55 protein-coding genes and 2 pseudogenes (1 of these 57 only partly in view) are annotated in these 56,358 nt (G+C 70.7%); 40 read left to right on the plus strand and 17 right to left on the minus strand.

The genetic code is table 11. From position 1 onward, the window contains the following. The 6 genes and pseudogenes from AB0H32_RS15175 to AB0H32_RS15200 form a co-directional block, all read left to right on the plus strand. A pseudogene (locus AB0H32_RS15175) lies at positions 1–157 on the plus strand (DNA-directed RNA polymerase subunit alpha); the annotation flags it as partial. 179 nt (positions 158–336) lie between these two features. Continuing rightward, positions 337–831: a 50S ribosomal protein L17 gene (rplQ, locus tag AB0H32_RS15180; protein WP_361119558.1), complete on the plus strand. Its 495-nt coding sequence runs from the start codon at positions 337–339 to the stop codon at positions 829–831. Between the two features lie 91 nt (positions 832–922). Next, entirely contained in the window at positions 923–1,783 is an 861-nt protein-coding gene (truA, locus tag AB0H32_RS15185) for a tRNA pseudouridine(38-40) synthase TruA (RefSeq protein ID WP_361119560.1), read from the plus strand. 165 nt (positions 1,784–1,948) lie between these two features. Then, positions 1,949–3,556: a glycosyltransferase family 2 protein gene (locus AB0H32_RS15190; protein WP_361119562.1), complete on the plus strand. Its 1,608-nt coding sequence runs from the start codon at positions 1,949–1,951 to the stop codon at positions 3,554–3,556. Beyond that, positions 3,556–4,539 (plus strand): glycosyl hydrolase, encoded by a 984-nt coding sequence (locus tag AB0H32_RS15195; RefSeq protein ID WP_361119564.1) that lies wholly within the window; start codon positions 3,556–3,558, stop codon positions 4,537–4,539. The genes AB0H32_RS15190 and AB0H32_RS15195 overlap by 1 nt, the downstream gene beginning before the upstream one ends. Continuing rightward, complete coding sequence (locus AB0H32_RS15200) at positions 4,536–6,137, plus strand: glycosyltransferase family 39 protein (RefSeq protein ID WP_361119566.1); 1,602 nt, start codon at positions 4,536–4,538, stop codon at positions 6,135–6,137. Before AB0H32_RS15195 ends, AB0H32_RS15200 begins: the two co-directional genes overlap by 4 nt. A 43-nt stretch (positions 6,138–6,180) precedes the next feature. On the opposite strand, the gene AB0H32_RS15205 is transcribed toward AB0H32_RS15200, so the two are convergent. Beyond that, a complete protein-coding gene (locus tag AB0H32_RS15205) occupies positions 6,181–7,059 on the minus strand; it encodes a hypothetical protein (RefSeq protein ID WP_361119568.1) in 879 nt (292 codons plus the stop codon). A gap of 287 nt (positions 7,060–7,346) precedes the next feature. Here AB0H32_RS15205 and rplM point away from each other — a divergent pair, with 287 nt between their 5' ends. From rplM to AB0H32_RS15225, 4 genes are all read left to right on the plus strand, one after another. Then, a complete protein-coding gene (gene rplM / locus AB0H32_RS15210; protein ID WP_361119570.1) occupies positions 7,347–7,790 on the plus strand; it encodes a 50S ribosomal protein L13 in 444 nt (147 codons plus the stop codon). Positions 7,791–7,832: 42 nt separating this feature from the next. After that, entirely contained in the window at positions 7,833–8,345 is a 513-nt protein-coding gene (rpsI, locus tag AB0H32_RS15215) for a 30S ribosomal protein S9 (RefSeq protein ID WP_100827765.1), read from the plus strand. Between the two features lie 179 nt (positions 8,346–8,524). Then, positions 8,525–9,883, plus strand: coding sequence for a phosphoglucosamine mutase (gene glmM / locus AB0H32_RS15220; protein WP_361119572.1), 1,359 nt, complete (start codon positions 8,525–8,527; stop codon positions 9,881–9,883). A 231-nt stretch (positions 9,884–10,114) separates the two neighbouring features. Further along, the gene (locus AB0H32_RS15225) at positions 10,115–10,633 is read left to right on the plus strand and encodes a hypothetical protein (protein WP_361119574.1); all 519 of its coding nucleotides are present in this window, start codon (positions 10,115–10,117) and stop codon (positions 10,631–10,633) included. 72 nt (positions 10,634–10,705) lie between these two features. Here AB0H32_RS15225 and coaA read toward each other — a convergent pair whose 3' ends face one another. Beyond that, positions 10,706–11,695 (minus strand): type I pantothenate kinase, encoded by a 990-nt coding sequence (gene coaA / locus AB0H32_RS15230; protein WP_361119576.1) that lies wholly within the window; start codon positions 11,693–11,695, stop codon positions 10,706–10,708. A gap of 252 nt (positions 11,696–11,947) precedes the next feature. Between coaA and AB0H32_RS15235 the strand changes: the two genes are divergently transcribed. Beyond that, positions 11,948–12,730 (plus strand): hypothetical protein, encoded by a 783-nt coding sequence (locus AB0H32_RS15235; RefSeq protein WP_361119578.1) that lies wholly within the window; start codon positions 11,948–11,950, stop codon positions 12,728–12,730. A gap of 104 nt (positions 12,731–12,834) precedes the next feature. Next, a complete protein-coding gene (gene glmS, locus AB0H32_RS15240; protein WP_361119580.1) occupies positions 12,835–14,682 on the plus strand; it encodes a glutamine--fructose-6-phosphate transaminase (isomerizing) in 1,848 nt (615 codons plus the stop codon). 70 nt (positions 14,683–14,752) lie between these two features. Here the strand turns inward: glmS and AB0H32_RS15245 are convergent, their stop codons facing one another. From AB0H32_RS15245 to AB0H32_RS15255, 3 genes are all read right to left on the minus strand, one after another. Then, positions 14,753–15,124: a hypothetical protein gene (locus AB0H32_RS15245; protein ID WP_361119582.1), complete on the minus strand. Its 372-nt coding sequence runs from the start codon at positions 15,122–15,124 to the stop codon at positions 14,753–14,755. Positions 15,125–15,209: 85 nt separating this feature from the next. Beyond that, complete coding sequence (locus AB0H32_RS15250) at positions 15,210–15,401, minus strand: DUF397 domain-containing protein (protein WP_361119584.1); 192 nt, start codon at positions 15,399–15,401, stop codon at positions 15,210–15,212. Between the two features lie 8 nt (positions 15,402–15,409). Beyond that, positions 15,410–15,694 (minus strand): Scr1 family TA system antitoxin-like transcriptional regulator, encoded by a 285-nt coding sequence (locus AB0H32_RS15255; protein ID WP_361119586.1) that lies wholly within the window; start codon positions 15,692–15,694, stop codon positions 15,410–15,412. A 940-nt stretch (positions 15,695–16,634) separates the two neighbouring features. Here AB0H32_RS15255 and wecC point away from each other — a divergent pair. Beyond that, complete coding sequence (gene wecC / locus AB0H32_RS15260) at positions 16,635–17,876, plus strand: UDP-N-acetyl-D-mannosamine dehydrogenase (protein ID WP_361119588.1); 1,242 nt, start codon at positions 16,635–16,637, stop codon at positions 17,874–17,876. A 66-nt stretch (positions 17,877–17,942) separates the two neighbouring features. Here wecC and wecB read toward each other — a convergent pair. Then, positions 17,943–19,025: pseudogene (wecB, locus tag AB0H32_RS15265) on the minus strand (UDP-N-acetylglucosamine 2-epimerase (non-hydrolyzing)); the annotation flags it as partial. A 170-nt stretch (positions 19,026–19,195) separates the two neighbouring features. On the opposite strand from wecB, the gene AB0H32_RS15270 reads away from it, so the two are divergent. The 3 genes from AB0H32_RS15270 to AB0H32_RS15280 are packed head-to-tail and all read left to right on the plus strand — an operon-like array spanning position 19,196 to position 21,851. Continuing rightward, positions 19,196–19,948 (plus strand): tetratricopeptide repeat protein, encoded by a 753-nt coding sequence (locus tag AB0H32_RS15270; protein ID WP_361119590.1) that lies wholly within the window; start codon positions 19,196–19,198, stop codon positions 19,946–19,948. 36 nt (positions 19,949–19,984) lie between these two features. Next, the gene (locus AB0H32_RS15275; protein ID WP_361119592.1) at positions 19,985–20,356 is read left to right on the plus strand and encodes a holo-ACP synthase; all 372 of its coding nucleotides are present in this window, start codon (positions 19,985–19,987) and stop codon (positions 20,354–20,356) included. Positions 20,357–20,402: 46 nt separating this feature from the next. After that, positions 20,403–21,851: an NAD(P)H-hydrate dehydratase gene (locus tag AB0H32_RS15280; RefSeq protein WP_361119594.1), complete on the plus strand. Its 1,449-nt coding sequence runs from the start codon at positions 20,403–20,405 to the stop codon at positions 21,849–21,851. A 50-nt stretch (positions 21,852–21,901) separates the two neighbouring features. On the opposite strand, the gene AB0H32_RS15285 is transcribed toward AB0H32_RS15280, so the two are convergent. The 3 genes from AB0H32_RS15285 to AB0H32_RS15295 form a co-directional block, all read right to left on the minus strand. Further along, positions 21,902–22,546, minus strand: a complete 645-nt coding sequence (locus AB0H32_RS15285) for a response regulator transcription factor (protein ID WP_361119596.1) — start codon at positions 22,544–22,546, stop codon at positions 21,902–21,904. Beyond that, positions 22,498–23,793: a sensor domain-containing protein gene (locus AB0H32_RS15290; protein WP_361119598.1), complete on the minus strand. Its 1,296-nt coding sequence runs from the start codon at positions 23,791–23,793 to the stop codon at positions 22,498–22,500. The genes AB0H32_RS15285 and AB0H32_RS15290 overlap by 49 nt, the downstream gene beginning before the upstream one ends. Before the next feature lie 315 nt (positions 23,794–24,108). After that, positions 24,109–24,882 (minus strand): CPBP family intramembrane glutamic endopeptidase, encoded by a 774-nt coding sequence (locus AB0H32_RS15295; protein ID WP_361119600.1) that lies wholly within the window; start codon positions 24,880–24,882, stop codon positions 24,109–24,111. A 136-nt stretch (positions 24,883–25,018) separates the two neighbouring features. Between AB0H32_RS15295 and AB0H32_RS15300 the strand changes: the two genes are divergently transcribed. The 5 genes from AB0H32_RS15300 to AB0H32_RS15320 all read left to right on the plus strand — a co-directional run bounded on the left by AB0H32_RS15300 (position 25,019) and on the right by AB0H32_RS15320 (position 29,343). Next, complete coding sequence (locus AB0H32_RS15300) at positions 25,019–25,939, plus strand: L,D-transpeptidase (RefSeq protein WP_361119602.1); 921 nt, start codon at positions 25,019–25,021, stop codon at positions 25,937–25,939. A gap of 46 nt (positions 25,940–25,985) precedes the next feature. Then, a complete protein-coding gene (gene alr / locus AB0H32_RS15305; protein ID WP_361119604.1) occupies positions 25,986–27,152 on the plus strand; it encodes an alanine racemase in 1,167 nt (388 codons plus the stop codon). A gap of 122 nt (positions 27,153–27,274) precedes the next feature. Beyond that, positions 27,275–28,531 (plus strand): alpha/beta hydrolase, encoded by a 1,257-nt coding sequence (locus AB0H32_RS15310; RefSeq protein ID WP_361119606.1) that lies wholly within the window; start codon positions 27,275–27,277, stop codon positions 28,529–28,531. Then, complete coding sequence (tsaE, locus tag AB0H32_RS15315) at positions 28,497–29,009, plus strand: tRNA (adenosine(37)-N6)-threonylcarbamoyltransferase complex ATPase subunit type 1 TsaE (protein WP_361119608.1); 513 nt, start codon at positions 28,497–28,499, stop codon at positions 29,007–29,009. The genes AB0H32_RS15310 and tsaE overlap by 35 nt, the downstream gene beginning before the upstream one ends. Positions 29,010–29,136: 127 nt before the next feature. After that, the gene (locus tag AB0H32_RS15320) at positions 29,137–29,343 is read left to right on the plus strand and encodes a hypothetical protein (protein WP_361119610.1); all 207 of its coding nucleotides are present in this window, start codon (positions 29,137–29,139) and stop codon (positions 29,341–29,343) included. 37 nt (positions 29,344–29,380) lie between these two features. Here the strand turns inward: AB0H32_RS15320 and AB0H32_RS15325 are convergent, their stop codons facing one another. Beyond that, complete coding sequence (locus AB0H32_RS15325) at positions 29,381–29,938, minus strand: hypothetical protein (protein ID WP_361119612.1); 558 nt, start codon at positions 29,936–29,938, stop codon at positions 29,381–29,383. Between the two features lie 112 nt (positions 29,939–30,050). On the opposite strand from AB0H32_RS15325, the gene tsaB reads away from it, so the two are divergent. From tsaB to AB0H32_RS15345, 4 genes are read left to right on the plus strand one after another with little or no spacing between them, the layout of a single operon-like run. Then, a complete protein-coding gene (gene tsaB, locus AB0H32_RS15330) occupies positions 30,051–30,707 on the plus strand; it encodes a tRNA (adenosine(37)-N6)-threonylcarbamoyltransferase complex dimerization subunit type 1 TsaB (RefSeq protein WP_361119614.1) in 657 nt (218 codons plus the stop codon). After that, positions 30,704–31,234 (plus strand): ribosomal protein S18-alanine N-acetyltransferase, encoded by a 531-nt coding sequence (gene rimI, locus AB0H32_RS15335; protein WP_361119616.1) that lies wholly within the window; start codon positions 30,704–30,706, stop codon positions 31,232–31,234. The genes tsaB and rimI overlap by 4 nt, the downstream gene beginning before the upstream one ends. Beyond that, entirely contained in the window at positions 31,227–32,324 is a 1,098-nt protein-coding gene (tsaD, locus tag AB0H32_RS15340; RefSeq protein ID WP_361119618.1) for a tRNA (adenosine(37)-N6)-threonylcarbamoyltransferase complex transferase subunit TsaD, read from the plus strand. Before rimI ends, tsaD begins: the two co-directional genes overlap by 8 nt. After that, complete coding sequence (locus tag AB0H32_RS15345; protein ID WP_361119619.1) at positions 32,321–32,590, plus strand: hypothetical protein; 270 nt, start codon at positions 32,321–32,323, stop codon at positions 32,588–32,590. The genes tsaD and AB0H32_RS15345 overlap by 4 nt, the downstream gene beginning before the upstream one ends. Positions 32,591–32,778: 188 nt before the next feature. On the opposite strand, the gene AB0H32_RS15350 is transcribed toward AB0H32_RS15345, so the two are convergent. Beyond that, positions 32,779–33,648, minus strand: a complete 870-nt coding sequence (locus AB0H32_RS15350; RefSeq protein WP_361119621.1) for a hypothetical protein — start codon at positions 33,646–33,648, stop codon at positions 32,779–32,781. Positions 33,649–34,108: 460 nt separating this feature from the next. On the opposite strand from AB0H32_RS15350, the gene AB0H32_RS15355 reads away from it, so the two are divergent. The 4 genes from AB0H32_RS15355 to AB0H32_RS15370 are packed head-to-tail and all read left to right on the plus strand — an operon-like array spanning position 34,109 to position 37,219. Beyond that, positions 34,109–35,164, plus strand: a complete 1,056-nt coding sequence (locus AB0H32_RS15355; RefSeq protein ID WP_361119623.1) for an LCP family protein — start codon at positions 34,109–34,111, stop codon at positions 35,162–35,164. Positions 35,165–35,210: 46 nt separating this feature from the next. Beyond that, on the plus strand, positions 35,211–35,519 hold the full coding sequence (locus AB0H32_RS15360; RefSeq protein ID WP_361119625.1) for an FG-GAP repeat protein: 309 nt from the start codon (positions 35,211–35,213) through the stop codon (positions 35,517–35,519). A 41-nt stretch (positions 35,520–35,560) separates the two neighbouring features. Continuing rightward, positions 35,561–35,917 (plus strand): YciI family protein, encoded by a 357-nt coding sequence (locus tag AB0H32_RS15365; protein ID WP_361119627.1) that lies wholly within the window; start codon positions 35,561–35,563, stop codon positions 35,915–35,917. A gap of 45 nt (positions 35,918–35,962) precedes the next feature. Next, positions 35,963–37,219 (plus strand): sigma-70 family RNA polymerase sigma factor, encoded by a 1,257-nt coding sequence (locus AB0H32_RS15370; protein WP_361119629.1) that lies wholly within the window; start codon positions 35,963–35,965, stop codon positions 37,217–37,219. Positions 37,220–37,228: 9 nt separating this feature from the next. On the opposite strand, the gene AB0H32_RS15375 is transcribed toward AB0H32_RS15370, so the two are convergent. Continuing rightward, positions 37,229–38,437 carry a class I SAM-dependent methyltransferase gene (locus AB0H32_RS15375; protein ID WP_361119631.1) on the minus strand — a complete coding sequence of 403 codons (1,209 nt, stop codon included), beginning with the start codon at positions 38,435–38,437 and terminating at the stop codon, positions 37,229–37,231. An 89-nt stretch (positions 38,438–38,526) separates the two neighbouring features. Here AB0H32_RS15375 and AB0H32_RS15380 point away from each other — a divergent pair, with 89 nt between their 5' ends. From AB0H32_RS15380 to groL, 4 genes are all read left to right on the plus strand, one after another. Beyond that, entirely contained in the window at positions 38,527–39,453 is a 927-nt protein-coding gene (locus AB0H32_RS15380) for a polysaccharide deacetylase family protein (protein ID WP_361119633.1), read from the plus strand. Between the two features lie 41 nt (positions 39,454–39,494). After that, a complete protein-coding gene (locus tag AB0H32_RS15385; RefSeq protein WP_361119671.1) occupies positions 39,495–40,289 on the plus strand; it encodes a polysaccharide deacetylase family protein in 795 nt (264 codons plus the stop codon). Positions 40,290–40,538: 249 nt separating this feature from the next. After that, complete coding sequence (gene groES / locus AB0H32_RS15390; RefSeq protein ID WP_066995800.1) at positions 40,539–40,847, plus strand: co-chaperone GroES; 309 nt, start codon at positions 40,539–40,541, stop codon at positions 40,845–40,847. A gap of 117 nt (positions 40,848–40,964) precedes the next feature. Beyond that, positions 40,965–42,590 (plus strand): chaperonin GroEL, encoded by a 1,626-nt coding sequence (gene groL / locus AB0H32_RS15395; RefSeq protein WP_361119635.1) that lies wholly within the window; start codon positions 40,965–40,967, stop codon positions 42,588–42,590. Between the two features lie 106 nt (positions 42,591–42,696). On the opposite strand, the gene AB0H32_RS15400 is transcribed toward groL, so the two are convergent. From AB0H32_RS15400 to AB0H32_RS15410, 3 genes are all read right to left on the minus strand, one after another. Next, positions 42,697–43,404: an ester cyclase gene (locus AB0H32_RS15400; protein WP_361119637.1), complete on the minus strand. Its 708-nt coding sequence runs from the start codon at positions 43,402–43,404 to the stop codon at positions 42,697–42,699. 74 nt (positions 43,405–43,478) lie between these two features. Continuing rightward, positions 43,479–44,252 carry an SDR family oxidoreductase gene (locus AB0H32_RS15405; protein ID WP_361119639.1) on the minus strand — a complete coding sequence of 258 codons (774 nt, stop codon included), beginning with the start codon at positions 44,250–44,252 and terminating at the stop codon, positions 43,479–43,481. A 64-nt stretch (positions 44,253–44,316) separates the two neighbouring features. Continuing rightward, the gene (locus AB0H32_RS15410) at positions 44,317–44,985 is read right to left on the minus strand and encodes an MOSC domain-containing protein (RefSeq protein ID WP_361119641.1); all 669 of its coding nucleotides are present in this window, start codon (positions 44,983–44,985) and stop codon (positions 44,317–44,319) included. 80 nt (positions 44,986–45,065) lie between these two features. Between AB0H32_RS15410 and AB0H32_RS15415 the strand changes: the two genes are divergently transcribed. Continuing rightward, on the plus strand, positions 45,066–45,992 hold the full coding sequence (locus tag AB0H32_RS15415) for a LysR family transcriptional regulator (RefSeq protein WP_361119643.1): 927 nt from the start codon (positions 45,066–45,068) through the stop codon (positions 45,990–45,992). A gap of 63 nt (positions 45,993–46,055) precedes the next feature. Here AB0H32_RS15415 and AB0H32_RS15420 read toward each other — a convergent pair whose 3' ends face one another. Further along, the gene (locus AB0H32_RS15420) at positions 46,056–46,385 is read right to left on the minus strand and encodes a WhiB family transcriptional regulator (RefSeq protein ID WP_361119645.1); all 330 of its coding nucleotides are present in this window, start codon (positions 46,383–46,385) and stop codon (positions 46,056–46,058) included. A gap of 381 nt (positions 46,386–46,766) precedes the next feature. Between AB0H32_RS15420 and AB0H32_RS15425 the strand changes: the two genes are divergently transcribed. The 4 genes from AB0H32_RS15425 to AB0H32_RS15440 all read left to right on the plus strand — a co-directional run bounded on the left by AB0H32_RS15425 (position 46,767) and on the right by AB0H32_RS15440 (position 51,491). Further along, positions 46,767–47,378 (plus strand): response regulator transcription factor, encoded by a 612-nt coding sequence (locus tag AB0H32_RS15425; RefSeq protein WP_003948568.1) that lies wholly within the window; start codon positions 46,767–46,769, stop codon positions 47,376–47,378. 523 nt (positions 47,379–47,901) lie between these two features. Further along, the gene (locus AB0H32_RS15430) at positions 47,902–48,489 is read left to right on the plus strand and encodes a sigma-70 family RNA polymerase sigma factor (RefSeq protein ID WP_030641278.1); all 588 of its coding nucleotides are present in this window, start codon (positions 47,902–47,904) and stop codon (positions 48,487–48,489) included. 232 nt (positions 48,490–48,721) lie between these two features. Next, complete coding sequence (gene guaB / locus AB0H32_RS15435) at positions 48,722–50,230, plus strand: IMP dehydrogenase (RefSeq protein ID WP_361119647.1); 1,509 nt, start codon at positions 48,722–48,724, stop codon at positions 50,228–50,230. 136 nt (positions 50,231–50,366) lie between these two features. After that, positions 50,367–51,491 carry a GuaB3 family IMP dehydrogenase-related protein gene (locus tag AB0H32_RS15440; RefSeq protein ID WP_361119649.1) on the plus strand — a complete coding sequence of 375 codons (1,125 nt, stop codon included), beginning with the start codon at positions 50,367–50,369 and terminating at the stop codon, positions 51,489–51,491. Positions 51,492–52,037: 546 nt separating this feature from the next. Here the strand turns inward: AB0H32_RS15440 and AB0H32_RS15445 are convergent. After that, a complete protein-coding gene (locus AB0H32_RS15445) occupies positions 52,038–53,246 on the minus strand; it encodes a nucleotide sugar dehydrogenase (protein ID WP_361119651.1) in 1,209 nt (402 codons plus the stop codon). A 281-nt stretch (positions 53,247–53,527) separates the two neighbouring features. Here AB0H32_RS15445 and AB0H32_RS15450 point away from each other — a divergent pair, with 281 nt between their 5' ends. Then, positions 53,528–55,234 (plus strand): glycerol-3-phosphate dehydrogenase/oxidase, encoded by a 1,707-nt coding sequence (locus AB0H32_RS15450; protein ID WP_361119653.1) that lies wholly within the window; start codon positions 53,528–53,530, stop codon positions 55,232–55,234. 422 nt (positions 55,235–55,656) lie between these two features. Continuing rightward, positions 55,657–56,358, plus strand: partial view of a protein kinase gene (locus tag AB0H32_RS15455; protein WP_361119655.1) — the 5' portion only. It continues 1,413 nt past the right edge of the window; the window shows 702 of its 2,115 coding nt (coding positions 1–702); its start codon is at positions 55,657–55,659; its stop codon lies off the right edge, out of view.

Below are 56,358 nucleotides of genomic sequence, written 5' to 3' on the forward strand. Positions count from 1 at the left end.
CGGTGCGAAGTCCATCGACGAGGTCAAGGCGAAGCTGGCCGGCATGGGCCTGGCCCTCAAGGACAGCCCGCCCGGATTCGACCCGACCGCCGCCGCCGACGCCTTCGGTGCCGACGACGACGCGGACGCCGGTTTCGTCGAGACCGAGCAGTACTGAGAGCTCGGGACCGACGGTCCGATCCCGGGTGCGGGTGCGCTGCGCTTGATCGCGCAGTTCCCCGCGCCCCCTCCGGGGCTTCCCTTCGGGGACGCCTCGGATCTCCGACGGGCAACCGCCCGCTCGGATACTGACTCCGGTACCTGACACGGCCGGGGCAGACACACAGGAGAAGAACAATGCCGAAGCCCACCAAGGGTGCCCGTCTGGGCGGCAGCGCCGCGCACGAGAAGCTGCTCCTCGCGAACCTCGCGAAGTCGCTGTTCGAGCACGGCCGTATCACCACCACCGAGGCGAAGGCCCGCCGCCTGCGCCCGTACGCCGAGCGTCTGGTCACCAAGGCGAAGAAGGGCGACCTTCACAACCGCCGTCAGGTGCTCCAGGTCATCACGGACAAGAGCATCGTCCACACGCTCTTCACCGAGATCGGCCCGCGTTACGAGAACCGTCCGGGTGGCTACACCCGCATCACCAAGATCGGTAACCGCCGTGGCGACAACGCGCCCATGGCTGTCATCGAGCTGGTCGAGGCGCTGACGGTGCAGCAGAAGGCCGTGGGTGAGGCCGAGGCCGCCACCAAGCGTGCGGTCAAGGAGGCCGAGGAGACCAAGGTCGAGGAGACCCAGGTCGAGGACGCCGCCGAGGCTCCGGCCGAGGAGTCGAAGGACGCCTGAGGCTCTGCCTGACGCAGGAAGCGGGTTCGCCCTACGGGGCGGGCCCGCTTTCGCGTACCTGGGAGAAGCCGGAGCTTGAGAGGATCTGTTTGTGAGTGAAGTACAGCCCGGTCACGTCCGTATCCGCCTCGACCTGTCGTACGACGGCTCCGACTTCCACGGCTGGGCCAAGCAGGCCGGCGGCAGGCGGACCGTGCAGGGGGAGATCGAGGACGCGCTGCGCACGGTGACGCGGTCGAAGCAGACGTACGAGCTGACCGTGGCCGGGCGGACGGACGCCGGTGTGCACGCGCGCGGTCAGGTCGCGCACGTCGATCTGCCCGAGGAGCTGTGGGCGGAGCACCGCGAGAAGCTGCTCAAGCGGCTCGCCGGGCGGCTCTCCAAGGACGTGCGGGTCTGGAGCCTGACCGAGGCCCCGGACGGCTTCAACGCCCGTTTCTCGGCCGTCTGGCGGCGCTACGCGTACCGCGTCACCGACAGTCCCGGGGGAGTGGACCCCCTGCTGCGCGGCCACGTCCTGTGGCACGACTGGCCGCTCGACGTGGACGCCATGAACGAGGCGGCGCGGGCGCTGCTCGGCGAGCACGACTTCGCCGCGTACTGCAAGCGGCGTGAGGGCGCGACCACGATCCGTACGCTCCAGGAGCTGAGCCTGGTGCGGGGGGCCGACGGGATCATCACCGCGACCGTCCGGGCCGATGCGTTCTGTCACAACATGGTGCGCTCGCTGATCGGCGCGCTGCTGTTCGTCGGGGACGGGCACCGGGGTCCCGAGTGGCCCGGAAAGGTGCTGGCCGCGGGCGTCCGCGACTCGGCCGTGCATGTCGTGCGACCGCACGGGCTGACTCTGGAGGAGGTCGGCTACCCCGCCGACGAGCTGCTGGCCGCACGGAACCTGGAGGCGCGGAACAAGCGCTCGCTGCCCGGGGCGCGCGGGTGCGCAGGCTGCTAGTCACCTGCAGGACGCAGGCAGCTGATCGCCCTTTTCGGATGTTTGTCGTATCAGCATCGTTTTAGTTTATTTCCAGTAGGTATTCCGTTACTTAGGGTTAAATGCGGGTCCGGTTGATCGCGTTGCCGTGACGTTTCCGAGGACCCGCTCCTAAATTTCCCGGATATGCGTTCAATTGAGGCCGCCCATGAGCTGCGGCCCGGGGCAAGACGGCAACAGACCCTCAGACCGAAGCCGGTCGCACCGGCATCCCCTGGTCTGCTGCCCCTACCGCCGTCGGACACCGAGAAATACGCCTACGCCGGGCGCCGCCTGCCGGTGCTGGTCGTCACCTCGCTCGTCAGCATGGGCTGCCTGGTGGTGAGCCAGTTCAGACTGGCTGCCAGCACACCGCTGTTGTGGCTGCTCGTCCCGCTGCTGGCATTCACCCTGCTCTACTACCTGATCTCGCTGCGGGTGAACCTGTTCAGCCGCGACTTCGACCTCGCACGGCATCGAGGACTCGTGGCCGGCTGGCGCCCGGACAGCTATCCGTCCGTCGACATCTTCCTGCCGGTGTGCGGCGAGCCGATCGAGGTGCTGCACAACACCTGGACCCATGTACGAGCGCTCGCGCAAGGCTATCCGGGTGCCTGCGAGCCGTTCGTCCTCGACGATTCGGACAACCCCGAACTGCGCGCCATGGCAGCCGACTTCGGCTTCCGCTACGGCACCCGCACCAACCGCGGCTGGTTCAAGAAGGCGGGCAACCTGCACTTCGGGTTCGGCCTCACGGACGGCGAGTACATCCTCGTCCTCGATGCCGACTTCGCGCCCCGCGCGGATCTGCTCCAGGAGCTGCTCCCGTATCTGGAAGCGGACGAGCGGCTCGCCATCGTCCAGTCCCCGCAGTACTTCCGGGTGCTCGACGCCCAGAACTGGATCGAGCGCGGGGCCGGCGCCGTCCAGGAGCTGTTCTACCGGGCCGTGCAGGTGTCCCGGCAGAGCCGCGACGGGGCGATCTGCGTCGGCAGTTGCGCCGTCTACCGGCGGGCGGCGCTGGAGGAGAACGGCGGCACCACCCTCATCGAGCACTCCGAGGACGTGCACACCGGCTTCGACCTCCGGCGCCTTGGCTGGGATCTGCGCTATGTGCCGGTCGCGCTGTCGGCGGGGGTGTGCCCCGACGACGCCCACGCGTTCTTCAACCAGCAGTACCGCTGGTGCACCGGCTCGATGAGCCTGCTCGGCAGCGCGAAGTTCTGGCGGACCAGGATGAGGTTCTCCAGCAGGCTCTGCTACCTGTCCGGCTTCCTCTACTACGTCCACACGGCCCTGTTCACCTTCGCCGCACCGGCGATCCCGATCGTTCTGCTGCTGGTGTACCCCGACAAGCCCTGCGTCGAGAGCCTCTGGCTGGTGCTGCCCAGCGTCGTCTACACGACGGCCGTGTTCCCACTGTGGCACCGGGTCCCCTACCGCCTGGAGGCGTGGGCCGTGCGCATGATGTACGGCTGGGCGCACGTCTTCGCGATCTGGGACATCCTGCGCGGCCGCCGCCTTGGCTGGCAGGCCACCGGTTCCTCCGCCGCGAAGCGGAACGGGACCGGACGGCGCACGAGGGGCGTGTGGCTGTGGGGTGGCGGCACCGCGCTGCTCTGGGTGGGCGCCGCCGTCTGGCGCACCCTCACCCTGAACCCCTACGACTTCGCCCTCCTTCTGTCCTCGGGTCTCTTCTACGCGCTGATCGTCGGACGAGTCCTGCTACCGCCCCGCCCGATGGGAGCCGACTGATGCGCATGTCCCGCCTCGCCACTGCCCTGCTCGTGCCGCTCACCGCCGCGGTGGTCACGGTGGCCGCCTGCACCTCGGCCGCCCCCGCCCACCGTGCCCCCGCCACGGCGGCACACCGGGACCGGCCCTACGACGTACGCCACCTGCTCCATCCGCCGAAGAAGTACTTCGGGCTCTCCCGGCCCCAGGCCCCGCACGACATGGACCCGGTGGACGACTACACCAGGATGGTCGGCAAGAGGCCGAATCTCCTCGTGTACTACGCCGCCTGGGGTGACGGATTCGACGCCACGGGCGTGCGCAACGCCTGGCGGTCCGGCGCACTGACCGTCGTGTCCTGGGAGCCGCAGAACCGGACCGTCACCGAGATCGCCGACGGCGCCACCGACCGCTACATCAAGTCCTACGCGCGAGCGGTGCGCACCCTGAACATCCCGATCGCGATCAGCTTCGCGGACGAGATGAACGGCAACTGGGAGAGGTGGGGAACCACCCGGACCACGCCTCAGGAGTACGTCCGGGCCTGGCGGCACATCCACGACGTCTTCAAGGGCGTCGGCGCGACCAACGTGATCTGGACCTGGACGCCGAACATCATGTCGCCGGGCAAGCACACGAACCTCAAGCCCTTCTACCCGGGTGACCGCTACGTCGACTGGAAGGGCCTGGTGGGGTACTTCACCGACTGGGACCCGCACACCTTCAAGGGCCTGTTCGGGCCGACGCTGCGAGAGCTGCGCAGGTTCAGCCACAAGCCGCTCCTCATCCTCGAGACGGGCGCCATGGGGGGCGGCCACCGGAAGGGCGACATCCGTGCCCTCTTCGAGGGTGTCTCGGCCGACCGGGACATCGTCGGATTCGCCTGGTTCGACCACGACAAACGCCAGGACTGGCGCCTGTCGGTGAACACGGAGGGCCTCGCCGAGTTCCGGCGCCTCGCCAAGAACCCCCTCTACGGCTTCGACGTGCGGAAAGTCGGATGACGTCCCCGGCGCGCGGACCCGAGGCGGTCCACTCCGTCCCCGCCCAGCCCGGCGTCCAGCAGGCCCCGGCCCGACACGCGCCCACGCCGCCGGAGGCCGCCTGGAGCATGGCGGCGTGCCGGCGGCGCACCTGGGTCAGCCGGGCGGTGCTGCTGTGTGTCCTGGCCTGTCAGGCGGCACTGTCCCTCCGGCTGGAGAACACGGCTTTCCAGGAGGAGGCGGCCTACCTCAGCTCCGGCCATGCGCAGATCGCCCGGCTGCTGCACGGCAACCTGGTGCCGGCGGACCTCGGGAGTCACCTTTCGGCCGCGCGGCTGCTCTATCCGGTGCCGGCCGCGCTCGCGGACGCGGCGCTCGGACTGGCGGGCGCTCGTCTGCTCAGCCTGTGCTTCATGCTCGGCGCGACCGCGGTGCTGTACGCCCTGACGCGCCGGCTGTTCAGCGAGCGGCCGGCGCTCGCCGCGGCCGCGCTCTTCGCCGTGCTCCCGTCCACGATCGTGCTCGGCCACTCCGCCACCCACGACTCGGCGGCAGTCTTCCTGCTCGCCCTCGCGGCCTGGATCATCGTACGGACCGCCCGGGCGCCGCTCGCCGTGATGCTCCTGGCCGCGCCGGTCGCGCTCCTGGCGATCGGCGCCAGGCCCGCCGCCGGGCTCTGCCTGCCGGGCCTGGCCGGTCTCGCCGCGCTCGTCACCTGGCAGCAGGGCGGCAGGGTGAGCCTCGCACGGGCCGGACTGCTGGTGATCGCCGTGGCCGCCCCGGCCCTCGTCTGGCTCCACCTCGCCGACGTACTCGGCGGCCTGCGGGCCGTCGTCTCCCCACCCGGGCAGGGCACGCGCAGCACATCGGAGCTGCTGCGCAGTGCCGCGCTGTGGAGCGGTCCGCTGCTCCTGACCGCGTGCGGTGGCGCCGTCGCGTATGCCTTCAGGGGCCGGATGAACGAATCACCGTCGGCCGCGCGCCTCGGGGTCCCGGGCGCAGTGCGGCGTGCCGTGCTGGGGCTGCTGCTGTGCGGCACCGCCCTGCTCGTGCTGGCCTGGCAGCTGCGCCTCACCTCCGCCGCCCGCCCGACGGGCCCGGGACTCGGCCTGCTGTTCGCGGCGCCCATGGCCGGTGTCGGACTGACCCGGCTCGGGGGCGCCCACTTCCGGCATGCCCAGCTGGCCTGTGCCCTGTGGGTCGCCGCGCTGTGCGTGGGGACGACCGGGGCGACCGCCTGGTTCACCTCGTGGCCCGAGGCGAGCCGGCTGACGACGACACTGCGGCAGTACGTCACTCCCGGCGCCGGCCACTACCTCGCTTCGACGCCGAGCATCCCGGCGTACTACCTGCGGGACATCACCGACCGCACCCGGTGGACGTCGCTCGGTCACGTCCGGTACCGGGATGCGCGCGGCACCCTGCATCACGGCGCGGACGGCTACCGCCGGGCACTCGCCGACGGCTGGTTCGACCTGGTCGTGCTCGACGGGGCCGCCGCACCGAGGATGGACCCCGTCGTCGCCGCCGCGGTCCGCGACAGCGGGCGGTACCGCCTGCTGGGCGCCGCGCGGTCCAGCGAGAACGACGGCCGGTACCGGATCTGGGTGAGGCGATGACCTTCCGCGCCGCTCTGCGGCGGCCGGGGCCGCCGGGGTCGGCCTATCCCTGGGCCGCGGCCGAGGCCTGGGCCTCGCCGCGCCGGTTGATCTGGCGGAAGGTGAACTCCGCCAGGTCGTCACCGGTGGCGAAGGCCTTCGTGTCCTTCTTGGTCACGTCCTTGCCGCTGGTGAAGCCGGTGATCGTGAAGTAGGCGTAGCGGCCGTAGGCGTTTCTCGTCGAGCGGCAGAACGCCCCGTCGCAGAAGGGCTTGACGCCCTTGCCGAACAGCGAGTGGACGATGCTCTGGTCGTTGGTCTGGGCCTTGGCCTTCGCCGCCTGGGCCGCGGTGTCGAAGACGGCGACGCCGACGGTGACCGCGGTGCCGCCGTTGGTGTAGGTGGCGCGCATCAGGCGGGTGCAGCCGTTCCCGGTGAGGACCTTGGGCAGGGTGCCGCCGGCGGCGGTGGCGCAGCTCTTGGTGTCGGCCGTGGGGCCCTTCTTGTACACCGTGCTGCCCATGGTCAGCTGCGTGCCCGGGAAGAGGGTGTCGGGGCTGAGCGGCGCCGTGTCCTTCTTCACGCTGGATATGAAGTCCGTCGGGTCCAGCGGGGGCGGGGCGCTGGTCGGGGCGAAGGACGGCGCGGTGGCCGAGCCGCTCGGCAGCGAGGCGCTGGCGGGCAGGTTGGTGGGGTTGCCCGAGGCGTTGTTGTCGCTGTTCGCGGAGACGACGGCCATGGCGACGGCCGTGCCCACGGCGATCGTGGCCAGCGCGCCGCCGCCGATGAACAGCAGCCTGCGGCGTTTGTTCCGTGTCTCCGAGGCCTCGGCGAGTGCTGCCCAGTCCGGAGTCCCGTCGTCGCCGTCACTGCTCCAGGGCTGCTGCGAATGCGGTTTCCAGGGATCCCACTGAGACTGGGGTCCCCCCTGCCCGTAACTCATGGGGCGCATCTTAGACGGGGGCCGGGGGATGCTGGAGCGAGTCCGTCGGCATGCCGCGTTTGTCCGTCGGCATGCCTCGTTTTGACCCGTCCAGGTACGCCCAGGTACTCTGCTTCTTCGTTGTGTATTGGCTTGCTCATTCTCACGGGACGGGCCCTTACACCGGTCCACCGGGCCGATGACCAGCGATCAGCACGCGGTTTGCGTCACCGTGGTGCGGTCGAGGCTGTCGTGATCGTTTCGGTGACCTGTTCAGGACCATTCACTCGAAGCGAAGGCTACGAACCGTGCGTACGTACAGCCCCAAGCCCGGCGATGTGACGCGCCAGTGGCACGTCATCGACGCTCAGGACGTTGTCCTGGGCCGTCTCGCCACCACCGCAGCGACCCTTCTCCGGGGCAAGCACAAGCCGATCTACGCTCCGCACGTCGACGCTGGTGACTTCGTCATCATCATCAACGCCGACAAGGTGCACCTGTCCGGCAACAAGCGGACCCAGAAGATGGCGTACCGCCACTCCGGCTACCCGGGTGGTCTGCGCTCCGTCCGCTACGACGAGCTGCTGGAGAAGAACCCCGAGAAGGCCGTCGAGAAGGCCGTCAAGGGCATGCTCCCCAAGAACACGCTGGGCCGTCAGATGCTCTCGAAGCTGAAGGTCTACAAGGGTGACGTGCACCCGCACGCTGCGCAGCAGCCGGTGCCGTTCGAGATCACCCAGGTCGCGCAGTAAGTCCGGCCACCCCCTAAGACTGAAGAGAATCTGAGGAGAATCGTGGCCGAGACCACTGCCGAGCAGCCGATCGAAGAGATCGACATCGAGAGCTACACCACCGAGTCCGAGGTCCCCGTCGAGGGCGAGTACACCTCGGAGTCCCTGGCCTCCCGCTTCGGTGAGCCCCAGCCGGCCGCCGGCCTGGGCCGCCGCAAGAACGCCATCGCCCGCGTCCGGATCGTCCCGGGCACCGGCAAGTGGAAGATCAACGGTCGCACCCTTGAGGACTACTTCCCCAACAAGGTGCACCAGCAGGAAGTCAACGAGCCCTTCAAGGTGCTCGAGCTCGAGGGCCGTTACGACGTCATCGCCCGCATCGCGGGTGGCGGTGTCTCCGGTCAGGCCGGTGCGCTCCGTCTCGGTGTCGCCCGTGCGCTGAACGAGGCCGACGTCGACAACAACCGCGGCCCGCTGAAGAAGGCCGGCTTCCTCAAGCGCGACGACCGTGCGGTCGAGCGCAAGAAGGCCGGTCTGAAGAAGGCCCGCAAGGCCCCGCAGTACAGCAAGCGCTAATCAGCAGCTGCCTGCTCGTACTCCGAACGCCCCGGCGGCACGCCACATGTGCCGTCGGGGCGTTCGTTTATCCCGGCCAAGGGCGTATAACGACACAAGACGCTCAACGGCTGGTGTGATCGGATGACCTGGCTGCTGCCACCATGCAAGGCAGCAAGGACGCTTCCTCAGGAGGACACGTGGGACGACTCTTCGGTACGGACGGCGTGCGCGGTGTCGCCAACGCGGACCTGACCGCCGAGATGGCGCTCGGCCTGTCCGTCGCGGCGGCGCACGTGCTGGCCGAGGCGGGCACCTTCGAGGGCCACCGGCCGACGGCGGTGGTCGGACGGGACCCGCGTGCGTCCGGGGAGTTCCTTCAGGCGGCCGTGGTCGCGGGCCTGGCCAGTGCCGGTGTGGACGTGCTGACCGTGGGCGTGCTGCCGACGCCCGCCGTGGCCCACCTGACCGGTGCGCTCGGCGCCGACCTCGGCGTGATGCTCTCCGCCAGCCACAACGCCATGCCGGACAACGGCATCAAGTTCTTCGCCCGCGGCGGCCACAAGCTCGCCGACGAGCTGGAGGACAGGATCGAGGCCGTGTACGAGTCCCACCGTCACGGTGAGCCCTGGGAGCGGCCCACCGGTGCCGGGGTCGGGCGCGTGCGGTCGTACGACGAGGGCTTCGAGCAGTACGTCGGCCATCTGCTGTCGGTGCTGCCGAACCGGCTGGACGGCCTGAAGATCGTCCTGGACGAGGCGCACGGCGCGGCCGCGGGGGTCTCGCCGGAGGCGTTCTCGCGGGCCGGCGCCGAGATCGTCACGATCGGTGCCGAGCCGGACGGGCTCAACATCAACGACGGCTGCGGCTCCACCCACCTGGACAAGCTGAAGGCCGCGGTCCTCGAGCACGGCGCCGACTTCGGTGTCGCGCACGACGGGGACGCCGACCGCTGCCTGGCCGTGGACCACACCGGCGACGAGGTGGACGGCGACCAGATCCTCGCCGTGCTCGCGCTGGCGCTGCGCGAGCGGGACGAGCTGCGCTCGGACACCGTCGTCGCCACGGTCATGTCCAACCTCGGCTTCAAGCTGGCGATGGAGCGGGCCGGCATCCGGCTCGTACAGACCGCCGTGGGTGACCGGTACGTGCTGGAGGAGATGAAGGAGCACGGCTTCGCCCTCGGCGGCGAGCAGTCCGGGCACGTGATCATCCTCGACCACGCGACGACCGGCGACGGCACGCTGACGGGCCTGCTGCTGGCCGCCCGGGTCGCCCAGACCGGCCGTACGCTGCGCGAGCTGGCGTCCGTGATGGAGCGGCTGCCGCAGGTGCTGATCAACGTCCCCGACGTGGACAAGTCGAGGGTGACGACCTCCGCCGACCTGGCTGCCGCCGTCGCCGAGGCCGAGCGTGAACTCGGTGGGACGGGGCGGGTGCTGCTTCGTTCTTCCGGTACGGAGCCGCTGGTGCGGGTGATGGTCGAGGCGGCCGACATCGACCAGGCACGGTCGGTTGCCGGGCGCCTGGCCGATGCGGTGAAGTCGGCGCTCGGCTAGGGCCTGGCTTTCGGATCTTGCCGGGGCCGAAAGAAAGGCCCTGGTTCCGCAGGACGCCGTCCGGGGCGGATCCGTCCCCGGCGGTGCCCGGCGCACACGTGCGCACCGGCTGCGTCACCCGAAGGAACGCAACTGAGAGTGCATGAGTGGTGACTGGTTGTTTCACTTTTGTCGAGGGGCCCTTGTCTGGCGCCCCGCCTCGACGGAAGAGAGCAGCACAGTATGAAGATCGTGAGCAGCACCCTGAAGCGAGCGGCAGGTCCGGCCCTGGTCGCGGGTGTCGTCGTCGTTTCGTTCGCCACTCCCGCCGCCGCCCAGACACCGGGCTCCACGGCGTTCCGCATCTTCGGCGGCCTTGCCGGGCTCCAGGCGCGCACCGGCGTTCAGAACCAGGTCACGGCCACTGTTTCGGGCGGCCATCTGCGTCTCACGGACGCCACGGGTGTCGCGATAGGTCCGGGGTGCACACGGGTGTCCGCCAACACCGCCGACTGCGGCAGCATCAGCACCGTCACGCGGCTCGCCATAGCGCTGGACGACCAGAACGACACCGCCACGACCAATGTTCCGGTCAACACCACCGTCGACGCCGGCACGGGCATCGACAACGTGACCACCAACGGCGGCAACGACACGATCGGCGTGGAGGACCACGCCGGCGGTGACACGGTGAACTGCGGCGGCGGCAGCGACGTGGTGTTCGCCGACCCCGGCGACAACATCGCCTCGAACTGCGAGCGGCGGCTCTAGGAGCCGCCCGTCCGCGACGTGCGCTCGCGCTGCCCGGCCCGGAGCCGCTTCGGGCCGGGCAGCGGCGGCGCCCTACAGCTTGCGCAGCCGCAACCGCTGGACCTTGTGGTCCGGGCCCTTGCGGACGACCAGGCCGGCCCGGCCGCGGGTGGGAGCGATGTTCTCCACGAGGTTGGGCTTGTTGATGGTGCGCCACAGCGTGCGCGCGTAGTCGAGCGCCTCCTCCTCGGACACCTGGGTGTACTTGCGGAAGTACGAGTCGGGGTCCTGGAAGGCGGTCTGGCGCAGCTTCCTGAAGCGGTTGAGGTACCAGCGTTCGATGTCCTCGCCGCTCGCGTCGACGTACACGCTGAAGTCGAAGTAGTCGGCGAGACCGACCCGGGTGCGGCCGTCCTTGCCGGGCAGGGCGGGCTGGAGGACGTTGAGCCCCTCGACGATCAGGATGTCGGGGCGGCGGACGGTGAGCTTCTCGCCCGGGACGATGTCGTAGATGAGGTGGGAGTAGACGGGGGCCGACACCTCGTCCTTGCCGGCCTTGATGTCCGCGACGAAGCGGGTCAGCGCCCGGCGGTCGTACGACTCGGGGAACCCTTTCCGCGACATCAGGCCACGGGCCTGCAGTTCCTCGGTGGGAAGCAGGAAGCCGTCGGTGGTGACCAGCTCGACGCGCGGATGTTCCGGCCAGCGGGACAGGAGGGCCTGGAGCAGACGGGCCACGGTGGACTTGCCCACCGCCACGGACCCGGCGACGCCTATGACGAACGGGGTGCCCGACTGGGAGCCCTGCTCGCCGAGGAAGGTGTTCAGGGCGCCGCGCAGGCCGTCCGTGGCGCCGATGTAGAGGTTGAGGAGGCGGGAGAGCGGGAGGTAGATGTCCCGCACCTCGTCGAGGTCGATGACATCGCCGAGGCCGCGCAGCTTCTCGACCTCCTCGGCGGTGAGGGGGAGCGGTGTCTTGTCGCGCAGCGCGCTCCACTCGGCGCGGGTGAGGTCGACGTAGGGAGTCGCCTCCGGCCGTGACCGGTGGGCGCTCCGGGGCATCGAGGAGACCGGAGAGATCACAGTCCATTGTTAACGGAGTTTGAACGGGGTGGCGGGGTGGGGTGCGTCACGTGCCGTCGGCCGCGGGGCGTGGCCGCCGGGGCGGGAGGCCGTCAAGATCACGTCGGTGTCACGGATGGATACCGGGTGGTAATTGCGTGATCAACTGTGGGTCTGCCGTGTCTAAAGTGCAAGCAAAGATCCACAGGGGCCGACGCGGACGCCGCCCGCTTCCCGTGGGTCGTGCGGATCGCAAGAGAAAGAGCCACTCACTTGAGACGTACCGTCGTTCGTCGTGCCGCTGTCGCCGCCTCGGCCGCCGCCCTCGCCCTGCTCGCCACCGCCTGCGGCGGTTCGTCCGGCGACAAGGGGGACAACGGCAAGGCGGCCCAGGCCGACAAGAGCGCCCCGGCGGCCCCCGGCAAGGCACTGAGCGCCGCCGAGCTGGAGAAGGCCGCGCTCACGCAGGCGGACGTCAAGAGCGGCAAGGTCGTCACCAAGGTGCCGGCGCAGGACGACATCGCGCAGGACAAGGTCACGGCGGACAACCCCGTGTGCAAGCCGCTGGCCTACCTTCAGGTGGGCTCCTACGTCGGCAAGCCCGCCACCACGGTGAAGCGGTCGTGGACGGGTGACGCGAAGAAGCCCGCCGCGGGCGCGAGCGCCGAGGACAAGATGCTCGCTCTCACCGACCGGTCGAAGACCGTCGAGACGCTGGCCTCCTACGACAACGGCGGCGCCGAGCAGGCCCTCAAGGACCTCCGGACGGCCGCGGCGAAGTGCTCCGGCGGCTTCTCGTTCACCGTGGACGGCGAGAAGACCAAGATCCTGAAGGTGGTCACGGGCACCGCGCCCCAGGGTGCCGACGAGGCGGTCGCCCTGACCTGGTTCGTCGACGCCGAGGAAGGCGTGAAGGCGCCGGTGAAGGGCACCGTCGTGCGCAAGGGTGCCACCCTCGCCTACTTCCCCGTCCTCAACATCGCGTCGGCCGCCACCGGCAAGGACTTCGACTTCCCCACCGAGATCGTCGACGCACAGGTCGCCAAGCTCGGCTGAAAGCCGAAAACAGCCCGCCGGGGCCCTCGAACCCCGGCGGGAATTTCCGATTTCGGGCACGCGCCAGCCACTTCGAGCGGCTGACGGACCGTAGGCTGCCGCTCATGTGCGGAATCGTGGGATACGTAGGAACGCAGTCGGCGCTCGACGTCGTGATGGCCGGGCTGAAGCGGCTGGAGTACCGGGGGTACGACTCGGCGGGCGTCGCCGTGCTGGCGGACGGCGGGCTGGCCGGGGCGAAGAAGGCCGGAAAGCTCGTCAACCTGGAGAAGGAGCTGGTCGACCGGCCGCTGCCCACGGGCTCGACGGGCATCGGCCACACCCGCTGGGCCACCCACGGCGGCCCGACGGACGCGAACGCGCACCCGCACCTGGACAACGCGGGCCGGGTCGCCGTCGTCCACAACGGCATCATCGAGAACTTCGCGGTGCTGCGGGCGGAACTGGCGGAGCGGGGGCACGACCTGGCCTCCGAGACGGACACCGAGGTCGTCGCCCACCTCCTGGCCGAGGAGTTCTCCGCCGGTGCCGACCTGGCGGAGGCGATGCGGCTGGTGTGCCGGCGCCTGGATGGCGCGTTCACGCTGGTAGCCGTGCACGCCGACGACCCGGACGTGGTCGTGGGCGCGCGCCGCAACTCCCCGCTCGTGGTGGGCATCGGCGAGGGCGAGGCGTTCCTGGCCTCCGACGTCGCCGCCTTCATCGACCACACGCGCTCGGCGATCGAGCTGGGCCAGGACCAGGTGGTGGAGCTGCGCCGCGACGGCGCGACGGTGACCGGCTTCGACGGCCGCCCCGCCGACGTCCGCTCCTTCCACGTCGACTGGGACGCCTCGGCCGCCGAGAAGGGCGGCTACGACTACTTCATGCTCAAGGAGATCGCCGAGCAGCCCAAGGCGGTCGCCGACACACTGCTCGGGCGCATCGACCCGTCCGGCTCGCTGACCCTCGACGAGGTGCGGATCTCCCCGTCCGAACTGCGCGAGGTGGACAAGGTCGTCATCGTCGCCTGCGGTACGGCCTTCCACGCCGGCCTGATCGCCAAGTACGCCATCGAGCACTGGACGAGGATCCCGTGCGAGGTGGAGCTGGCCAGCGAGTTCCGCTACCGCGACCCGATCCTGGACTCACGGTCCCTGGTGATCGCCATCTCCCAGTCCGGCGAGACCATGGACACCCTGATGGCACTCAGGCACGCCCGCGAGCAGGGCTCCAAGGTGCTGGCCATCTGCAACACCAACGGCTCGACGATTCCGCGCGAGTCGGACGCGGTGCTGTACACACACGCCGGACCGGAGGTGGCCGTCGCCTCCACCAAGGCGTTCCTGACCCAGCTGGTCGCCTGCTACCTGGTGGCTCTGTACCTGGGCCAGGTGCGAGGCACCAAGTGGGGCGACGAGATCGGAGCGGTGATCCGGGACCTGTCGAAGATCTCGTGCGAGGTCGAGCGGGTCCTGGAGACCATGGAGCCGGTACGGGCGCTCGCGCGCTCGCTGGCCGACAAGAACACGGTCCTGTTCCTGGGCCGGCACGTGGGCTACCCGGTCGCCCTGGAAGGCGCCCTCAAGCTCAAGGAACTCGCCTACATGCACGCCGAGGGCTTCGCGGCGGGCGAGCTGAAGCACGGGCCGATCGCACTGATCGAGCAGGACGTGCCGGTGGTCGTGGTCGTGCCGTCGCCCCGGGGCCGGTCCGTCCTCCACGACAAGATCGTCTCCAACATCCAGGAGATCCGGGCGCGCGGTGCGCGGACGATCGTCATCGCGGAGGAGGGGGACGAGGCGGTCGCTCCCTACGCCGACCACCTGATCCGCATCCCGGCGACTCCGACCCTGCTGCAGCCCATGGTGGCGACGGTGCCGCTCCAGGTCTTCGCCTGCGAGCTGGCCACGGCCCGGGGCAACGAGGTGGACCAGCCGCGGAACCTGGCGAAGTCGGTGACCGTGGAGTGAGGAAAAGGGCGAACGGCCGTGAGCCGTTCGCCCCTTGATCAGCCGTTCGGGCCGTCGGCCGACCGGGAGATCACCAGTTGATGCAGGTCTTCGGGACCCAGCCGGTCTTCCGGTCGCCGCCGTAGTACCACAGGTTGCTCTTCTTGCCGCAGGCCTTGTACGAGCCGCCCCGGTAGGCCTTGCCGTCGTTGCAGACCGAGCCCTTCTTGCCCTTGCCCCAGATGCCGACGGCCGTGGCGGTCGTCTTCGGTGAGGTGCGGACGTTGACGGTCTCCTTGGCCTTCACGTTGACGATCGCCTTGCTGCAGTCCTTCGGAAGGGCCGAGGCCGTTGCCGTGAGGGGCTGCGCGGCGGCGGTACCGGCGACGGCGACGGTGCCGGTGAGGGCCGTACCGACGAGCGCAGCGGTGGCGAGTGCGGTTCCCAGTGCCTTCAACTTCAAAGCGCTGTCCTCCCGTTGTGTGCCATGGCGTCCGCTGAACAACGGATCACCGGTCACGGCGAAGACTACTGGGAGCAGGGGCTTGTCATGATCGCGAGGAGCCGAGGGCTTGCACGAAGGCCGCGAAGGTCCCGGTCCGGAAGGTGAGGATCGCTCTGGCCGGCGCCTTTGAGTCGCGGACGGCCATGTGGGTGCGGGAGTTCGCGATCTCCACGCAGTCGTCGCCATCGCCGCCGGCGGAGTAGGGCGACTTTCGCCAGTTGTCCGGTGTGGTCATGGGGTACCTCACAGCCCTTTCACCATCCTCCGGATGAGGTCGCGCGACTGTTCCGGTTCGAGTGCCATGGCTTTCACGTTATGGAAGCGGGCTTGGTATGTGGCCAGTTGATCTTCTGTGTCGACGTAGATCGCGCCGGTGGGGACGTCGCGGATCGCTGTGTCCAGTTTCGTCACACTGCCGCCCAGGTAAGCCATCGTGCTGGCGCCCCAGGAGAAGCTCTCCAGGTCGAAGGGGAGTCCGGCTTTTCGATGACGCCGCCCACCTTCCGCACCTGGTCCCGCCGTGGGCATACCCCGGTGATCCGGCCCCGACCTTGTCGACGGCTGCCTCGCAGGAAGGGCTCTCCCTCGCCCGGACGACTTCACGAGTTCAAGCTCAATAGCCGCTGTAAGCGGGCACCGCATATACGATGAAACATGAGTAAACAGTCTCTTGACATGTCATTGCCAAGCAGTTATTTTCCTGTAAATGGCATTCACGGGTGGAGGTGGTCCCATGTTTTTACGCGGCATGGTTATCTGCTGCAATCTGACGGTATCCCTGTCGGTCATACCTGCACACGCGACACATCGACCAATTCTTTCGCGGCTGGTCCGGCCGGTCCGGCGGGTCAGGATGGGCCGGGCATTCTGCTTGTGAGGGTTCAGTCAATTTTAGCGGCGGCCGTCTAGTGGCACAGGAAGGTGCTGTCGATCTGCATGCATCTGATGGCAGACATGGTAGCTGTGTCGTCGCCTTGACATATATTGATGGCAAGGTCGAATGCTGCACGTCCACCACGTTTGAGCAGCCAGATTTCAGTCATGTCTTCGGCCGAGGCGTACCGGCCTTGACTGGTTGACCGTTCAGGCTTGCCTCCGCGAATCGGCCCGAATAGATGAATGTGAAACTCCATCCCAGGCTTCAATGTGGCGGAGATGATTCTGTGGTGTCGACTCGTTTTTCGAGTGTCGGTTTCCCGCGGCATCCTGCCCTCTTCGCGGCGCAGAATTGAGTGGAGGCGTTTTTGGCCTCGTCGCGCGTTGAGTCGTCACGCAGGGCCAGTTCGTCGCAAAGGGTTGCGGTTGCGGTTCATGTATTTTCTGGTCGGTATCACGTCACAGGGGGCGTCGGATTTCCCTTTGTTTTTTCATCGATCTGATGTCGTGGCGCCAGCACAGCGAAACCAGGTTGCCGAAACCATCACCCGGCCGGTGAGCGTCGGGCCATCCTCAAGAAGGTATTCACCTCGTGTTTCCCACCGTCTGCGTCATCGGACTCGGCTACATCGGCCTTCCCACCGCAGCTGCCCTCGCCACCAACGGAATCAATGTCATCGGCGTCGACGTCAACTCCGTCACCGTCGACCTCGTCAACGCCGGCCGTGTCCCCTTCGTCGAGCCCGACCTGGCCGCGGCGGTGAGCGGGGCCGTGGCGACGGGGCGTTTGCGGGCGACTGCGGTGCCCGAGGCGGCCGATGCCTTCATCATCGCCGTGCCTACGCCACTCCACGAGGACCGCACCGCCGATCTGTCGTACGTACGTACCGCCGCAGCCTCGGTGGCGGGAGTGCTCAAGACGGGTGACCTCGTCGTTCTGGAGTCCACATCGCCGCCTGGCACGACCGTGGAATTGTCCCAATGGCTCGGAAAGAGCCGACCCGATCTGACGTTCCCTCACGAGACGCCCGCTGTGCCGGACATTCGGGTCGCCTACTGTCCCGAGCGTGTTCTGCCGGGTCGTACGATGATCGAGATCGTGACCAACGACCGGGTGGTGGCGGGTGTCAGCGAAGGCTGTGCCTTGCGGGCGCGAGAGCTCTACGAGGTGTTCACCAGAGGGGAATGCTTGCTAACCGATGCCACGACGGCAGAGATTGCCAAGCTAAGCGAGAACGCCTTCCGGGACGTCAACATCGCCTTCGCCAACGAGCTGTCCATACTCTGCGATCAGCTTGGCGCCGATGTAGCGGACGTGATCGACCTGGCCAACCGGCACCCCCGCGTCGACATTCTGCGGCCCGGGCCGGGCGTCGGCGGGCACTGCATAGCCGTGGACCCCTGGTTCATCGTCTCCGCCGCGCCCGAGCAGGCCCGGCTCATCCGCCTCGCCCGCGAGGTAAACGACGACCGGCCCAACCACCTCCTCGGCGAGGTCATCCACACGGCCGGACGGTTCAAGGATCCGGTGATCGCCTGTCTCGGGCTCGCCTTCAAGGCGAACATCGACGACCTCAGGGAGAGCCCCGCCCTGCACATCGTCAGGCAGCTGGCCGATCGCCAGGTCGGCCAGCTACTGGTGGCAGAGCCCCACATCCAGGCGCTCCCCGAGTCACTGGCACGTACGGGCAGGGTCGAACTCGTAGACGTCACCACCGCCGTGCGAGACGCGGACGTCATCGTCCTGCTTGTGGACCACGACGCCTTCCGGGGGGTGAAGCGGACCGCGCTGCGTGGGAAGGCCGTGTTCGACACGCGCAGCCTCTGGCGCTGACGCGTCGCCAGCGGCGAACTCCGCGGGCCGCGCGCACAGCCCCAGCCAGTGACCGATCGCCCGTACTGTACGGTCCGCAGCGAGCCCGTCGCCGTACGGGTTGACGGCCCTCGCCATCGTTGCGTACGCCGATCGGTCGTGAAGGAGCCGCCGCACCTCTTTCACTATGCGTTCGCGATTGGTCCCCACGAGCCGAGAGGTGCCGGCCCTCAGGGCCTCGGGGCGTTCCGTGGTGTCCCGCATGACCAGCACAGGCTTGCCCAGACCTGGGCCCTCCTCCTGGACGCCGCCGCTGTCGGTGAGTATGAGGTGCGCGCGGCCCAGCAAGTGGGCAAAGGCTCCATAGCCGAGAGGTTCCGTCAGACGCACGTTCTCCAGATGCTGCACCCAGGGCCGGATCGTCATCCGCACCACCGGGTTGGGGTGCAGTGGCACCACAATGAGCAGGTCGGGCTCGCTTCGTGCGAGATCAGCAAGAGCGCCACCAATAGACTCCATGCCATTCCCCCACGCCTCCCGGCGATGGGCCGTCACCAACAAGACCCGGCGGGCCGTGTCGTCGAGGTCGGACAGCGCCGGGTCCCCGTAGCGCACCCTGCGTCCGACCGCCCAGCGCAGGGCGTCGATGACCGTGTTCCCGGTGACAACGACGGACGACGGGGCAACACCGTCCCGCAGTAGGTTGTCCCGGGCGTGACGGGTAGGCGCCAGATGCAGGGACGCCAGTTGGGTGACGAGCCGACGGTTGACCTCCTCAGGGAAGGGCGCGTACCGATCGTGGGTGCGCAGACCGGCTTCCAGATGGACCACAGGGATACGGCTGTAGAAGGCGGCGAGAGCCCCCGCGAACGCGGTTGTGGTGTCGCCCTGGACCAGCACGGCGTCTGGAGTCTCCCGCTGCAGCAGCGGACACAATCCATCGAGGACGCGCACGGTGATGTCGGCCAGAGACTGGCGGTGGGTGAGGATATCCAGGTCATGTTCGGGGCGGATGCCGAACAATGCGTGCACCTGGTCGAGCAACTCGCGGTGCTGGGAGGTCACTGTCACCATCGGGTGGAACATCGGGGACTGGCGGAGCGCCTCGATCACGGGCGCCATCTTTATGGCCTCCGGTCTGGTCCCGTACACGACCATCAGTCGCTTCATCCTAGGGTCCTTTCGCTGCGCCAGATCGCGCCCCGGCCCACGACGTCAGTGGCCGCAGTATCTGGAACAGGAAGACACACTCCTTTGGCAGGTGGCCACTGCGGGCATCTGTGCAACGCCGCTACTACGCATGCGTACCGCAGCTTCGCTGGACGGGCCGGGGCGGGGCCATGCAGGAGGGGCTGCGGCTCCACGAGCAGCTGCTGGAGGATCAGCGCCGGGTGCTCGGGCCGACCGACCAGGCCGTGCTGGAGAGCCGCCACTACATCGCCTACTGGCACGGCATGCTGGGCCGCTACGAGACGGCGCTGGCGCTGCACGACGAACTCCTGCGGGACCGGATCGCCGTGTTCGGCGAGGACCACGCGCAAGTGCTCTTCAGCCGGTTCAACATCTGCAAGTTCCTGGGGGAGTCCGGACGCAGACAGGAAGCTCTCGACGGCTTCTTGGCCCTGCTGCCGGACGTGCAGCGCATCCGCGGCGAGAACCACCCCAACGCCCTGCTGGCACGGCTGAACATCGCGCGCTTCACCTGGGAGCTGGGCGATCCCGCGGGTTCGCTGACACTTCACGAGGAGTTGCTCACGGACCAGCGGGAAGCCCTCGGTGACTCGCATCCCGCGGTTCTGATCACCCGCTTCAACATGGCCATGCTCAAGGCGGAGCTCGGCGACCCGGTCACCGCACTGGCCGAGCTCGACGTGCTGCTCCGGACCCGGCTGGCCCGTTACGGCAACCCCCTCCACCCGGAGGTGCTCAGAACCAGGTTCGGGCGAGCCCGGGTCATCGCCCGGACCGGCGACGTGGCGACGGCCGTGGCACAGGTGCGTGAGGTGAGCGAGGACCGCGCGCGCGTGCTCGGTGCGGACCACCCCGACACGCTGGCCGCCCGGGCGGAGCTGGCCAGACTGCTCGCGCAGTGACCGTCGCCGCAGGCGGCTGACCGTAGGCTGCCCTCCATGAGCATCATCGGAGTCGGTATCGACGTCGCCGAGATCGATCGGTTCCGGGCGTCGCTGGACCGGACGCCGGGGCTGGCCGATCGGCTGTTCCTGGAGAGTGAGTTGCTGCTGCCCAGCGGGGAGCGGCGCGGTATCGCCTCCCTCGCGGTGCGGTTCGCCGCCAAGGAGGCGGTCGCCAAGGCGCTGGGCGCGCCGGGCGGGCTGCACTGGACCGACGCCGAGGTGTACGTCGAGGACAGCGGGCAGCCCCGGCTGCGGGTGACGGGGACCGTGGCCGCACGGGCGGCGGAACTCGGCGTGCAGTCCTGGCACGTGTCGCTCAGCCATGACGCGGGGGTGGCGTCGGCCGTGGTGATCGCCGAGGGCTGAGCGAGCCGGGTGCGGTCACCGGCGTTTCCGGGGCAGACTCGAAGCCATGCGTACTGCGTACAGCGTGGAGACGGTGAGGGCGGCCGAGCGGGAGCTGATGGCGCGGCTGCCGGACGGGGCGCTGATGCAGCGGGCCGCCGCAGGGCTGGCCGCTGCCTGTGCGGACCTGCTCGGGCGGGTGTACGGCAGCCGGGTGGTGCTGCTCGTCGGGAGCGGGGACAACGGCGGGGACGCGTTGTACGCGGGGGCGCGGCTGGCCCGTCGCGGGGCCGGCGTCACGGCCGTGCTGCTCTCGCCCGGGCGGACGCACTCCGGTGGCCTCGCGGCCCTGCGCAGGGCGGGCGGTTCGGTCGTGGAACCCGGCGGTGCCGAGCCGGTGATCGAGCGGTCCGACCTCGTCGTGGACGGCATCGTCGGGATCGGCGGGAAGGGCGGGCTGCGGCCGGACGCGGCGGCGCTCGCCGGCGCCGTCGAGCGGTCCCGGGCCCCAGTCGTCGCCGTCGATCTGCCCAGCGGGGTCGAGGCGGACACCGGGGAGGTACGGGGCACGGCGGTCCGGGCCGATCTCACCGTCACCTTTGGGACCCACAAGCCGGGGCTGCTGATCGATCCGGCGCGGGAGTACGCCGGATCCGTACGGCTCGTCGACATCGGGCTCGAACTGCCGCCCGAGGCCGAGCTGGAGGCGCTGCAGCACGCGGACGTGGCGCGGCTGCTGCCGGTGCCCGCGGCGGAGAGCGACAAGTACCGGCGGGGGGTCGTGGGCATCGCCGCCGGGTCCTCGCGGTATCCCGGGGCCGCGGTGCTCGCCGTCTCCGGGGCGCTGCGGGGCGGCGCCGGTGCCGTGCGGTACGTCGGGCCCGCGGCCGGCGCCGTCATCGGCCGCTTCCCGGAGACGCTGGTCTCCGACGAGGGGCCCGCCAAGGCCGGGCGGGTGCAGGCCTGGGTGGTGGGTCCCGGCGCCGGGGACGACGCGGCCACCGTGGCGGAGGTGCTGGACATCGACGTGCCGGTGCTGCTGGACGCGGACGGGCTGCGGCTGGCCGAGCGGAACGCGGTGCGGGGGCGTACGGCGCCGACGCTGATGACCCCGCACGCCGGGGAGGCGGCCGCGCTGCTCGGGGTGCGGCGGGAGGAGGTCGAGGGGGCTCGGCTGGCCGCGGTGCGGGAGCTGGCGGCGGTCTACCGGGCGACCGTGCTGCTGAAGGGGTCGACGACGCTGGTCGCCGACTTCGCGGGCGGGGCGGTGCGGGTGAATGCCACGGGGACGGGGTGGCTGGCCACGGCCGGGAGCGGGGATGTGCTGTCGGGGCTCGCCGGGTCGTTGCTGGCGGCGGGGCTGCCTGCGGTGGACGCGGGGAGCGTGGCGGCGTATCTGCACGGGCTCGCGGGGCGGTTCGCGGCGGAGGGGGCGCCGGTGGGGGCGCACGATGTCGCCGCGCGGATTCCGGAGGCCTGGAGGGACGTCTACCCGCCCGCTCGACCCGGCAGGTAGACAAGCCCCTCGGGGCGGCAGCCGCACCGCCGACGGAGAGGTCCCCCGCCTCACCCCTTCAAATACGCCAGCACCGCCAGCACCCGGCGGTTGTCCTCCGGGGACTGTTCTATGCGCAGCTTGGCGAAGATCGACGCGATGTGTTTGGCCACCGCGCTCTCGCTGATGTGCAGCGCCTGGGCGACGGCCGTGTTGGAGCGGCCCTCGGCCATGAGGGCGAGGACCTCGTGTTCGCGGGGGGTCAGGGAGCCGGTGCGCCCCCGCTTCTCGCTGCGGGTCAGGAGCTTGGCGATGACCTGGGGGTCCATCACCGTGCCGCCGGTGGCGACCGTGCGCAGCGCGTCGATGAACTGCGCAGTGTGGGTGACGCGGTCCTTGAGCAGGTAGCCGACCGAGCCCTCGCCGGAGGCGAGGAGTTCATGGGCGTAGAGCTGGTCGACGTACTGGGACAGGATCAGGACCGGCAGCCCCGGGCGGCTGCGGCGGGCCTCCAGGGCCGCCTTCAGGCCCTCGTCCGTGTGCGTCGGGGGCAGCCGGATGTCGATCACCGCCACGTCCAGGTCCGTCCGCGTCAGGGCCCGGACCAGCGCGGGGCCGTTGTCCACCGAGGCGACGACCTCGCAGCCGTGCTCGCGCAGGGTGCGGGTCAGGCCGTCGCGGAGGAGGAAGAGGTCTTCGGCGAGGACGACGCGCACGGGATCTCCAGGGTTGCGGTGGTCGGTCCGCCCGGCGGGCTGTGCAGGGCGAGCGTGCCGTCGAAGGTATCCAACCGGCGCCGTACCCCGGGCAGTCCGGTTCCGGCGCAGGCGTCCGCTCCGCCGCGGCCGTCGTCGGTGACGCCCACGCGCAGGTGCGTGCCGTCGTGGGTGAGGGTGATGTCCACCCGCGTCGCGTCCGCGTGCTTGGCCGCGTTGGCGAGGAGTTCGGACACCGCGAAGTAGGCCGCCGCCTCGACGGGCGGGGGCAGGCGGGCCGGCGGCAGACGGGCGTCCACCGCCACGTCCAGGTGGCTGTCCAGCGCCAGGGAGCGGACCGCGTCGGCGAGGCCCCGGTCGGCCAGGACCGGGGGAAGGATGCCGTGCACGAGGTCGCGCAGGTCCTGCAGCGCGCGTTCGGAGGCGGCCCGGACGTCCAGGAGGAGGGCACGGGCCCGGCCGGGGTCGCTCTCCAGCAGGCGGGTCGCCTCGTCCAGGGTGAGGCCCAGGGCCACCAGACGGGCCTGGGCGCCGTCGTGCAGGTCGCGTTCGATACGGGTGAGTTCGGCCGCGTGGACGTCCTGGGCGGCGGCCCGGGTGTCGGTGAGGCGGGCCACGCGCCGGGTCAGTTCGACGGTGCGCGGGACGGAGAGGAGGCGGTGGGTGAGGCGGGCGTGCAGGGCCGTCATGACCGGCGCCAGGCGCAGGCCCGCCGCGATCAGGGCCAGCCCCAGCAGCAGGGCCGCCAGCATGGTGGCCGTGGAGGTGACCGGTACGAAGGCGTACCAGTTCCCGTCGCCCAGCCGGCGCCAGACGAAGGGCTGGACGAGGGCGCCGAACACCCCGTACTCGACCAGGGCGAGTGGAAGAGCCGCCAGCAGTCCGCCCGTCCACGGCTCCAGCCAGGCCCAGCGCAGGTCGTGCCAGAAGCCGTCGTCCCCGAGGACCGCGGCGCCGGTGCGGCGGGCCGAGGTGCCGTGGGGGAGGGGGTCGGGCCGGCCGAGGGGGCGTCCGCTCCAGCGGGCCGCCCGGGCGCGGTACCGGTCGGACAGCCGGCGCAGCTGCCCGGCCGCGGACGGCAGCAGCCGGAAACCGACCCCGACCGGCAGCAGCGCCAGCACCCCGCCGACCAGCATCCCGGCACCGGCCACGAGAAACCCGTGCAGCCCGAGCACCTGGCATCGCCCGAGCGCGATCCAGGCGCCGCCCCGGAAGCGCCCCCGCGTGTGCGCCGGTTCCGCCGTCATGCCCCGGTCTCCCCCTGCCCGCATGCCCGGTTCCGCCGTCATGCCCCGGTCTCCCCCTGCCCGCATGCCCGGTTCCGCCGTCATGCCCCGGCCTCTGTCGGTCCGCCTGCCCGGTGCCGCCAGGCCGCTTCTTCCGAGGAGCCCCGTCTTCATGCTCCGGCCTCTGTCGGCTCGCTTGCCCGGTGCCGCCCGAGTGTCTCCCGGCCGCTTCTTCCGAGGAGCCCCGTCCTCGTGCCCTGGCCTCTGTCGGCCCGCACACCCTGCGCCGCCCGGTCGCCTCTCTTGAGGAAGCCCGCCCTCATGTCCCCGCCCCGTTCACCCCGTGGTCGCCGGGATCGTAACCGGCGCGCGCCGCCAGGAGCGCCGTGTCCAGGGGGCCGCCGTCAGGGCGCAGGCCAGGCCGAAGAGGAGCATCGGCATCGCTCTGCCCGTCTCCTCGTCCATGAACAGCAGCATCCCGAGGTTCACCAGCGCGTGGAAGCAGCCCGCGAGGAGCAGACGGCGAAGTCCGCCGAGTCGCTCCAGGGCCAGGCCGAGGGTGACGGACATCGCGACCGTCGCCAGCAGGAAGCCCGCCGCGTAGGCCGGGCTCTGTGCGAGCACCTGCACGTGCCACAGGCCCCACACCAGCCCGACCGCCACCGACGAGGCGAGCGGTCCGAATCGGGTGCGCAGCAGGGGCTGGAGGAAGCAGCGCCAGCCGATCTCCTCGCCGCAGGCGCCGACCAGTTGGGCGAGGGCGACGAGGAGGAAGGGGTGGCCGAGGGTGCGCGGGTCCGTGGCGTGGGCGGTGCGCGTGAGGAGGGCGTACGGCACCGCCGAGAAGAGGATGATCAGGACAGGTGCGGCGAGGAGCAGCCGCGGGGAAGGGGCCGTACGTCCCGGGGGACCGGCCAGCAGGCCGCGCGTGGGGGTGGGCCACAGCAGCGCCGCCGCGCCCACTCCCAGCGCCGGGCCGAACTGGGTCAGTTGGACGACCTCCGCAGGGATCCCGGTGGCCGGCTGAACGGCTCCCAGCGCTCCGGCCGCCACGAAGGCGACCGCCAGATAGACCCCTGCCCGTGTCTTCCACCACTGTCTCGTCCGCATGCCCTCGACGATGCCGGGCGGGCGGCGCGCCCGGACTGCACCTGATTGCCGAATGGGCTGTACCCAGGTCCACCCCGTGGGTGACCCCTCAGCGCGGCACCCCGGATCCGGCAGGCCCGCACGTTTGGCTGATCGCATGATCAGCAGACGAATCGTGTACCGAGGCGTCGCGGTGCTGCTCGCCACCGCGACCGCCCTCCCGGCGGCCGGAACCGCCGTAGGCGCCCCCCTGTCCGCAGCCACGCCGGCACCCCCGGCACCTGCTCCGGCTCCGGCACCGGTCCCGGAACTGGTCCCCGGTGTCCCGCCCGGCCCGTCGCAGCCCTGGCAGATCGACACGCCCGACCAGGCGCTGCCGCCGAAGATCTACAGGCCCAGCAGGAGCGAGGACGCCCTGGAGCCCCGGGAAGCGGCTCCGGGGACGTACGACCTCATCGAGTACGTGCCGCTCGACGACGCCGTCGCGAGGGTGACGTGCAGCAAGCAGGCCGGTCCCTATCAGCGTCAGGTGGAGCGCTGGCTGAAGCGGAAGGTGGACGGCAAGCAGTCCTCCGTCGACTGCAAGGCCATCCGCGCCTTCCAGGTCAAGCACAAGATCAAGCCCGCCATCGGCTTCGCCGGACCCGTCACCTGGTCGACGATGATGCTGATCTCGGCGAAGAAGAATCCCAACGCGGCCAAGAAGTGTCCGGTCCGCTCGTACCGCGTGGCCTGTGTCGATCTGGACCGGCAGCTGACCTGGGTGCAGAAGGGCAGCAAGGTGGTGTTCGGGCCGGTCCCGATGCGCAGCGGGCGCCCCGAACACATCACCCGCAAGGGCTGGCACACCATCTACTGGCGGCACAAGAACCATGTGTCGACCCTGTACAACCAGCCCATGCCGTACGCCCAGTTCTTCGACGGCGGCGAGGCCTTCCACGCCGTCTACGGCACCATCTACACCACCGTCGGCTCCATGGGCTGCGTCAACCTCAAGCTCGGCGACGCGCGCAAGCTGTGGGACGTCCTGAAGAAGGGCGACCACGTCTACGTGTGGGGCAGGCGGCCCGGTAGCTAGGACTGCACCCGGGGCCGCCGCGGCCCTCTGAGAGACTGGGGGCGCCATGAGTGAGACTGCAGCTGTGCCGACCGCGCCCCTGCGCGCCCGGGCCGAGATCGATCTGGCCGCCCTGCGCGCCAATGTGCGCACCCTGCGTGCCCGGGCGAAGGGCGCGGCCCTGATGGCCGTCGTCAAGTCCGACGGGTACGGCCACGGGGCGGTGCCGTGCGCCCGTGCGGCCGTCGAGGCGGGCGCCACCTGGCTGGGCACCGCCACGCCCGAGGAGGCCCTCGCGCTGCGCGCCGCCGGTCTGGACACGCGCGTCCTGTGCTGGCTGTGGGTCCCGGGAGGGCCCTGGCGGCAGGCCGTCGAGGCGGACATCGACGTCTCGCTCAGCGGGATGTGGGCGCTGCGGGAGGTGACGGAGGCGGCCCGGCAGGCGGGGCGGCCCGCCCGGGTGCAGCTGAAGGCCGACACCGGGCTCGGGCGCAACGGCTGCCAGCCCGCCGACTGGCCCGAACTGGTCGGCGAGGCCCTGCGCGCCGAACGCGCGGGACTGGTCCGGGTCACCGGTCTGTGGTCCCACCTCGCCTGTGCCGACGAACCCGGGCACCCCTCCATCGCCGCCCAGCTCGCCCGGTTCGGCGAGATGGTGGCGTACGCCGAGGAGCAGGGCGTGCGCCCCGAGGTGCGGCACCTCGCCAACTCCCCGGCCACACTGACCCTTCCGGAGACCCACTTCGACCTGGTCCGTACCGGTATCGCCCTGTACGGCATCTCGCCCAGCCCCGAGCTGGGCACCCCGGCCGACTTCGGCCTGCGGCCCGTGATGACGCTCAGCGCCTCGCTCGCGCTGGTCAAGCATGTGCCGGGCGGGCACGGCGTCAGCTACGGCCACCACTACGTCACCCCCGGCGCGACCACCCTCGGACTCGTTCCGGTCGGCTACGCGGACGGCATTCCGCGGCACGCCTCCGGCACCGGTCCGGTGCTGGTCGACGGCAAGTGGCGGACCGTCGCCGGGCGCGTCGCCATGGACCAGTTCGTGGTCGACCTGGGCGGGGACGAACCCGAAGTGGGCGCTCAGGCGGTGCTGTTCGGCCCCGGCGACCGGGGCGAGCCCACCGCCGAGGACTGGGCGCAGGCCTGCGGCACGATCGCATACGAAATCGTCACGCGGATCGGAACGCGCGTTCCTCGCGTCTATGTGAACGGGGAACAAGAGGGGTAACCCCTTCAGTACGGGGCGCCTTGCGCTCCACCGCCCCTGTCACCACCGGCACACCACGCACCACACCGGCACCACCTGTTTCATTCATCCAGCGAACTGCAGTACGGCGAAGAGGAGCGGACGTGAGCGAGAGCAGTGCGGAGGCCGTGGCGGACGTCGTCGCCTCGGCGGCCGTCGCCTCCGCCACCGGGTCGGCGAGCTGGCGCAGGGCGACCGGCATCGCCGGTGCCGCGATAGGCGTCCTCGCCGCGGGCGCGGCCGCCGGTGTGGCCATCGAGCGGATGACCGTCGGCCGCGGGATGCGCCGCAGGGCCCGGCTGGCACTGGACTCGGCGGGCCCCTACGGCACCCTGCGCGGCACGCCCGGCAAGGCCTCGGCCGACGACGGCACGGAGCTGTACTACGAGGTCGACGACGTCGAACCCGACCCGGGTCCGCATGTCTCCCCGCGCCGCCGCCGGCTCTTCGGCCGCAAGGCGCCCGCCCCGGTCACCGTCGTCTTCTGCCACGGCTACTGCCTCAGCCAGGACTCCTGGCACTTCCAGCGGGCGGCCCTGCGCGGGGTCGTGCGCACCGTGCACTGGGACCAGCGCAGCCACGGGCGGTCCGGGCGGGGCGTGGCCCAGTCCCAGGACGGGGTGCCCGTCACCATCGAGGAACTCGGCCGTGACCTGAAGGCGGTCCTCGACGCGGCCGTGCCGGACGGGCCGATCGTGCTGGTCGGCCACTCCATGGGCGGGATGACGATCATGGCCCTGGCCGCCCAGCACCCGGAGCTGATCCGGGACCGGGTCGTCGCCACCGCCTTGGTCGGCACGTCGTCGGGGCGGCTCGGCGAGGTCAGCTTCGGGCTGCCCGTGGCCGGCGTCAACGCGGTGCGCCGGGTCCTGCCCGGCGTGCTGAAGGCGCTCGGGCAGCAGGCGGAACTGGTGGAGAAGGGGCGCCGGGCCACCGCCGACCTGTTCGCCGGGATCATCAAGCGGTACTCGTTCGCGTCCCGGGACGTGGACCCGGCGGTCGAGCGGTTCGCCGAGCGGATGATCGAGTCCACGCCGATCGACGTGGTCGCCGAGTTCTACCCGGCCTTCACGGACCACGACAAGACCGATGCGCTCTCCTGCTTCCGGGACATCCCGGTACTGGTGCTGGCCGGGGTGCAGGACCTGATCACGCCCAGCGAGCACAGTGAGGTCATCGCCGACCTGCTGCCCGACGCCGAGCTGGTGCTGGTGCCGGACGCCGGGCACCTCGTCATGCTGGAGCACCCGGAAGTGGTCACCGACCGGCTCGCCGACCTGCTCACCCGCGCCGGAGCGGTGCCCGCAGGGGCTACCGTAAGTGGCTATGGAAGCACCAGCAGCACCGCACAACCCCGCTGAGACCCGGCTGACGATCACCTCCCCCGAGCAGATGCGGGAGCTGGGCCGACGGCTGGCCGAGCTGCTGCGCGCGGGCGACCTGGTGATGCTCACCGGAGAGCTGGGCGCGGGCAAGACGACGCTGACCCGCGGACTCGGCGAGGGGCTCGGGGTGCGCGGTGCGGTCACCTCGCCGACCTTCGTGATCGCCCGTGTGCACCCCTCCCTCGGCGACGGGCCGCCCCTCGTCCACGTCGACGCCTACCGGCTCTCCGGCGGCCTCGACGAGATGGAGGACCTCGATCTGGACATCTCCCTGCCCGACTCGGTGATGGTCGTGGAGTGGGGCGAGGGCAAGGTCGAGGAGCTGACCGAGGACCGGCTGCGGGTCGTCATCCACCGGGCCGTCGGGGACACGACGGACGAGGTACGGCACGTGACGCTGACCGGGCTCGGGCAGCGCTGGACGGACGCGGACCTGGAGACGCTCGCGGCCTGAACGGATCAACTTTCCGACAGGCCGTCGGCAACATATTGCGCAGGACGTCCCGGGCGTGGTCACATGGTACCCAGCCCGTGGTTAGGTGTGCCTAACTACGCCCGCCCCCGCACGTCAGGAGGCGCCCATGTCCGCTTCGCGGCCCACGGAACAGCCGACCGAGCCGCCCGCGCTCACCGGGGTGACCATGCACGAGCTGCTGGCGGCGTGCGCGGCCGCGGCCGTGGTCTCCAGACCGCCGTGCGCCGAAGGGGCGCGGGGAACCGCACGACCGGCCACGACGGCACCGCAGTCGACGGACGACATGGCGCGGCAGCTCCCGCGGAGCGCCTGAACCCTGAGCGGGCCCTGAGCGTCTGGGCCCTGGGCGCCTAGCGGATCACCATCACCGGCACGCCGATCGTCGCGAACCTCCACATCGCGTCGCCGTTCGCCCGCGTCTCCCGGATGCCGCCGGTCTTCACCGTCTCGGCGGCCCAGCCGGACCCGGTACCCACGGCCGCGCTGAAGCCGATCGTCACGCCGTCGATGGTGGTGAAGCGCACCACGTGCTCGATCGGGATGCCGTCCGTGCCGGTGGCCGCGTGGGTGCGGGAGGTGACCCAGTACTTTCCCGGCGGCGGGTCGACGGTGCCCGGCCGCACCCCGAAGGTGCGCTGCACCCGGCCCCTCTCGTCGACCAGCCAGACCCGGTCGTCGTCCACCGAGTACACGACCCGTTCACCCGTGCCGGAAGCACTCGGCAGGGCGCCCGGACTGCCCCGGTCGCGCGGTGCCTTGGTGGCCGTCGCCGAGGGGGACCCGTTCGATCCGGGCCGGCCGCCCAGGCCCGGCGGGACGGTCGCCTGTGCCTGGTAGGCGAGGAATCCCACGGTGCCGACGGCCGCCGCGATGAGGCCGGCCACGATCCCCGAGCTGGTCCCTGCCACGTGCACCGCCTCTGATTCGTGCCATATGTCGTACTTCGTACAGACCGTAGCAGTCAGTCACGGTCCGCCCCGGACGGCCGTGCGCGAGCCGCAGGCGCCGTAGGCTGTTCGCGTGCTCTTGCTCGCTCTGGATACCGCCACACCCGCCGTCACCGTCGCGCTGCACGACGGCACGGACGTCATCGCCTCGTCGAGCCAGGTGGACGCGCGCCGGCACGGAGAGCTGCTGCTGCCGGCCGTCGACCGTTTGCTAGCCGAAGCCGGGCTCAAGCTGGACACGGTCACCGGGATCGTCGTCGGTATCGGCCCCGGCCCCTACACCGGTCTGCGCGTCGGCCTGATGACCGCCGACACCTTCGGCCTCGCGCTCGGCGTCCCCGTGTACGGTCTGTGCACGCTGGACGGCCTCGCCTACGCAGCCGACATCGAGAAGGGCCCCTTCGTCGTGGCGACCGACGCCCGGCGCAAGGAGGTCTACTGGGCGAAGTACGCCGACTCCCGCACCCGTCTGACCGGCCCGGCCGTCGACCGGCCCGGCGACATCGCCGAGCAGGTCGCGGGGCTCCCCGCGGTCGGCGCGGGTGCGCTGCTGTACCCGGACACGTTCCCGAGCACCCACGAACCCGAGCACGTGTCCGCCGCCGCCCTCGCCCGTCTGGCCGCCGAGAAGCTGGCCGCGGGGGAGGAACTGCCGGCACCGCGCCCGCTGTACCTGCGCCGACCCGACGCCCAGGTCCCCAAGAACTACAAGGTGGTCACCCCCAAGTGACTGAGCCGGCAACCCTCCGACTGCGCGAGATGCGCTGGTGGGACATCGACCGGGTGCTAGAGCTGGAGAAGGACCTGTTCCCCGAGGACGCCTGGTCCCGGGGCATGTTCTGGTCCGAGCTGGCCCACTCCCGGGGTCCCGAGGCCACCCGCCGCTACCTGGTGGCCGAGGACGACGGCCGCGTCGTCGGCTACGCCGGGCTCGTCGCCTCCGGCGACCAGGCCGACGTCCAGACGATCGCCGTCGCCCGCGCACTGCAGGGCACCGGCCTCGGCGCCCGCCTGCTGACCGAGCTGCTGAAGGCCGCCACCGCCTTCGAGTGCGCCGAGGTCATGCTCGAATGCCGGGTCGACAACGTCCGCGCCCAGAAGCTCTACGAGCGCTTCGGCTTCGAGCCCATCGGCTTCAGACGCGGCTACTACCAGCCGGGGAACGTGGACGCCCTGGTGATGCGCCTGACCACCGAATCCCCCGGCGGCCCCGCCGCGGCCTCCGCCTCCGCACAAGAAACCGAGACCAATGACTGACGAACCCCTCGTCCTGGGCATCGAGACCTCCTGCGACGAGACCGGCGTCGGCATCGTCCGCGGCACCACCCTGCTGGCGGACGCCGTCGCCTCCAGCGTCGACGAGCACGCCCGCTTCGGCGGCGTCGTACCCGAGGTCGCGTCCCGGGCGCACCTGGAAGCGATGGTCTCGACCATCGACCGCGCCCTGAAGGAGGCGGGCGTCTCCGCCAGGGACCTCGACGGCATCGCGGTCACCGCGGGGCCCGGCCTCGCGGGCGCCCTGCTCGTCGGCGTCTCGGCGGCCAAGGCGTACGCCTACGCGCTCGGCAAGCCCCTCTACGGCGTCAACCACCTCGCCTCCCACATCTGTGTGGACCAGCTGGAGCACGGCCCGCTGCCGGAGCCGACGATGGCCCTGCTGGTGTCCGGGGGCCACTCCTCCCTGCTGCTGTCCGAGGACATCACCTCCGACGTCCGCCCGATGGGCTCGACCATCGACGACGCGGCCGGCGAGGCCTTCGACAAGATCGCGCGCGTGCTGAACCTCGGCTTCCCCGGCGGCCCCGTCATCGACCGCTACGCCCGCGAGGGCGACCCGGAGGCGATCGCCTTCCCGCGCGGCCTGACCGGCCCGCGCGACCCGGCCTACGACTTCTCCTTCTCCGGCCTGAAGACCGCCGTGGCCCGCTGGATCGAGGCCAAGCGCGCCGCCGGCGAGGAGGTCCCGGTCCGTGACGTGTCCGCCTCCTTCCAGGAGGCCGTGGTGGACGTCCTCACCCGCAAGGCGGTCCGCGCCTGCAAGGACGAGGGGGTCGACCACCTGATGATCGGCGGCGGTGTCGCCGCCAACTCCCGGCTGCGTGCCCTCGCCCAGGAGCGCTGCGAGGCGGCCGGCATCCGGCTGCGCGTCCCGCGCCCCAAGCTGTGCACGGACAACGGTGCGATGGTCGCCGCGCTCGGCGCCGAGATGGTCGCCCGTAACCGGGCCGCCTCCGACTGGGACCTGTCCGCCGACTCCTCCCTTCCGGTGACCGACCCGCACGTGCCCGGCCGCGGACACGACCACGACCATGTGCACGAGGTCAGCAAGGAGAACCTGTACTCGTGACCGTCGCCCTGATGTGGGAGGCCCGGGCCGCCGAAGGGCGCGGTGAGGAGCTGCTGGCCTGGGCGCGGCAACAGCGCCTCGCCCCCGAGCCGCTGCGCCGGGAGACCTTCCGGGCCCCGCAGGACCGGGTGCTGGTCATCACCTGGTGGGACGCCCCGTACGACGCCTCGCTCCCTGAACTGCCGGAGCCGGAGGGTGAGTTGGTGACCCGGGCGGTGCACCGCTGGCGGTTCGAGCAGGCGGACGGGGAGCGGTCGGAGCACTGACTGGTGCGCACGCCCGTGAAGGCGCTATGATCATCACACAGTGAACGGCCGGAACACCGGTCCGGACACAGTGCGTTGGTGGTCCAAGGAAAGACGTCCCGCTTCCTGCGGGGAGATGCAGGTGCAAGGCCTGCCCGGCGCTCCACGAGAAACCCCGCCCCCGGTTCCCCGGGGGCGGGGTTTTCGCGTTACGGCCGGCCCGCCTTGTGGGGCCGGACCGCCTCCGCCTCGGGCCCTTCGAACTCGGCCGCCCGGGACCGCCGTTCCTGCCGGTGCGCGTAGGCCATCAGGCCGAACAGGATCGCGAGCAGCACCGCCGACGAGCCGGCCGTGCCCAGGTCCAGGCCGCCCTTGGCGACCGGCTTGGTGAGGAAGTCACCGGCCGTGGCGCCCAGCGGGCGGGTCAGTACGAAGGCGACCCAGAAGAGCAGGACGTTCGGCACGGCAGGCACCTTCATCAGCGCGAGCAGCACCAGCAGCAGGCCGGTCACCAGGGCTGCGCCGCCCAGGTAGCCGAGGCCCGAGCTGTCGGAGAGGAAGTCGCCCATCGAGGTGCCGAGGGTGTTGGAGACCAGGATCGCCGACCAGAACAGGGCCTCGCCCCGGAAGGAGACAATCTCGGTGATCTGGAAGGTCATCCCGCTCAGCTTCCAGCCGAGGAAGATCAGCAGCAGGATCGAGATCAGGATCGCCGCGCCCTCCGGGTAGCCGAGGCCCAGGCCCTGCGGGCCCCAGCCCAGCTTCGTGGCGCCGTTCGAGAGGTACTTCGTGCTGGCGTCGCGGTTCATGAAGTCGGACATCGTGGTGCCGGCCATGGAGGTCGACAGGATCACGGTCCAGTAGAAGAACGGGTTGTAGCGCGAGGAGCGCAGCTGGACCACCAGGGTCACCACGAAGACCAGGAACAGGGCGATGGTGGTGAGGAAGTAGCCGAGCTTCAGCGTCTGCGCGAACAGATCGCCGGCGGTCTCGCCCAGGGTCGTGGCGGCGATCTTCATGATCCAGAACGCCAGAGTGACCTCGGGCAGTTTCTTCATCACGGACTTCGTCGTCGTCAAGGGTGCTCCTGTCGGTTCGGGGGGACCGCGTCGACCCTGACAGCGCCAACCTGAACGCATCCTGAACACGTGCGTCCGGGGGTCTTGCGGAGGCGGTTCGGCTGTGCTCGCGCCGTGGCTCGATCCGTTCCCTCGGAACTCCCTTCGGGCACGGTCGGAATGACCACGAACATCCCAGAATGGGCCACGAATGTCCTGGGAACCCGCGGCGCGCGAAGACGCTCAGCAGTACGGCAGAGCCTTCGGCGGCCCGGCGGCGCGCACCGACGGGTGTCGAGGGGCACCGCACACGGCTTCGAAGCCGCTCGGTCCATCCGGCGAGACGTTCAACGGCCCCGAACCTGTTACCGGGACCTGCGCCGCGTCCCGCGGTGGCGCCGGGATGAGAAGTTCCCAAGAAATACGTCTCTCACGGCTTGCGCTAACAGTCTGCTAATAATTCGGACTTACGTTCCTGCCCGTGACGCGACACGAGGAGCAAGGCGACGCGGGCAGAGTGGTGGGCCGGCGGTCGAGAACGCTGAAGGCCGCCGGTCTCGCCCTGGCGGGATTCCTGGTGCTGGGCGCGGCCACCGCCGGCTACGCGTACTGGCACCTCGACAACAACATCAAGAGCGTCGACATCGACAGCGCGCTCGGCGACAACCGCCCGGCCAGGGCGACGACCACCCCGGCCGCGTCCGCCCCGGCCGCCGCAGGACCCCTGCCGACCGGATCCCTCAACATCCTGGTCCTCGGCTCCGACTCGCGCAGCGGCAGGGCCAACAAGGCCCTGGGCGGCGGCGACAGCTCCGGTGCCCGGTCGGACACGGCGATGGTCGTGCACATCGACGCGGGCCGTACGAGGGCGACCGTCGTCAGCATCCCGCGCGACACCCTGGTCACCCGTCCGTCCTGCCCGCTGTCCTCCGGGGGCTCGACGGCGGTGGCCCACCAGGCGATGTTCAACAGCGCCTACGAGGTGGGCGGTCCGGTGTGCGCGGTGAAGACCGTCGAGTCGATGACGAACGTCCGCATGGACCACTACGTCGAGGTCGACTTCTCCGGCTTCGCCAAGTTGGTGGACGCCCTCGGCGGGGTCACGGTCACCACCGACCAGGACATCGACGACGACAAGAGCCATCTCCGCCTCGACGCCGGCACCCACCGGCTCGACGGCGCCCGGGCCCTTGCCCTGGCACGTACCCGGCACGGCATAGGCGACGGCAGCGACCTGGGCCGCATAGGCCTGCAGCAAAAGCTCGTCAAAGCCCTCCTGGACCGGATGGCGGCCATCGACCTGCTCACCGATCCCGCCAAGCTCTACCGGGTGGCCGAAGCGGTCACCGCCAGCCTCACCACGGACACCGGCCTGGACTCCCTGGGCGAGCTGACGAAGCTCGGCCGGAGCCTGAGGGGCCTCACCTCCGACCGGGTGAGGACCGTGATGCTGCCGGTCGTCGAGGCACCCTCCGACCACAACCGGGTCGTGGCGGGGGAACCGGCGGCGAGCGACCTGTGGGCCTCCCTGCGCTGATCGGCACGACCGGCAGTGCACCGGGGGCGTACCCGGCACCGCCGAGGTGAACGACGGCTTCGGCTGCACCGTCGCCCTGGTCGACATCAACCGCAACGGACATGCCGGCCTGGCCGCCTCGGCGCCGGGCGAGGACACGGGCAACGGCGCGGCCCGGGTCCTGCGCGGCCGCCCCACGGGCCTGGTCACGGACGCGGCCCCGGTCTTCGGCGGCAAGGCCGTCGGGGCGCCGTACACGAAGGCGGAGTCCGGGTTCGCGCTGAAGTGGCGGGACCGCACGTCCGCGGAAAAAATTCTTTCGAGAAATGTCAGTGAGCGTGTCGAACCCGGCGTCTCCCGTTCGACGCATGGGTGAGCGGCGGGGAAAGGCCCCGCCGCCCGGCCGAAGGAGTCACCATGCCCCGCTACCTGTCGCTCGTGCAGATCGATGAGGCCTCCGCCCCCGCCGAGGGCCCCAGCGAGGAACTGATGCAGCGGATGGGCAAGCTGATCGAGGAGGTCACCAAGGCCGGCGTCATGCTGGACACCGCCGGGCTCACCCCCTCCGCCCAGGGCACCCGGATGCACTGGGAGGGCGGCAAGATCTCCGTCACCGACGGGCCCTTCACCGAGTCCAAGGAGGTCGTCGGCGGCTACGCGATCATGCAGTGCAAGGACAAGGCCGAGGCCCTGGAGTGGACCAAGCGGTTCCTGCAGGTCCACGAGGAGCACTGGACCGTGACCTGCGAGGTCCGGGAGATCGCCGAGGGCTGAGCGGTCCTTTGCCCCGGGCCGTCCGAGGGTGTTGCATGGTGGGCTGTGGAACCACAGCCCACCGCGGCGCACGCGATCGAGACCGTCTTCCGCCTGGAGTCCCCGAGGGTCGTCGCCGGCGTCGCCCGGATCGTGCGGGACGTCGGTATCGCCGAGGAGCTGGCGCAGGACGCGCTGGTGGCGGCGCTGGAGAAGTGGCCCCGGGACGGCGTGCCCGACAACCCCGGCGCCTGGCTCATGGCCACCGCCCGGCACCGCGCCGTCGACCTGGTCCGGCGCCGCGAGACCTATGCCCGCAAGCTCGCCGAGATCGGCCGCGACCTCACGACCACGGTGCCGTTCGAGGAGCCGGCCGCCCCGGACGACATCGACGACGACCTGCTGCGGCTGGTCTTCACCACCTGCCACCCGGTGCTGTCCCCGGACGCCCGCACCGCGCTGACCCTGCGCCTGCTCGGCGGTCTGACGACGGCCGAGATCGCCCGGGCCCACCTGGTCCCGGAGCCGACGATCGCCCAGCGCATCGTCCGTGCCAAGCGCACCCTGGCCACCAGGAACGTCGCCTTCGAGGTGCCCTGCGGACCCGACCGCGAGGCCCGCCTCGGTTCCGTCCTGGACGTCATCTACCTGATCTTCAACGAGGGTTACGCGGCGACCGCAGGCGACGACTGGCTGCGCCCCGGGCTGTGCGAGGACGCCCTGCGCCTGGCTCGGGTGCTCTCCTCGCTGATGCCCAAGGAACCCGAGGTGCACGCCCTGACCTCGCTCCTGGAGTTCCAGGCCTCCCGCACGGCCGCCCGCACCGGTCCCGACGGCACACCCGTGCTCCTGAAGGACCAGAACCGCCGCCGCTGGAACCGCATGCTCATCGCCCGTGGCATCCGGGCCCTCGGCCGCGCCGACGCCACGGCCACCGGTGCCCCGGGCCCCTACGCCCTCCAGGCGGCCATCGCCGCCTGCCACGCGCACGCGTACTCCTACGAGGAGACCGACTGGCGGACCATCGCCACCCTGTACGGCCTGCTCGCGGCCCGTTCCCCGTCCCCGGTCGTGGAGCTGAACCGCGCCGTCGCCGTGTCGATGGCCGACGGCCCGGCCGAGGCGCTGAAGCTGGTCGACACCCTGGCCGCCGAACCCGCCCTGCGCGACTACCACCTGCTGCCCAGCGTGCGCGGCGATCTGCTGGCACGGCTCGGGCGCACCGCCGAGGCCCGCGAGGAGTTCGTCAGGGCGGCGGGGCTGGCCGGCAACGAGAGGGAGCGTGCACTGCTGTTGAGCAGGGCCGCCGAGTCCGCGTCCTGAACGCCTCGCTCAGGACGGTCCGCCGGCGGCCTCGGGCGGTCCGCCGGCGGCCGCGGGCTGCGCGGGGCCCCCGATCAGCATGGTCGGTGCCCCCGCGACCCGGGTGAGGAACACGGTCGCCGCATGGGGCCCCTGCGGTTTGACCTTCCTGCGCAGTTCCTCCGGCTCCACCGCCGACCCCCGCTTCTTCACGGTCAGTGTGCCGACCTCCCGCTCCCGCAGCAGGGCCTTCAACTTCTTGACGCTGAAGTGGAGTTGATCGGTGATCTCGTAGGCGGACGCCCAGGGCGTGGGGCGCAGTTCGTCGGCCGTGACGTAGGCGATGGTCTCGTCGACGAGGCCGCCGCCGACCTCGTCGGCCGCCTCCGCGACCAGATGGGCGCGGATGACGGCGCCGTCGGGCTCGTACAAGTACCGCCCCACGGGCCGGACACGGGGATCCGGCAGGCCCCGGGAGCGCAGGGTGCGCGGTCCCGGCAGCAGGGTGGCCCGGACCAGGCCCGGCTCGGTGCCGAACCACAGCACCGCCTCCTTCACGTCCCCGCCGTCCGAGATCCACTCGGCCTCGGCCTCGGCGGGGATCGCCTCGTGGGGGACGCCGGGGGCGATCTTCAGGGCCGCGCGGGGGGCCGCGAGGGCCGTGGCGACCGCCCAGGACAGGGGCGGCGAGTAGGCCTCGGGGTCGAAGATCCGCCCGCGCCCCCCTCTCCGGGCCGGGTCCACGAACACGGCGTCGTACCCCTGCGTGCTCACCTCGGTGACGTCCGCCTCGCGCACCTCGATCAGCTCGCCGAGCCCCAGCGCCTCGGCGTTCGCCCGCGCCGCGGACGCCGTCAGCGGGTCCCGGTCCACGGCCAGCACCCGGATCCCGGCCCGCGCCAGCGCGATCGCGTCGCCGCCGACCCCGCAGCACAGATCGGCGACCGAGGTCACCCCCAGCTCCTTCATCCGGCCCGCCCGGTACGCGGCGACGCTCGCCCGTGTCGACTGCTCGACCCCGTTCGGCGTGAAGAACATCCGCCGGGCGTCCGTCTCCCCGAACTTGGCCGCCGCCCGCTGTCGCAGCCGGGCCTGCCCGAGTGCTGCCGACACCAGCTCGGCGGGGTGGTCGCGGCGCAGCCGGGTGGCGACGGCCAGCTCCTGCGCGGGGTCGGTGTCACGCACCTCGTCGAGGAGGGCGCGGCCTTCGGGGGTGAGGAGGGGGGCGAGGTCGTTCACCGGCTCATTGTGGGCCAGTCGGTGGATGCTGCGCCTCCGGCGGCCTGTCGGACCGGGTTCGGGTCCCGGGCCTGGGAAGATCCGGCGCTATGCGACTAGTAGTACAAAATGACAAATCTCGGGCACGGCTCCGGACGGTCGCCCTTCGCTGTGGGGTGGCCGCGCTGGCCTCCGTCGCCCTCGCCTCCGGCTGCGCCGCCCCCGGCGCGGACGCCGGCGCCCCCGCCCCCGCCCGTGCACCCGGGCACGGCGGAGCCCAGGCCCTGGACCCGCGGGCCCGCCGAGCCGCCGAACACGCCCGACTGGTCGCCGCCGCCCAGCACTGGAGGCTGGACCGGGTGCCGCTGGCGCCCCCGGCCCCGCCGGCCAGGAAGCCGGAGATCGCCCCCCGCGACGGCTTCGAGGTGGACGGCCAGGAGGAGGAGAACCTGCCTCCGGTCTTCACCACCGTCCCCACCAAGCAGAAGGTCGTCTTCCTGACCATCGACGACGGCCACGAGAAGGACCCGAACTTCCTGCGCATGATGAGCGACCTGAAGATCCCCTACACGGCCTTCCTCAGCAACTACCTCGTCAAGGACGACTACGGCTACTTCCGCCGGATGCAGGCCGAGGGGCACACCCTCAACAACCACACCCTCACCCACCCGTATCTGCCCGGCCTGTCCTACGAGGAGCAGAAGAACGAGATCTGCGGCATGCAGACCATCATGAAGAAACAGTTCGGCAAGGCGCCCACCGTCTTCCGCCCGCCCTACGGCAACTACAACGGCGACACCCTGCGCGCCGCCAAGGCCTGCGGGATCAAGTACGCGCCGATCTGGGACGAGGAGGTCTTCGTCGACCACTGGGAGTACCGCGACTGGGACCGCAGTCTGCACCCCGGCGACATCGTGCTCACCCACTTCCGCGGCCGCGACGACTGGGACGGCACGATGGTCGACGACATGCGCAGGTTCCTGAACAAGGTCACGCGCGAGGGCTACGCCGTGGCCCGCCTGGAGGACTACCTGTGAGGCGCGGGGGGCGGGGCCGTTCGCGAGAGGTGCGGGCCGTGCTGGCCGCCGTCCTCGCACCGGCCCTGCTCCTCGCCGGCTGCGCCCAGTCCGTCGACCCCATCGAACGCCTGGGCAAGAAGGCCGCGCAGGGGGTCCGTCCGTCGAGCCCGGCCACCGGGGAGGCGTACCGCCGCTGGGGCCTGACCGCCCCCCTCGCCGCCCCGCCCAGCCCCCCGGTCCGCCTCCTGACGGCCCACGGGGCGGATCCCTCCCGCCCACGGGTCGTGGACCACATCAGAACCACCGACAAGGTGGTCTTCCTCACCTACGACGACGGCGCCGAACGGGACCCCCGGTTCGTCGACATGGTCCGCGAACTGAGGCTGCCGGTCAGCTTCTTCCTCACCGACAGCGTCGTGGGCCCCGGGTACGGCCACTTCGCCCGTCTGCGCGCGGTCGGCGCCGACATCGAGAACCACACCCTCCACCACCCGGCGCTGCCCGGCCTGCCGTACGCCGGCCAGCGCGCCGAGATCTGCGGCCAGCAGGACAAACTCAAGTCCCGCTTCGGCATCCGCCCCCGCCTCTTCCGCCCGCCCTACGGCACCTTCGACACCAGCACCCTGCGCGCGGCCGCCGACTGCGGCATCGCCGTGCTCGTGCTGTGGCGCGCCGCCATGACCCCCGACGGCATCACCTACGTGCGCGGCGCCGGGCACCTGAACCCGGGCGACATCGTCCTCGTCGGCCCCGACGAGGCCACCGGCCCCACCCTCAAGGAACGCACGAGACGCCTGCTGCGCCGTGTCCAGGCGAGAGGCCTGACGGTGGGCCGCCTGGAGGACTACCTGTAGCGGCTCCTTACCGGTCACCAGGAACCTCCAGGAACCTCCGGGAACCCGGGATCTCGGCCGACGCGCCGCACGGCATTGGCACTCCGCTTGACCGAGTGCTAATCGCGGTCATAGTCTCGGCTCTGGCACTCCCCCCTGGAGAGTGCCAACAAACGCGACGGGCAGGTCCGGCACCCGCGACGACGGATCCACCTGGTCGCCACCTCAGACAGTTAACCCCGTGAGATCTCCGAAGGGGGAGGTCGGATCGTGACGACCACCAGCTCCAAGGTTGCCATCAAGCCGCTCGAGGACCGCATCGTGGTCCAGCCGCTCGACGCCGAGCAGACCACCGCTTCTGGCCTGGTCATCCCGGACACCGCGAAGGAGAAGCCCCAGGAGGGCGCCGTCCTCGCCGTGGGTCCGGGTCGCTTCGAGAACGGCGAGCGTCTGCCGCTCGACGTCAAGGTCGGCGACGTCGTCCTGTACAGCAAGTACGGCGGCACCGAGGTGAAGTACAACGGCGACGAGTACCTCGTCCTCTCGGCTCGCGACGTGCTCGCGATCATCGAGAAGTAATCACCTCAAGCATTCCGCTTGAAGCTGCGCCCCTGGCCCCCGCGATCATCTGAGAAGCCGGGCGCCGGGGCGCAGTTCTTTTTTCACCCACAGATTTCCGAGAGGGCTCCCGCTGTCATGGCGAAGATCCTGAAGTTCGACGAGGACGCCCGTCGCGCCCTCGAGCGCGGCGTCAACAAGCTGGCCGACACGGTGAAGGTGACGATCGGCCCCAAGGGCCGCAACGTCGTCATCGACAAGAAGTTCGGCGCCCCCACCATCACCAACGACGGTGTCACGATCGCCCGCGAGGTCGAGATCGAGGACCCGTACGAGAACCTCGGTGCCCAGCTGGTGAAGGAGGTGGCGACCAAGACCAACGACATCGCTGGTGACGGCACCACCACCGCCACCGTGCTGGCCCAGGCGCTCGTTCGCGAGGGCCTGAAGAACGTCGCCGCCGGTGCCTCCCCGGCCGCCCTGAAGAAGGGCATCGACGCCGCGGTCAAGGCCGTCTCCGACGACCTGCTCGCCTCGGCCCGCCCGATCGACGAGAAGTCCGACATCGCCGCCGTCGCCGCGCTGTCCGCCCAGGACCAGCAGGTCGGCGAGCTGATCGCCGAGGCCATGGACAAGGTCGGCAAGGACGGTGTCATCACCGTCGAGGAGTCCAACACCTTCGGTCTGGAGCTGGACTTCACCGAGGGCATGGCCTTCGACAAGGGCTACCTGTCGCCGTACTTCGTCACGGACCAGGAGCGCATGGAGGCCGTCCTCGACGACCCGTACATCCTGATCCACCAGGGCAAGATCGGCTCCATCGCCGACCTGCTGCCGCTGCTGGAGAAGGTCATTCAGGCGGGCTCCAAGCCGCTGCTGATCATCGCCGAGGACGTCGAGGGCGAGGCCCTGTCGACCCTGGTCGTCAACAAGATCCGCGGCACCTTCAACGCGGTCGCGGTCAAGGCCCCCGGCTTCGGCGACCGCCGCAAGGCGATGCTGCAGGACATGGCCGTCCTCACCGGCGCCACGGTCATCTCCGAGGAGGTCGGCCTCAAGGTCGACCAGGTCGGCCTGGACGTTCTGGGCTCCGCCCGCCGCGTGACGGTCACCAAGGACGACACGACCATCGTCGACGGCGCCGGCAAGACCGAGGACGTGCACGGCCGCGTCGCCCAGATCAAGGCCGAGATCGAGAACACCGACTCCGACTGGGACCGCGAGAAGCTCCAGGAGCGCCTCGCGAAGCTGGCCGGCGGCGTGTGCGTGATCAAGGTCGGCGCCGCCACCGAGGTGGAGCTGAAGGAGAAGAAGCACCGTCTGGAGGACGCCATCTCCGCGACCCGCGCCGCGGTCGAGGAGGGCATCGTCTCCGGTGGTGGCTCCGCCCTGGTCCACGCTGTCAAGGTCCTGGAGGGCAACCTCGGCAAGGCCGGCGACGAGGCCACGGGTGTCTCGGTCGTCCGCCGCGCCGCCGTCGAGCCGCTGCGCTGGATCGCCGAGAACGCCGGCCTCGAGGGCTACGTCATCGTCTCCAAGGTGGCCGAGCTGGAGAAGGGCAACGGCTACAACGCCGCCACCGGCGAGTACGGCGACCTGGTCAAGGCCGGCGTCATCGACCCGGTCAAGGTCACCCGCTCCGCCCTGGAGAACGCCGCCTCCATCGCCTCCCTGCTGCTCACGACCGAGACCCTGGTCGTCGAGAAGAAGGAAGAGGAGCCGGCCGAGGCGGGCCACGGCCACGGTCACGGCCACGCCCACTGACGCACCCCGGCAGTGACGCACCTCGGCACCGAGGTGCACTGAGGCCCGGCACCCCCCTGGGGGTGCCGGGCCTTCGCCCTGTCGGCCGGGGTGTGCTGTGCGGCCTCTAGTTCTCCAGCGCGTCCAGCGCCCCCAACTGCCCGAGCAGCCCGAGCCGGTCGTACTGCCACCAGCCCTCGCGGAGCTTGCCGCCGGCGTTGAAGCGGAAGATGGTCGTCCCGGTCATCGACACCTGGCGGCCGGTGTTGGGCAGGCCCATGAACTCGCCGGTCTGGATGCCGGTCCAGGTCCACCGGGTGCACACCCGGTCCCCCTGGGTGATCTGGTCCCCGATGCCGAAGGAGAAGTCGAAGGCGTTGCGCCACATCTCGATCTCACGGCGCATGTTGTCCAGCCCGAGGGTGTCCTGCTCGTTGGCCGGATCGTGGTCGTGGTAGTTCTCGGCGAGCAGGTCGTTCAGCGGCGGCAACGGCCCCTGAACCGCGATCGTGTCGAAGAACCTCCGGGCCGTGGCCGCCTGCAACGGCTCGTCGCGCACCACGTCCAGGTCCGTGAACGTCGGCATCTCGTCGCACAGGGCGAGCATCTCCCGGAAGATCGTGTCGGTCTCCGGCAGGTTCGAGTTCCGCATCGCCTCCTCGTACGACGGGAACTCCACGATCTCGATGACATGCGTCGCGTCCGAGCGGTCCGTGCCGACCACCGCGTGCGTCGCCGTCCTCTTCCCCTTGGTCTTCTCGACCCACTCGTCCATCAGCCGGTTCATGTCGTCGAGCCGGCTGGTCCTGCAGTCGATGAGCTGTACGAACGTCATGGCGCCGCCTCCCGGCCCCCTGGGTCCGGATCCGTCAGACCCATTTTCCCACCGGAACGCGGGCGCCACCCGTCCTACTGGGGCCCGTACTTGCGCCCCGTCCGCGAGCTGATTCCGCCCATCAACCCGCGCGGGGTGACCTTCACCAGACCCATCAGCGCCTTGTACCGGGGGTCCGGGACGGACAGGGTCTTCCCGCGCGCGAGGTCCGCCAGAGCCGCCGCGACCAGCTTGTCCGCGTCCAGCCACATCCAGCCGGGGATGTTGTCCGTGCCCATCCCGGCGCGCTGGTGGAACTCGGTGCGCACGAAGCCGGGACACAGCGCCATCAGCCGCACCCCGCTGCCCGCCATGTCCTTGGCCGCGCCCTGGGTGAACTGCACGACCCACGCCTTCGAGGCGCCGTAGGTGCCCCGGGGTACGAAGGCCGCCACCGATGCCACGTTCACCACTCCGCCGCGCCCACGCTCGCGCATCGCCTCGGCCGCCGCAGTCGTCAGCCGGAGCACCGCCTCGCAGTGCACCTTGAGCATCTTCAGCTCGTCGGCCATGGACACTTCGAGATAGCGGCCCTTGTTGCCGAAACCCGCGTTGTTGATCAGCAGGTCGACCGGATTCTTCCGGTCGCCGAGCCGGTCGGCGACCGTCTCGATGCCCTTGTCCTCGGACAGGTCGGCGCTCAGCACCTCCGCCTCGACGCCGTGCCGGTCGTGCAGCTCGGTCGCCTGCTCGCGCAGCCGTTTGGTGTCCCGCGCCACGAGGACCAGGTCATGCCCGTCAGCCGCCAGCCGCCGCGCGAACGCGGCGCCGATTCCCGCGGTCGATCCCGTAATCAGAGCCGTTGTCATGGCCCAAGGGTAGTGACCCGGACGGACAGCGTCCGCTGTCCGTCCGCCGGCCGGTGACGGCTCCTCAGCGGGGCTGGCCGGCGACGTACTTGCGCGCCGCGGCCAGCGCCTCGCTGTGCAGCGCCCCGCCCGCGGCGAGCAGCCGCGGCAGCAGCTCGCGCTCGGTGGTCACCGCACGGAACTGCATCGCCGCCGTCACACCGTGGTCCGGACGGTGCACGATCTCGACCGGATCGCCCGCCCGGATCTCACCCGGTTCGATCACTCTCAGATAGGCCCCGGTCGCGCCCTTCCGGGTGAATCTCTTCACCCAGCCCCGCTCGCCCAAATGGCCCTGGAACGTACGGCACGGGATCCGCCCCGAGGTCACCTCCAGGACCACCTCGGAGCCGATCCGCCAGCGCTCGCCGACCAGCGCCCCGGACACGTCCAGTCCCTCCGTCGTGAGGTTCTCGCCGAAGCAACCGTTGGCCAACGATCGGCCCAGCTCGCGCTCCCAGTCGTCGAGGTCCTCGCGCGCGAAGGCGTACACCGCCTGCTCGTCGCCGCCGTGGTGGCGCAGGTCGCACACTGCGTCACCGGCGATCCCGCTCGCCCCGACCCCCTTGGGGCCGGGAGCCGCCACCCGCACCGGCCCCTCGACCGGCCGCTTGTCGATGCCCGTCACGCCCTGCGCCTGGTCCGTGTACGGCACCGGCTGCGGACGGCCCACGTTGACCGAGAGAAGCTTCATGACAGCACGGTACGGGACCGCATCCCAAAGTGTCGACGCGGAATTGGGCGCCGCATCCAAGCCAGGCTTATACTCAAAGGGTGATCGAGGCCCGTCATCTCCGCGTCCTGCGTGCCGTCGCCACCACCGGCTCCTTCTCGGCGGCGGGGCGTGAACTGGGCTGCACCCAGCCCGCCGTCAGCCAGCAGATGAAGGCCCTGGAGGCCTCGGTCGGCACCCCGCTGCTGGTGCGCAGCGGCCGTGAGATGCGTCTGACCCAGGCCGGCGAGGCCCTCGTCCGGCACGCCTCCGGGATCCTCGCGGGCCTGACCGCGGCCGAGGAGGAGGTCGCCGCCATCGCAGGCCTCAGAGCCGGCCGGGTGCGTCTGGTCTCCTTCCCCAGTGGCAGCTCGACCCTGGTCCCGACCGCCCTGGCCGCCCTGCGCGCCGCGCACCCGGGCACCCGCGTCTCCCTGGAGGAGGCCGAGCCCCCGAAGTCCGTCGAACTGCTGCGCGAGGGCGACTGCGACCTCGCGCTGGCCTTCCGCTACGAGGATGCGCCCGCCGCCGAGGAGTGGGACGACCTCGTCGTGCGGCCCCTGCTGACGGACCGGCTGGTCGCGCTCGTGCCCGAACGGCATCCGCTCGCGCGTGCGCAGTCCGTCGGTATCGGGGAGCTGGCCCAGGAGCCCTGGATCGCGGGCTGCCCGCGCTGCCGCGGCCAGCTGGTGGAGGTGTGCGAGAGCGCCGGCTTCACGCCCCGTATCGACTTCGCCACCGACGACTATCCGGCAGTGGTCGGCCTGGTGGGCGCGGGTCTCGGCGTGGCGGTGCTGCCGCAGCTCGCCGTGGAGTCGGTGCGGCCCAGAGGAGTACGCACGGTGGCGCTGGAACCGCTCGTGCGGCGGCAGATCGTCGCCCTTACTCTGCCCGACCTGGCGCAGGTGCCGGCGGTCGCGGCGACGCTGGAGCAACTCGCCCGGGCGGCCGGGCGCGCACAGGGACCGTCGGCAGGGGTACGGGCCTAGGGGCCGTCGACAGGAGCCGATGCATGCGCGTGCGTGCCCGGGATTGATTGCAGAAACGTTCCTTCAGGCGTTCGGGGCGGTGCCCCCGCCGGTGGTGGATGCCGACACCAGGCGGTTGCGCGCCCGTCCCATCAGCTCTTCGCGCTCGTCCTCGGTCAGGCCGCCCCAGACGCCGTACGGCTCGCGCACCGCCAGCGCGTGCGCCGCGCACTCCGCGCGGACCGGGCACCTCATGCAGACCTCTTTGGCCGAGTTCTCACGTGCGCTCCGAGCCGCCCCGCGCTCACCCTCCGGATGGAAGAAGAGCGAGCTGTCGACCCCACGGCAGGCAGCCAGGAGCTGCCAGTCCCACAGGTCTGCGTTCGGTCCGGGAAGGCGGGAGAAATCTGCCATTACGTGACCCCTTGTAGCCGTTCTGGGCGGATACGGTGCCAACGACCGTACATCTCCGGTCTAAGGAGATGAAAATATGACTCATTGCGAATCTAGCTCCAGACACTGGGAAACGGGAGCAAAAACGGCTAAATGGGGCATTGGTTGTGATGAAAAGTTGAGGGTCCGTCGGGCATGTCTGCACCGTGTCGGCGCCCTCACGTAGAGTGCCGAAGACGGCACGCAGCCCCGTAACTCTTTCGAGTGACCGTCGTTGAGAGTGCGGAGGCGGTTGAAAACACAAGCGCTCGGGCAGGCGTCCGAGACGGTCGACCGCACAGGTGACGATTCCGTACCAGCCTGGAGGCTCAAGGTGACGCGCATCAGCTGGGGAGGGCGGTCATGACATCCGTCCTCGTCTGCGACGACTCCCCGCTTGCCCGAGAGGCGCTCCGCCGCGCGGTCGCGACCGTGCCCGGCGTCGAGCGCGTGACGACGGCGGCCAACGGCGAGGAAGTCCTCCGCCGCTGGGGCGCCGACCGCTCCGACCTCATCCTGATGGACGTGCGCATGCCCGGCCTGGGCGGCGTCGAGACCGTGCGCCGGCTGCTGTCCGCCGACCCGGGCGCGCGCATCATCATGCTCACCGTCGCCGAGGACCTCGACGGCGTGGCCCTCGCGGTCGCCGCGGGCGCCCGGGGCTACCTGCACAAGGACGCCTCGCGTGCGGAGCTGCGCGCCACCGTGACGCAGGCCCTCGCCGACCCGACCTGGCGCCTGGCCCCGCGCCGCCTCCGCTCGGCCGAGATGGGCGCGGCGCCCACCCTCACCGCGCGTGAGATCCAGGTGCTGGAGGGCATGAGCCACGGCCGTTCCAACGCCGAGATCGGCCGCGAGCTGTTCCTCTCCGAGGACACCGTCAAGACGCACGCCCGCCGCCTCTTCAAGAAGCTCGGCGCCTCGGACCGGGCCCACGCGGTGGCGCTCGGTTTCCGCTGGGGACTGGTCCGGTAGCAGGTGCGCCGCACCGGGGCTGCTGTCCGTCACCCCGGGATCCCCGCCTGCCCGGGTGCAGGCGGGGGCGGGCGGACCGCGGGCGCCGCGGGGCGTGGGGCCGCTCGGCCGTCCGGCGCACGTGGTGCGTCCCTCCCGCTCGGAGTCCCTGGGCGCCCGCGCGGACTGCTGATTCAAGGTCCACTCGTTGGGACGAACCCACCACATGGCCCCCTTCGGGCCCTGTGCCGTCGCCGCCGAGTCCCGCTCGGCGTGTCGGCGGGGCTCTCGGGGTGTGGCGGGGGAGGGGAGACGGGGGCGTGGGGGTGCTCGTCGCGGATGTGCAAGACGGCCTGCCGGACGCCCGCTGCTCGTTTCGCGGCGGATGCCGCATCCTTGAGGTGTGGAGTCTCTCGGGGACGAGTCGGTCGAGCGGAAGGGGAGGGCGCAGGAGATGAGTGCCGGCGCGCCTGCTCATAACGCTTCAGTGCACAACCACGAGCACGATGCGACGGACCGTATGGGCACAAGGCACCATGGACCGATGCGCGACGACGAGGCGGGCACGGCCCACGGGGCGATCGGTGCGCTCGTGCATCGTGCGGTGGACGGAGATGAGCAGGCCACGCATGACCTGCTCGCCCATGTCCACCCCTTGGCGCTGCGCTACTGCCGCACCCGGCTGTCCCGGCTGCCCGGCGACGCGCGCCACTTCGTCGAGGACCTCGCCCAGGAGGTCTGTGTGGCGGTCCTCCTCGCCCTGCCGCGCTACCGCGACACCGGCCGTCCCTTCGAAGCCTTCGTCTTCGCCATCGCCTCGCACAAGGTCGCCGACCTCCAGCGGGCCGCGATGCGCCACCCGGGCTCCACGGCCGTCCCCTCGGACGAGATGCCGGAGCGCCCCGACGATTCCCTCGGCCCCGAGGAGCGCGCCCTGCTCAGCAGCGATGCCGAGTGGGCCAAGAAGCTGCTGGCCAACCTCCCCGAGAACCAGCGCGAACTGCTTCTGCTGCGCATCGCCGTGGGCTTGACCGCGGAGGAGACGGGGCAGATGTTGGGAATGTCACCAGGAGCGGTCCGGGTCGCCCAGCACAGGGCGCTGAGCCGCCTCAGGGCCCTCGCCGAGCAGTAGGTGAAGCACGTCCCGCCACGGCGGGGAACAGCCACGACGGCGCAAATCGGCGGTGCCGGGCCCGCATCGGCCCGCGCCGGTACCTTCCACGCCGCCCTCACCTGAACAACCGTCCCCGCGGTTCCGTACGAACATACGAAGCCTGAAGTCACCCGGGACCGTGGAATTTGCTAGCGATACTTCCCGTTAGCATGGACATCCGCACCGATCAAGGCCATTTGGGGAAGGTGTCATGACTGCCAACGTCGACGGAGTGCCCGGTAAATTCGCGACACTCGGGCTGACCTACGACGACGTGCTGCTGCTGCCGGGCGCGTCGGACATGGCACCCGACGAGATCGACACCGCCTCGTACGTCTCCAAGAACGTGCGGGTCAACATCCCGCTGCTGTCCGCGGCCATGGACAAGGTGACCGAGTCCCGCATGGCGATCGCGATGGCCCGCCAGGGCGGCGTCGGCGTCCTGCACCGCAACCTCTCCATCGAGGACCAGGCCAACCAGGTCGACCTGGTGAAGCGCTCCGAGTCCGGCATGGTCACGGACCCCATCACCATCCACCCGGAGGCCACGCTCGCCGAGGCCGACGCGCTGTGCGCCAAGTTCCGCATCAGCGGCGTCCCGGTGACCGACGGGGACAAGAAGCTCCTCGGCATCGTCACCAACCGCGACATGGCCTTCGAGAGCGACCGAAGCCGCCGCGTGCACGAGGTCATGACCCCGATGCCGCTGGTCACCGGCAAGGTCGGCATCTCCGGCGCCGAGGCCATGGAGCTGCTGCGCAAGCACAAGATCGAGAAGCTGCCGCTGGTCGACGGCGCGGGCGTCCTCAAGGGCCTGATCACGGTCAAGGACTTCGTCAAGGCGGAGAAGTACCCGAGTGCCGCCAAGGATGCCGACGGCCGGCTGCTGGTCGGTGCGGCGGTCGGTGTGGCCGGTGACTCCTTCGAGCGCGCCCAGGCCCTGATCGAGAACGGTGTCGACTTCATCGTCGTGGACACCGCGCACGGCCACTCCCGCCTGGTCGGCGACATGATCGCCAAGATCAAGTCGAACTCCTCCGGCGTCGACGTCATCGGCGGCAACGTGGCCACGCGCGACGGCGCCCAGGCCCTGGTCGACGCGGGCGCCGACGGCATCAAGGTCGGTGTCGGCCCCGGTTCCATCTGCACGACCCGCGTGGTCGCCGGTGTCGGCGTCCCGCAGGTCACCGCCATCTACGAGGCCGCGCTCGCCGCCAAGGACGCCGGTGTCCCGGTGATCGGCGACGGCGGTCTGCAGTACTCCGGCGACATCGCCAAGGCCCTGGTCGCGGGCGCCGACACGGTGATGCTCGGCTCGCTGCTCGCGGGCTGCGAGGAGTCCCCGGGCGAGCTGCTGTTCATCAACGGCAAGCAGTTCAAGTCGTACCGCGGCATGGGCTCCCTCGCCGCCATGCAGACCCGCGGCGAGCGCAAGTCCTTCTCCAAGGACCGCTACTTCCAGGAGGGTGTCGCCTCCGACGAGCAGCTGATCCCCGAGGGCATCGAGGGCCAGGTGCCCTACCGCGGTCCGCTGTCCTCCGTCGTCCACCAGCTGGTCGGCGGTCTGCGCCAGTCGATGTTCTACGTCGGCGGCAGGACCGTCCCGGACCTTCAGACGAACGGCCGGTTCGTGCGGATCACCTCGGCGGGCCTGAAGGAGAGCCACCCGCACGACATCCAGATGACGGTCGAGGCGCCGAACTACAGCAGCAAGAAGTGACGCACACGCGCGCGTGAAGCCGTGAAAGGGCGGCCCCGGAGCATCCGGGGCCGCCCTTGTCGTCCCCGTGGAGGGCCGCTGCCGTACCCGTCGGCGATACTGGTAGACGCTGAACGCATCAGGGAAAGGCCAAGACGTGACTGAGATCGAGATCGGGCGCGGCAAGCGCGGCCGCCGGGCGTACGCCTTCGACGACATCGCCGTCGTCCCCAGCCGCCGTACGCGGGACCCGAAGGAGGTCTCGATCGCCTGGCAGATCGACGCCTACCGTTTCGAGCTGCCGTTCCTGGCCGCTCCCATGGACTCGGTCGTCTCCCCGGCCACCGCGATCCGCATCGGCGAGCTGGGCGGCCTCGGCGTGCTGAACCTCGAAGGCCTGTGGACGCGGCACGAGGACCCGCAGCCGCTGCTGGACGAGATCGCCGGGCTGCCCGCCGACCAGGCGACCCGCCGCCTCCAGGAGATCTACGCGGCGCCCATCAAGGAAGAGCTGATCGGCGCCCGCATCAAGGAGGTGCGCGACGCCGGCGTGGTCACGGCGGCCGCGCTCTCCCCGCAGCGCACCGCCCAGTTCTCCAAGGCGGTCGTGGACGCGGGCGTGGACATCTTCGTCATCCGCGGTACGACGGTCTCCGCGGAGCACGTCTCGTCCTCGCACGAGCCGCTGAACCTGAAGCAGTTCATCTACGAGCTGGACGTCCCGGTGATCGTCGGCGGCTGCGCCACCTACACCGCCGCCCTGCACCTGATGCGCACCGGCGCGGCCGGTGTCCTGGTCGGCTTCGGCGGCGGCGCCGCCCACACCACGCGCAACGTGCTCGGCATCCAGGTCCCGATGGCCACCGCCGTCGCCGACGTGGCAGCCGCCCGCCGCGACTACATGGACGAGTCCGGCGGCCGCTACGTGCACGTGATCGCGGACGGCGGTGTCGGCTGGTCCGGCGACCTCCCGAAGGCGATCGCCTGCGGCGCCGACTCGGTGATGATGGGCTCCCCGCTGGCCCGGGGCACGGACGCGCCCGGCAAGGGCCACCACTGGGGCATGGAGGCGGTCAACGAGGAGCTGCCCCGCGGCAAGAAGGTCGACCTGGGCACGGTCGGCACCATCGAGGAGATCCTCACCGGCCCGTCCCACACCCCGGACGGCTCCATGAACTTCTTCGGCGCCCTGCGCCGCGCCATGGCCACCACCGGCTACAGCGAGCTGAAGGAGTTCCAGCGGGTCGAGGTGACGGTGGCGGACTCGCAGCACAAGCGGTAGCCCGTACGACGTGAAGGGGCCGGTCGCCCGGTGAGGCGGCCGGCCCCTTCCGCATGTCCGGGCGGGCCTGTGGGGGCGCGTGGGGTGGCGTGGAGGCGTGCGGTTGTCTTCGGGGCGAATACGGGCTGGTGAGCAGGGCCGAGGGCGATAGCGTCCGTGTCGGCGCCCCAGTCTTCTGGAGCGCCCCCTTCCAAGGACTTGGTTCCGGACCCCGGCTGCTCGGGGCCCGGCCCGATCTCCAACGGACCGTCCACCGGGCTACTGGGCGGTGTCGTGGAAGGGGGCGCCCATGGGCCGTCACCGTAAACCCACCCGCTGGGACCGGATCCGTCTGTGGACGGTGAAGTGCCGGAGGAGGTGGATCTTGCGGCTTTTCGGATGGTGAGCGGCCGCCCCCAAGAAGCCTAGGGGCGGACACTCCGTGATCCATCCAGGAGCCTGCCGCAGTAGCCGCTGCGGTGGGCTCCACCTGTTTCCGTAAGGTACCCGTGGTGCGTCCCCCCTGCCACCAGCCCCCGGGGTCCGGCCCGCCCGCGCGCCCCCCGCTCACAACCGATGCGCCGCCCCCGTGGGCGTGGCCCCCCGCGTGTCCAGCAGCAGCTGTGCCTTCACCGACAGGCCCTGCAGGTCGTACGTCCGGTGCTGCTGCAGCAGGATCGTGAGGTCGGCGTCGGCGGCCGCGTCGTACAGGGAGTCCGCGCGCGGTACCGGGCGGTCCAGGACGTTCCAGGACGCCACGTACGGGTCGTGGTAGCTGACCGAGGCGCCCAGTTCCATCAGCCGGACGGCGATCTCTTGGGCGGGCGTGCTCTGCAGGTCGGCGACGTCGGGCTTGTAGGTGATGCCGAGAAGCAGGACGCGGGCGCCGCGGGCGGACTTGCCGTGCTCGTTGAGGAGGGTGGCGGCGCGCTGGATGACGTAGCGGGGCATGCGGCTGTTGACCTGCTGGGCCAGTTCCACCATGCGCAGGCCGCGGCTCGCGTGGCCGGTCAGGTCCTGCGGGACGCCGTGCCCGCCGACGCCGGGGCCCGGCCGGAACGCCTGGAAGCCGAACGGTTTCGTCTCCGCGCAGCGGATCACGTCCCACAGGTCGACACCCAGCTCGTGGCAGAGGACGGCCATCTCGTTGACGAGCGCGATGTTGACCTGCCGGAAGTTGGTCTCCAGCAGCTGCACGGTCTCCGCCTCGCGCAGACCGCGCGCGCGTACCACCTTGTCGGTGAGCCTGCCGTAGAAGGCGGCGGCCGACTCGGTGCAGGCGGGGGTGAGGCCTCCGATGACCTTGGGCGTGCCGGCCGGGGTGCGGTCGCGCTGGCCGGGGTCGATCCGGCTGGGCGAGTAGGCGAGGTGGAAGTCGCGGCCGGCGCGCAGTCCGGAGCCCTTCTCCAGCAGGGGGCGCAGGAACTCCTCGGTGGTTCCGGGGAGCACGGGAGACTCCAGGATGACCGTGGTGTGCGGGCGGAGCCGTTCGGCAAGGCTCCGGGCGGCCGCCTCGAGCTGGCCGAGGTCGAGCCCGCCGTCGGCGCCGCGCGGGGTCGGTACGCAGAGCACCGCGGTGCGCACCCGGCCGAGCTGGGCCGGGTCGGTGCCCGGCCGGAAGCCCCCGGCATGCATCCGGCGCAGCTCGGAGGGGCTGAGGGAACTCGCCTCCGGGCCGGTGGCGTACCCGATGGTCGGGATGCCTGCGGCCACGGCGGCCTGCGCGAGCGGCAGGCCGTAGGGACCGAGTCCGATGACGGCGAGGTCTGCGGGCATGGCGTGGGCCGTCCTTCCGAGTAACCGAAGCGGGACCGATGCGCAACCGCTGTGGACAGGTTGAGAGAGCGCACTGTCACACTAGGAGTAAATATGACCGTTATGCGGGATTGTTTTCGTGTGTCTTCCGGCAGTTGTGCGCGAGTTGTCCACAGGTTGAAAGCGCGTGGTGGCTGAAGTCGGGCAAGCCGGTCAGAATTTGGGCATGGGGAGGGGATGAACCGGGCTTCGCCCACCGGGTGCGGCCGACGCGAGCGAGTTGTTCGAAGCGGGAGGCAGCGGTGAGGACAGCGACACTGGGCCCGGCGCAGCGGGCCGAGGCACTTGCGGCGATGGCGGAGCGCGAACTGGACGTCCTGGTGGTCGGAGGTGGAGTCGTCGGCGCGGGCACGGCGCTGGACGCCGTCACCCGGGGGCTGTCCACCGGACTGGTCGAGGCCCGCGACTGGGCGTCCGGCACGTCCAGCAGATCGAGCAAGCTCGTCCACGGGGGCCTGCGCTATCTGGAGATGCTCGACTTCGCACTGGTCCGGGAGGCCCTGAAGGAGCGCGGCCTGCTCCTGGAGCGGCTCGCCCCGCACCTGGTCAAACCGGTGCCCTTCCTCTACCCGCTGCAGCACCGGGGCTGGGAGCGGGCGTACGCGGGCTCGGGGGTGGCCCTGTACGACGCGATGTCCATGGCCCGCGGCCACGGCCGGGGCCTGCCCCTGCACCGCCACCTGACCCGCGGTCACGCCCTGAGGGTCGCCCCCTGCCTGAAGAAGGACACCCTGGTCGGTGCCCTGCAGTACTACGACGCCCAGATGGACGACGCCCGGTACGTGGCGACCCTGGTGCGCACGGCGGTGTCGTACGGCGCCAAGGTGGCCAACCGCGCGCGCGTGACCGGGTTCCTGCGCGAGGGCGAGCGGGTCGTCGGCGCCCGGGTGCAGGACGTGGAGGGCGGCGGGGAGTACGAGATCCGCGCGAAGCAGATCGTCAACGCCACCGGCGTGTGGACCGACGACACCCAGGCCATGGTGGGAGAGCGCGGCCAGTTCCACGTCCGCGCCTCCAAGGGCATCCACCTGGTCGTGCCCAAGGACCGCATCCACTCCACCAGCGGCCTGATCCTGCGCACGGAGAAGTCGGTCCTGTTCGTCATCCCCTGGGGCCGGCACTGGATCGTCGGCACCACCGACACCGACTGGGACCTCGACAAGGCCCACCCGGCGGCCTCCAGCGCCGACATCGACTACCTGCTGGAGCACGTCAACTCGGTGCTGGCCGTCCCGCTCGGCCGCGACGACGTGCAGGGTGTGTACGCGGGGCTGCGCCCGCTGCTGGCCGGCGAGTCCGACGCGACCAGCAAGCTGTCCCGCGAACACACCGTGGCGCATCCGGCGCCGGGTCTCGTGGTCGTCGCGGGCGGCAAGTACACGACGTACCGGGTGATGGCGAAGGACGCCGTCGACGAGGCGGTGCACGGCCTCGACATGCGCGTCGCCGACTGCGTCACCGAGGACATCCCGCTGCTCGGCGCCGAGGGCTACCGGGCCATGTGGAACGCCCGGGCGCGGATCGCCGCCCGCACCGGACTGCACGTGGTCCGCGTGGAACACCTGCTGAACCGGTACGGCTCGATGGCCGAGGAGGTCCTGGACCTCATCGCCGCCGACCCCTCCCTGGGCGCGCCGCTGCAGGCCGCCGACGACTATCTGCGCGCCGAAGTGGTGTACGCCGCCTCGCACGAGGGCGCCCGGCACCTGGACGACGTGCTCACCCGCCGCACCCGCATCTCCATCGAGACCTTCGACCGGGGCACCCGCAGCGCCCGCGAGGCGGCCGAGCTGATGGCACCGGTCCTCGGCTGGGACAAGGACCAGATCGAGCGCGAGGTGGAGCACTACGAGAAGCGGGTCGAGGCCGAGCGCGAGTCCCAGCTCCAGCCGGACGACCAGACGGCGGACGCGGCACGCCTGGGAGCGCCGGACATCGTTCCGCTGTGACCGGGTGTCCTGCTCCGCCGCGTCGGGCCCGGGCGGGGCGGCGGGTCGTGCCGGTGCCGAGCGCCGTCCGCAGCCGGCGGGCGCGGTCAGCCGACATCACTCGAACGAGTGGCCCGGTGGGGGATCTCTGCTCGAATCCCGTCCGTTCCACCAGATGCGAGGGCAGAACTCGGCAGCGACCAGGGCCGGTTCGGGCCGGGGGACTGCGATCGCGTCCGTGTCCACGGGGCAGGTGAGGGCGCGTTGGCATTCCGGACGCCCTCCCTCCTCGGGGCCGGTCATTCCGGCAAGCGGAACTTTCGCCTCAGCAGGTCTCCCGTCCCGCGGAGCCCCCAGGGCGCCCAGGGGCACCCTGGGCGCCGGGCACTTGTCGGGTGAGAGACAATGGAGGCTCTGTCAGGGCGGGTTGCATGAGGGGACGCATGTCGGAGGCGGAGCGGGCGGAGACATCTCGTCAGGAGACTCGTCGGGACAAGGGCGAGCGTCGTCTCCTCGCCGGGCGGTACCGGCTGGGAGACGTGCTGGGCCGGGGCGGCATGGGCACGGTGTGGCGCGCCGAGGACGAGACCCTGGGCCGGACGGTCGCCGTCAAGGAGCTGCGGTTCCCGTCGAACATCGACGAGGAGGAGAAACGGCGCCTGATCACGCGCACTCTGCGCGAGGCCAAGGCGATCGCCCGGATCCGCAACAACAGTGCGGTGACGGTCTTCGACGTGGTCGACGAGGACGACCGGCCCTGGATCGTCATGGAGTTGGTCGAGGGCAAGTCCCTCGCCGAGGCCATCCGTGAGGACGGCCTGCTGGAGCCCGGGCGGGCGGCCGAGGTCGGGCTCGCCGTCCTCGACGTGCTGCGCTCCGCGCACCGCGAGGGCATCCTGCACCGGGACGTGAAGCCGTCCAACGTGCTCATCGCCGAGGACGGCCGGGTCGTCCTCACCGACTTCGGCATCGCGCAGGTCGAGGGCGACCCGTCCATCACCTCCACCGGCATGCTCGTCGGCGCCCCGTCCTACATCTCCCCGGAGCGCGCCCGCGGGCACAAGCCCGGTCCCGCGGCCGACCTGTGGTCGCTGGGCGGCCTGCTGTACGCGGCCGTCGAGGGCGTCCCGCCGTACGACAAGGGG

The organism is Streptomyces sp. NPDC020362 (assembly GCF_040642095.1).
Taxonomy (GTDB): domain Bacteria; phylum Actinomycetota; class Actinomycetes; order Streptomycetales; family Streptomycetaceae; genus Streptomyces.

What these genes read in the sequence shown, in the direction of transcription:
- AB0H32_RS15255 (WP_361119586.1), bottom strand. Translation starts at nt 15,694, where the DNA reads ATGCCCACGGCGGGACCAGGTGCGGAAGGTGGGCGGCGTCATCGAAAA.
- AB0H32_RS15295 (WP_361119600.1), bottom strand. Translation starts at nt 24,882, where the DNA reads ATGCGGACGAGACAGTGGTGGAAGACACGGGCAGGGGTCTATCTGGCG.
- AB0H32_RS15250 (WP_361119584.1), bottom strand. Translation starts at nt 15,401, where the DNA reads ATGACCACACCGGACAACTGGCGAAAGTCGCCCTACTCCGCCGGCGGC.
- glmS (WP_361119580.1), top strand. Translation starts at nt 12,835, where the DNA reads ATGTGCGGAATCGTGGGATACGTAGGAACGCAGTCGGCGCTCGACGTC.
- AB0H32_RS15445 (WP_361119651.1), bottom strand. Translation starts at nt 53,246, where the DNA reads ATGCCCGCAGACCTCGCCGTCATCGGACTCGGTCCCTACGGCCTGCCG.
- AB0H32_RS15410 (WP_361119641.1), bottom strand. Translation starts at nt 44,985, where the DNA reads ATGAAGCTTCTCTCGGTCAACGTGGGCCGTCCGCAGCCGGTGCCGTAC.
- AB0H32_RS15365 (WP_361119627.1), top strand. Translation starts at nt 35,561, where the DNA reads ATGCCCCGCTACCTGTCGCTCGTGCAGATCGATGAGGCCTCCGCCCCC.
- AB0H32_RS15400 (WP_361119637.1), bottom strand. Translation starts at nt 43,404, where the DNA reads ATGACGTTCGTACAGCTCATCGACTGCAGGACCAGCCGGCTCGACGAC.
- AB0H32_RS15320 (WP_361119610.1), top strand. Translation starts at nt 29,137, where the DNA reads ATGTCCGCTTCGCGGCCCACGGAACAGCCGACCGAGCCGCCCGCGCTC.
- AB0H32_RS15405 (WP_361119639.1), bottom strand. Translation starts at nt 44,252, where the DNA reads ATGACAACGGCTCTGATTACGGGATCGACCGCGGGAATCGGCGCCGCG.
- AB0H32_RS15430 (WP_030641278.1), top strand. Translation starts at nt 47,902, where the DNA reads ATGCGCGACGACGAGGCGGGCACGGCCCACGGGGCGATCGGTGCGCTC.
- guaB (WP_361119647.1), top strand. Translation starts at nt 48,722, where the DNA reads ATGACTGCCAACGTCGACGGAGTGCCCGGTAAATTCGCGACACTCGGG.
- AB0H32_RS15200 (WP_361119566.1), top strand. Translation starts at nt 4,536, where the DNA reads ATGACGTCCCCGGCGCGCGGACCCGAGGCGGTCCACTCCGTCCCCGCC.
- AB0H32_RS15300 (WP_361119602.1), top strand. Translation starts at nt 25,019, where the DNA reads ATGATCAGCAGACGAATCGTGTACCGAGGCGTCGCGGTGCTGCTCGCC.
- AB0H32_RS15190 (WP_361119562.1), top strand. Translation starts at nt 1,949, where the DNA reads ATGCGTTCAATTGAGGCCGCCCATGAGCTGCGGCCCGGGGCAAGACGG.
- groL (WP_361119635.1), top strand. Translation starts at nt 40,965, where the DNA reads ATGGCGAAGATCCTGAAGTTCGACGAGGACGCCCGTCGCGCCCTCGAG.
- alr (WP_361119604.1), top strand. Translation starts at nt 25,986, where the DNA reads ATGAGTGAGACTGCAGCTGTGCCGACCGCGCCCCTGCGCGCCCGGGCC.
- rplQ (WP_361119558.1), top strand. Translation starts at nt 337, where the DNA reads ATGCCGAAGCCCACCAAGGGTGCCCGTCTGGGCGGCAGCGCCGCGCAC.
- AB0H32_RS15425 (WP_003948568.1), top strand. Translation starts at nt 46,767, where the DNA reads ATGACATCCGTCCTCGTCTGCGACGACTCCCCGCTTGCCCGAGAGGCG.
- AB0H32_RS15380 (WP_361119633.1), top strand. Translation starts at nt 38,527, where the DNA reads ATGCGACTAGTAGTACAAAATGACAAATCTCGGGCACGGCTCCGGACG.
- AB0H32_RS15275 (WP_361119592.1), top strand. Translation starts at nt 19,985, where the DNA reads ATGAGCATCATCGGAGTCGGTATCGACGTCGCCGAGATCGATCGGTTC.
- AB0H32_RS15290 (WP_361119598.1), bottom strand. Translation starts at nt 23,793, where the DNA reads ATGACGGCGGAACCGGCGCACACGCGGGGGCGCTTCCGGGGCGGCGCC.
- AB0H32_RS15280 (WP_361119594.1), top strand. Translation starts at nt 20,403, where the DNA reads ATGCGTACTGCGTACAGCGTGGAGACGGTGAGGGCGGCCGAGCGGGAG.
- AB0H32_RS15195 (WP_361119564.1), top strand. Translation starts at nt 3,556, where the DNA reads ATGCGCATGTCCCGCCTCGCCACTGCCCTGCTCGTGCCGCTCACCGCC.
- tsaD (WP_361119618.1), top strand. Translation starts at nt 31,227, where the DNA reads ATGACTGACGAACCCCTCGTCCTGGGCATCGAGACCTCCTGCGACGAG.
- AB0H32_RS15420 (WP_361119645.1), bottom strand. Translation starts at nt 46,385, where the DNA reads ATGGCAGATTTCTCCCGCCTTCCCGGACCGAACGCAGACCTGTGGGAC.
- AB0H32_RS15205 (WP_361119568.1), bottom strand. Translation starts at nt 7,059, where the DNA reads ATGAGTTACGGGCAGGGGGGACCCCAGTCTCAGTGGGATCCCTGGAAA.
- tsaE (WP_361119608.1), top strand. Translation starts at nt 28,497, where the DNA reads ATGGAAGCACCAGCAGCACCGCACAACCCCGCTGAGACCCGGCTGACG.
- AB0H32_RS15270 (WP_361119590.1), top strand. Translation starts at nt 19,196, where the DNA reads ATGCAGGAGGGGCTGCGGCTCCACGAGCAGCTGCTGGAGGATCAGCGC.